Source organism: Roseofilum sp. SBFL (genome assembly GCF_017746885.1).
In the GTDB taxonomy this organism is placed as follows: domain Bacteria; phylum Cyanobacteriota; class Cyanobacteriia; order Cyanobacteriales; family Desertifilaceae; genus Roseofilum.
On sequence record NZ_JAGHZH010000178.1, the window covers coordinates 1 to 49,964 of the forward strand.

At 45.7% G+C, this 49,964-nt stretch carries 53 protein-coding genes; 22 read left to right on the forward strand and 31 right to left on the reverse strand.

Annotated elements, in window-relative coordinates:
- Positions 1-235 precede the first annotated feature (235 nt).
- On the reverse strand, positions 236-367 hold the full coding sequence (gene psbN, locus J7545_RS19320; RefSeq protein ID WP_318698707.1) for a photosystem II reaction center protein PsbN: 132 nt from the start codon (positions 365-367) through the stop codon (positions 236-238).
- A gap of 157 nt (positions 368-524) precedes the next feature.
- Between psbN and psbH the strand changes: the two genes are divergently transcribed.
- The 7 genes from psbH (at position 525) to J7545_RS19355 (ending at position 4,778) form a co-directional block, all read left to right on the forward strand.
- Positions 525-728 carry a photosystem II reaction center phosphoprotein PsbH gene (gene psbH, locus J7545_RS19325; protein ID WP_283760581.1) on the forward strand — a complete coding sequence of 68 codons (204 nt, stop codon included), beginning with the start codon at positions 525-527 and terminating at the stop codon, positions 726-728.
- A gap of 165 nt (positions 729-893) precedes the next feature.
- Positions 894-1,187, forward strand: a complete 294-nt coding sequence (locus tag J7545_RS19330) for a TatA/E family twin arginine-targeting protein translocase (protein ID WP_318720019.1) — start codon at positions 894-896, stop codon at positions 1,185-1,187.
- A 9-nt stretch (positions 1,188-1,196) separates the two neighbouring features.
- The gene (gene pth / locus J7545_RS19335) at positions 1,197-1,841 is read left to right on the forward strand and encodes an aminoacyl-tRNA hydrolase (RefSeq protein ID WP_318698709.1); all 645 of its coding nucleotides are present in this window, start codon (positions 1,197-1,199) and stop codon (positions 1,839-1,841) included.
- Between the two features lie 42 nt (positions 1,842-1,883).
- Entirely contained in the window at positions 1,884-2,147 is a 264-nt protein-coding gene (locus tag J7545_RS19340; protein WP_318698710.1) for a DUF3146 family protein, read from the forward strand.
- A 41-nt stretch (positions 2,148-2,188) separates the two neighbouring features.
- Positions 2,189-3,058, forward strand: a complete 870-nt coding sequence (locus tag J7545_RS19345; RefSeq protein ID WP_318720020.1) for an SDH family Clp fold serine proteinase — start codon at positions 2,189-2,191, stop codon at positions 3,056-3,058.
- A gap of 100 nt (positions 3,059-3,158) precedes the next feature.
- Positions 3,159-3,863 (forward strand): metallophosphoesterase, encoded by a 705-nt coding sequence (locus tag J7545_RS19350; protein ID WP_318698712.1) that lies wholly within the window; start codon positions 3,159-3,161, stop codon positions 3,861-3,863.
- A gap of 78 nt (positions 3,864-3,941) precedes the next feature.
- Positions 3,942-4,778: a DUF928 domain-containing protein gene (locus tag J7545_RS19355; RefSeq protein WP_318698713.1), complete on the forward strand. Its 837-nt coding sequence runs from the start codon at positions 3,942-3,944 to the stop codon at positions 4,776-4,778.
- On the opposite strand, the gene J7545_RS19360 is transcribed toward J7545_RS19355, so the two are convergent.
- A complete protein-coding gene (locus J7545_RS19360; RefSeq protein ID WP_318698714.1) occupies positions 4,767-5,648 on the reverse strand; it encodes a Cof-type HAD-IIB family hydrolase in 882 nt (293 codons plus the stop codon). The two genes, J7545_RS19355 and J7545_RS19360, sit on opposite strands and share 12 nt — an antisense overlap.
- Positions 5,649-5,690: 42 nt before the next feature.
- Entirely contained in the window at positions 5,691-7,289 is a 1,599-nt protein-coding gene (locus J7545_RS19365; protein WP_318698715.1) for an Hsp70 family protein, read from the reverse strand.
- A gap of 82 nt (positions 7,290-7,371) precedes the next feature.
- Here J7545_RS19365 and J7545_RS19370 point away from each other — a divergent pair, with 82 nt between their 5' ends.
- Both J7545_RS19370 and J7545_RS19375 read left to right on the forward strand, forming a co-directional pair.
- Complete coding sequence (locus J7545_RS19370; protein ID WP_318720021.1) at positions 7,372-7,776, forward strand: NIL domain-containing protein; 405 nt, start codon at positions 7,372-7,374, stop codon at positions 7,774-7,776.
- 494 nt (positions 7,777-8,270) lie between these two features.
- Positions 8,271-10,871 carry a DUF4157 domain-containing protein gene (locus tag J7545_RS19375; RefSeq protein WP_318698717.1) on the forward strand — a complete coding sequence of 867 codons (2,601 nt, stop codon included), beginning with the start codon at positions 8,271-8,273 and terminating at the stop codon, positions 10,869-10,871.
- A 5-nt stretch (positions 10,872-10,876) separates the two neighbouring features.
- Here J7545_RS19375 and modB read toward each other — a convergent pair whose 3' ends face one another.
- From modB to J7545_RS19465, 18 genes are all read right to left on the reverse strand, one after another.
- Positions 10,877-12,739: a molybdate ABC transporter permease subunit gene (modB, locus tag J7545_RS19380; protein WP_318698718.1), complete on the reverse strand. Its 1,863-nt coding sequence runs from the start codon at positions 12,737-12,739 to the stop codon at positions 10,877-10,879.
- 128 nt (positions 12,740-12,867) lie between these two features.
- On the reverse strand, positions 12,868-13,077 hold the full coding sequence (locus J7545_RS19385; protein ID WP_318698719.1) for a molybdopterin-binding protein: 210 nt from the start codon (positions 13,075-13,077) through the stop codon (positions 12,868-12,870).
- 94 nt (positions 13,078-13,171) lie between these two features.
- Positions 13,172-13,963, reverse strand: a complete 792-nt coding sequence (modA, locus tag J7545_RS19390) for a molybdate ABC transporter substrate-binding protein (RefSeq protein ID WP_318720034.1) — start codon at positions 13,961-13,963, stop codon at positions 13,172-13,174.
- Positions 13,964-14,042: 79 nt separating this feature from the next.
- Positions 14,043-14,345 (reverse strand): hypothetical protein, encoded by a 303-nt coding sequence (locus J7545_RS19395; RefSeq protein ID WP_318698721.1) that lies wholly within the window; start codon positions 14,343-14,345, stop codon positions 14,043-14,045.
- 330 nt (positions 14,346-14,675) lie between these two features.
- Complete coding sequence (nifV, locus tag J7545_RS19400; RefSeq protein ID WP_318720022.1) at positions 14,676-15,818, reverse strand: homocitrate synthase; 1,143 nt, start codon at positions 15,816-15,818, stop codon at positions 14,676-14,678.
- A complete protein-coding gene (cysE, locus tag J7545_RS19405) occupies positions 15,808-16,509 on the reverse strand; it encodes a serine O-acetyltransferase (protein ID WP_318698723.1) in 702 nt (233 codons plus the stop codon). The genes nifV and cysE overlap by 11 nt, the downstream gene beginning before the upstream one ends.
- Before the next feature lie 27 nt (positions 16,510-16,536).
- Positions 16,537-17,832 carry a nitrogenase cofactor biosynthesis protein NifB gene (gene nifB, locus J7545_RS19410; protein ID WP_318698724.1) on the reverse strand — a complete coding sequence of 432 codons (1,296 nt, stop codon included), beginning with the start codon at positions 17,830-17,832 and terminating at the stop codon, positions 16,537-16,539.
- 111 nt (positions 17,833-17,943) lie between these two features.
- Complete coding sequence (locus tag J7545_RS19415) at positions 17,944-19,338, reverse strand: nitrogenase component 1 (protein ID WP_318720023.1); 1,395 nt, start codon at positions 19,336-19,338, stop codon at positions 17,944-17,946.
- Positions 19,339-19,380: 42 nt separating this feature from the next.
- Complete coding sequence (gene nifE, locus J7545_RS19420; RefSeq protein WP_318698726.1) at positions 19,381-20,730, reverse strand: nitrogenase iron-molybdenum cofactor biosynthesis protein NifE; 1,350 nt, start codon at positions 20,728-20,730, stop codon at positions 19,381-19,383.
- A gap of 118 nt (positions 20,731-20,848) precedes the next feature.
- Positions 20,849-21,166, reverse strand: a complete 318-nt coding sequence (locus J7545_RS19425; RefSeq protein WP_318698727.1) for a (2Fe-2S) ferredoxin domain-containing protein — start codon at positions 21,164-21,166, stop codon at positions 20,849-20,851.
- Between the two features lie 119 nt (positions 21,167-21,285).
- Positions 21,286-22,659: a nitrogenase molybdenum-iron protein subunit beta gene (nifK, locus tag J7545_RS19430; protein WP_318698728.1), complete on the reverse strand. Its 1,374-nt coding sequence runs from the start codon at positions 22,657-22,659 to the stop codon at positions 21,286-21,288.
- Positions 22,660-22,767: 108 nt separating this feature from the next.
- Positions 22,768-24,357: a nitrogenase molybdenum-iron protein alpha chain gene (gene nifD / locus J7545_RS19435; RefSeq protein ID WP_413038641.1), complete on the reverse strand. Its 1,590-nt coding sequence runs from the start codon at positions 24,355-24,357 to the stop codon at positions 22,768-22,770.
- 237 nt (positions 24,358-24,594) lie between these two features.
- On the reverse strand, positions 24,595-25,005 hold the full coding sequence (locus tag J7545_RS19440) for a P-II family nitrogen regulator (RefSeq protein ID WP_318698730.1): 411 nt from the start codon (positions 25,003-25,005) through the stop codon (positions 24,595-24,597).
- A 141-nt stretch (positions 25,006-25,146) separates the two neighbouring features.
- Entirely contained in the window at positions 25,147-25,533 is a 387-nt protein-coding gene (locus J7545_RS19445; RefSeq protein ID WP_318698731.1) for a P-II family nitrogen regulator, read from the reverse strand.
- A gap of 74 nt (positions 25,534-25,607) precedes the next feature.
- A complete protein-coding gene (nifH, locus tag J7545_RS19450) occupies positions 25,608-26,432 on the reverse strand; it encodes a nitrogenase iron protein (protein ID WP_271937326.1) in 825 nt (274 codons plus the stop codon).
- A 554-nt stretch (positions 26,433-26,986) separates the two neighbouring features.
- A complete protein-coding gene (nifU, locus tag J7545_RS19455; protein WP_318698732.1) occupies positions 26,987-27,922 on the reverse strand; it encodes a Fe-S cluster assembly protein NifU in 936 nt (311 codons plus the stop codon).
- A 58-nt stretch (positions 27,923-27,980) separates the two neighbouring features.
- The gene (gene nifS / locus J7545_RS19460) at positions 27,981-29,210 is read right to left on the reverse strand and encodes a cysteine desulfurase NifS (protein WP_318720024.1); all 1,230 of its coding nucleotides are present in this window, start codon (positions 29,208-29,210) and stop codon (positions 27,981-27,983) included.
- A 112-nt stretch (positions 29,211-29,322) separates the two neighbouring features.
- Complete coding sequence (locus J7545_RS19465; protein ID WP_318720025.1) at positions 29,323-29,703, reverse strand: NifB/NifX family molybdenum-iron cluster-binding protein; 381 nt, start codon at positions 29,701-29,703, stop codon at positions 29,323-29,325.
- A gap of 604 nt (positions 29,704-30,307) precedes the next feature.
- On the opposite strand from J7545_RS19465, the gene J7545_RS19470 reads away from it, so the two are divergent.
- The 4 genes from J7545_RS19470 to J7545_RS19485 all read left to right on the forward strand — a co-directional run bounded on the left by J7545_RS19470 (position 30,308) and on the right by J7545_RS19485 (position 34,364).
- Complete coding sequence (locus J7545_RS19470; RefSeq protein WP_318698755.1) at positions 30,308-31,069, forward strand: response regulator transcription factor; 762 nt, start codon at positions 30,308-30,310, stop codon at positions 31,067-31,069.
- Positions 31,070-31,134: 65 nt separating this feature from the next.
- Positions 31,135-32,505, forward strand: a complete 1,371-nt coding sequence (locus tag J7545_RS19475) for a PAS domain-containing sensor histidine kinase (protein WP_318698754.1) — start codon at positions 31,135-31,137, stop codon at positions 32,503-32,505.
- A gap of 243 nt (positions 32,506-32,748) precedes the next feature.
- Complete coding sequence (locus tag J7545_RS19480) at positions 32,749-33,543, forward strand: pseudouridine synthase (protein ID WP_413038631.1); 795 nt, start codon at positions 32,749-32,751, stop codon at positions 33,541-33,543.
- Complete coding sequence (locus J7545_RS19485) at positions 33,543-34,364, forward strand: helix-turn-helix domain-containing protein (protein WP_318698752.1); 822 nt, start codon at positions 33,543-33,545, stop codon at positions 34,362-34,364. Before J7545_RS19480 ends, J7545_RS19485 begins: the two co-directional genes overlap by 1 nt.
- Here J7545_RS19485 and malQ read toward each other — a convergent pair.
- Positions 34,361-35,878: a 4-alpha-glucanotransferase gene (gene malQ / locus J7545_RS19490; RefSeq protein ID WP_318720026.1), complete on the reverse strand. Its 1,518-nt coding sequence runs from the start codon at positions 35,876-35,878 to the stop codon at positions 34,361-34,363. The two genes, J7545_RS19485 and malQ, sit on opposite strands and share 4 nt — an antisense overlap.
- Before the next feature lie 110 nt (positions 35,879-35,988).
- Here malQ and J7545_RS19495 point away from each other — a divergent pair, with 110 nt between their 5' ends.
- Positions 35,989-36,420: an NUDIX hydrolase gene (locus J7545_RS19495; protein ID WP_318720027.1), complete on the forward strand. Its 432-nt coding sequence runs from the start codon at positions 35,989-35,991 to the stop codon at positions 36,418-36,420.
- A gap of 18 nt (positions 36,421-36,438) precedes the next feature.
- Positions 36,439-36,828, forward strand: coding sequence for a RidA family protein (locus J7545_RS19500; protein ID WP_318720028.1), 390 nt, complete (start codon positions 36,439-36,441; stop codon positions 36,826-36,828).
- Positions 36,829-36,953: 125 nt separating this feature from the next.
- On the opposite strand, the gene J7545_RS19505 is transcribed toward J7545_RS19500, so the two are convergent.
- The gene (locus tag J7545_RS19505) at positions 36,954-37,223 is read right to left on the reverse strand and encodes a hypothetical protein (RefSeq protein WP_318720029.1); all 270 of its coding nucleotides are present in this window, start codon (positions 37,221-37,223) and stop codon (positions 36,954-36,956) included.
- A 135-nt stretch (positions 37,224-37,358) separates the two neighbouring features.
- Between J7545_RS19505 and J7545_RS19510 the strand changes: the two genes are divergently transcribed.
- Positions 37,359-37,706, forward strand: coding sequence for a helix-turn-helix transcriptional regulator (locus J7545_RS19510; RefSeq protein ID WP_318720030.1), 348 nt, complete (start codon positions 37,359-37,361; stop codon positions 37,704-37,706).
- A complete protein-coding gene (locus tag J7545_RS19515; protein WP_318698747.1) occupies positions 37,703-38,362 on the forward strand; it encodes an ImmA/IrrE family metallo-endopeptidase in 660 nt (219 codons plus the stop codon). Before J7545_RS19510 ends, J7545_RS19515 begins: the two co-directional genes overlap by 4 nt.
- Positions 38,363-38,606: 244 nt before the next feature.
- Here J7545_RS19515 and rpsU read toward each other — a convergent pair whose 3' ends face one another.
- The 4 genes from rpsU to J7545_RS19535 all read right to left on the reverse strand — a co-directional run bounded on the left by rpsU (position 38,607) and on the right by J7545_RS19535 (position 41,887).
- Positions 38,607-38,789: a 30S ribosomal protein S21 gene (gene rpsU / locus J7545_RS19520; RefSeq protein ID WP_271937305.1), complete on the reverse strand. Its 183-nt coding sequence runs from the start codon at positions 38,787-38,789 to the stop codon at positions 38,607-38,609.
- A 183-nt stretch (positions 38,790-38,972) separates the two neighbouring features.
- Entirely contained in the window at positions 38,973-39,194 is a 222-nt protein-coding gene (locus J7545_RS19525) for a PEP-CTERM sorting domain-containing protein (RefSeq protein ID WP_318698746.1), read from the reverse strand.
- A gap of 89 nt (positions 39,195-39,283) precedes the next feature.
- Positions 39,284-41,539 (reverse strand): heavy metal translocating P-type ATPase, encoded by a 2,256-nt coding sequence (locus J7545_RS19530; protein ID WP_318698745.1) that lies wholly within the window; start codon positions 41,537-41,539, stop codon positions 39,284-39,286.
- Positions 41,540-41,563: 24 nt separating this feature from the next.
- On the reverse strand, positions 41,564-41,887 hold the full coding sequence (locus J7545_RS19535) for an ATP-binding protein (protein WP_318698744.1): 324 nt from the start codon (positions 41,885-41,887) through the stop codon (positions 41,564-41,566).
- A gap of 132 nt (positions 41,888-42,019) precedes the next feature.
- Between J7545_RS19535 and J7545_RS19540 the strand changes: the two genes are divergently transcribed.
- Together J7545_RS19540 and J7545_RS19545 are read left to right on the forward strand one after the other, a co-directional pair.
- A complete protein-coding gene (locus J7545_RS19540) occupies positions 42,020-43,603 on the forward strand; it encodes an NADH-quinone oxidoreductase subunit M (RefSeq protein ID WP_318698743.1) in 1,584 nt (527 codons plus the stop codon).
- A complete protein-coding gene (locus J7545_RS19545; RefSeq protein ID WP_318698742.1) occupies positions 43,581-44,708 on the forward strand; it encodes a CO2 hydration protein in 1,128 nt (375 codons plus the stop codon). Before J7545_RS19540 ends, J7545_RS19545 begins: the two co-directional genes overlap by 23 nt.
- Positions 44,709-44,772: 64 nt before the next feature.
- Here the strand turns inward: J7545_RS19545 and J7545_RS19550 are convergent, their stop codons facing one another.
- The gene (locus J7545_RS19550) at positions 44,773-45,342 is read right to left on the reverse strand and encodes a hypothetical protein (protein WP_318698741.1); all 570 of its coding nucleotides are present in this window, start codon (positions 45,340-45,342) and stop codon (positions 44,773-44,775) included.
- Positions 45,343-45,670: 328 nt separating this feature from the next.
- Positions 45,671-45,796: a hypothetical protein gene (locus J7545_RS19555; RefSeq protein ID WP_318720031.1), complete on the reverse strand. Its 126-nt coding sequence runs from the start codon at positions 45,794-45,796 to the stop codon at positions 45,671-45,673.
- A 136-nt stretch (positions 45,797-45,932) separates the two neighbouring features.
- Between J7545_RS19555 and J7545_RS19560 the strand changes: the two genes are divergently transcribed.
- The 3 genes from J7545_RS19560 to minC all read left to right on the forward strand — a co-directional run bounded on the left by J7545_RS19560 (position 45,933) and on the right by minC (position 48,297).
- Complete coding sequence (locus tag J7545_RS19560) at positions 45,933-46,859, forward strand: LysR family transcriptional regulator (RefSeq protein WP_318698740.1); 927 nt, start codon at positions 45,933-45,935, stop codon at positions 46,857-46,859.
- 258 nt (positions 46,860-47,117) lie between these two features.
- The gene (locus tag J7545_RS24210) at positions 47,118-47,288 is read left to right on the forward strand and encodes an ATP-binding protein (RefSeq protein WP_413039296.1); all 171 of its coding nucleotides are present in this window, start codon (positions 47,118-47,120) and stop codon (positions 47,286-47,288) included.
- Positions 47,289-47,337: 49 nt separating this feature from the next.
- The gene (minC, locus tag J7545_RS19565; protein ID WP_318698739.1) at positions 47,338-48,297 is read left to right on the forward strand and encodes a septum site-determining protein MinC; all 960 of its coding nucleotides are present in this window, start codon (positions 47,338-47,340) and stop codon (positions 48,295-48,297) included.
- Positions 48,298-48,438: 141 nt separating this feature from the next.
- Here the strand turns inward: minC and J7545_RS19570 are convergent, their stop codons facing one another.
- Positions 48,439-49,119: a GNAT family N-acetyltransferase gene (locus tag J7545_RS19570; protein ID WP_318698738.1), complete on the reverse strand. Its 681-nt coding sequence runs from the start codon at positions 49,117-49,119 to the stop codon at positions 48,439-48,441.
- Positions 49,120-49,207: 88 nt separating this feature from the next.
- Positions 49,208-49,789: a TetR/AcrR family transcriptional regulator gene (locus J7545_RS19575; protein ID WP_318720033.1), complete on the reverse strand. Its 582-nt coding sequence runs from the start codon at positions 49,787-49,789 to the stop codon at positions 49,208-49,210.
- Between the last annotated feature and the right edge of the window lie 175 nt (positions 49,790-49,964).

The window sequence follows — 49,964 nt, forward strand, 5'->3', positions numbered from 1 at the left end:
TGTGGCGATCTCATTTTTGCCCATATGCATACTCTTGGGAATTGATATGCAGAAAAAATGGCGCGATCGCCTGCCTTGTCTACACTCTACGATTCCGAAAAGCTTTAGCTTTTCGGAGAGTGACAGAAGAGGGATACAGCACTTTCCTCTGCTATGAGGTACAACATCAATCCAGCAGTTCCAGCGATGGCGGGCTGATTGCGTACTTCATGACAGCGCGAAGCGCTGTATCTTCCTAATCTTCATGATCTTCAAAGGGATCGTCTAGGGCTTCCGAGGGCGGGCCAAACGAGGTATATAAAGAAACACAAGTTAAGGCCAAGACGATCGCTACAATGCCGATATTAAGAACCGTTGCAGTTTCCATAGGTTTTTGAACTAAGATATACTATCCTTAAATATAGTATTACAAAAATTTACATTTGGGAGCGATCAGGTTGAGCCAGATTCCTTAAGGATTCGCAGTTCTGCCAGACCCACACCAGTGTAAAATCAGAAAATTGAAACGGAATAATAGGAGACCCATGGCACAACGTACCCGTTTAGGAGACATCCTCAGACCCCTGAACTCGGAATATGGTAAGGTAGCCCCCGGCTGGGGAACAACCCCCCTAATGGGAGTGTTTATGCTACTGTTCTTAGTCTTTCTGCTGATTATTCTCCAAATCTACAACTCATCCCTTCTTCTGGAAGGATTAGACGTAGACTGGACAACTCTCGGTCGGTAGAATACGGCAATCATAATACAGTAACCAACGTTTACTCAGAACGTTTAGTGATTCCTGAAAACTCGGTTTAGTTGATAAACCGGGTTTTTTTACAGCGCTTTGCGCGGCAGAAAGGTAACGGGAAAACCGTTTTTCACGCGAGTTAATTTAGGAGAACAGAAGAGCATGAATATTTTTGGCATTGGTTTACCGGAAATGGCTGTGATCATGGTTGTAGCTCTGTTGATCTTTGGGCCAAAGAAATTACCAGAAATGGGCAAGGCGATCGCCAAAACTATCCGTAGTTTCCAGCAAGCCTCGAAAGAATTTGAACAGGAATTTAAGCGCGAAGCTGCCCAAATTGAAGCCTCGGTAAAAGAACAACCTAGCATTCAACCGAGTGTTGAAGTGAGTAACACCCCTGAAAGCGAACCTCAAGAAACGTCAACAGCAAGTAATAATTCTACCTCAACTAGCTAACGAATAACCATGAATAGCGAGCGATCGCCAAATCCCAAACCGCAACCGGCTCTTGCGATCCCCCAACTGATTGTCGGTTTAGGCAACCCGGGCACTCAATACGATGGCACTCGCCATAACATCGGCTTTGACATCATCGATGAATTAGCCCGGCGCTGGAATACCTCCGGGAGTGCCAACAAAAAATTTCATGGATGGTTTGCTGAAGCGCCCTTTGCCAACGGGCAGAAATTGCGCCTGCTCAAACCTTCCACCTATATGAACCGCTCCGGGCAATCAATTCGCGCAGTCATAGATTGGTATAAACTGCCGCCCAATTCAGTCCTCATTGTCTATGATGATATGGATCTACCCGTGGGACGGATACGGCTGCGCCTATCCGGTTCCGCTGGAGGTCATAATGGTATGAAAAGTGCGATCGCCCACTTAGGAATCCAAGACTTCCCGCGTCTGCGAGTGGGGATCGGCTCCTCCAAATCTCCAGACACCGGGAGCAAAGACACCGTATCCCATGTTTTAGGCAAATTTTCCCCATCAGAAGCCAAAATCATCAATGATGTACTTCCAGGAGCAGCCGATGCTGTAGAAATCAGCCTCAAACAAGGGATAGAAAAAGCCATGAACTTGTATAACAACCGACTGTTTGCTGCATAGTGAAGAGCGATCGCGATATCAAATTTTTAATGTTGAATTGATATGAGTTCTCAGCGCCTACCCGAAACCACCGTTTACGTCCGCGTATTGCGCCACTCTTGGCAACAAGGCAAACTAGAAGGAGAAGTCTTAGCCGATCGATATCAATGGGAATTTCAATGGCTCTTTCGCCATGGACAACTCCTCGTTAAACCCTCCCTAGGACGCGCTCTCATTCAAGAACCCCTGGGGCGATTTTTAGAACAACGAGATTATCAATTAGAACCGGGCGGTGATTACACCTTCACCGTCCGCGCCCAATTTTAACTGAATCTTACCATCATTAATTTTAAATTTTTAACTAATTTATGTCCTTCACCTTCTTCGATATCATCCTCATTGTCCTTCTACTGATTTCCATACAACCCGCTTGGCAACAACGGCAAATTATCCGCCGGCGGATCCAAACCCTAACCGCCTTTGAACAACAACGGGGCAGTCGAGCGATCTTGCTGATTCACCGTCAAGAATCGATTAATTTACTCGGCGTTCCCCTGTCTCGTTATATCAGTATTGAAGACTCAGAACAAATTCTGCGAGCCATTCGGTTAACACCTCCTGATGTTCCCATTGACTTAATTTTACACACCCCAGGAGGCTTGGTTTTAGCCACTGAACAAATTGCCCGCGCCCTGATTCGCCATCAAGCCAAAGTTACAGTTTTTATTCCCCACTACGCCATGAGTGGAGGAACGATGTTAGCCTTAGCTTCCGATGAAATTGTTATGGATGAAAATGCAGTTTTAGGACCCGTCGATCCGCAACTGGGGAATTTCCCGGCTGCTAGTATTCTCAAAGTTATAGAAGATAAACCTTTAGGAGAAATTGACGATCGAACGTTGATTATGGCGGATTTATCCCGTAAAGCCATTCAACAAGTCAAACGGTTTGTGCGCGAATTATTAGAAGATGATATTCCCCAGCAAAAGATCGCTCCTGAGAACATCAATCGGATTATTGAAGAATTAACCACGGGTAAAGTCACCCATGATTATCCCATCCCCCCAGAGGAAGCGAAAGCCTTGGGGTTACCTGTGGTGACGGGGTTACCAAAAGAGATTTATGGGTTAATGGATTTGTATCCTCAACCAACCAATCGGCGACCCAGTGTTCAGTATATTCCGATGCCCTACGATCGCTCGCCCACCTTGCCCGCCCCTAAAAATACAGAAAAGTAGGATTGGGTTATCAACTCACGTTACGACTAAATTACTCAGAATTTTTGTTATACAATATAGATGTGCTTGAGTTGAGCCTGTTGTCTCATGGAATTGTGATATGAGAATTTTAGCTATAGGTGATATTCATGGCTGCTCCACTGCTTTGGATAGCTTATTAAATTGGGTGCATCTCCAAAATTATGATGTAATTGTTACTCTTGGAGATTACGTGAATAAGGGTCCGGATACGAAGGGAGTGTTAGATCGATTGATTGCGCTTCACGAACAGGGTCAGTTAGTGCCGATTCGAGGCAATCATGATTTAATGTTCCTATTGGCGCGATCGCTTCCTGAAGAGAAGGTTGCTCAAGATCGCATTACTCCAGAAACCCTGGCTTCCTATGGCACTCAAGAGAATGGGGAACCCATCAACATCACAGATATTCCCGATCGCCACTACCGCTTTTTAGCCCAAACTTGCTTAAACTATTGGGAAACCGAAGATTGCTTTTTTCTCCACGCAACTGCCGATCCGGATCTTCCCCTCGATCAACAACCCTATGACAATCTATTTTGGCAAAAGTTTAAATCGCCTCGTCCCCATCAGTCCGGTAAGGTGATGATCTGCGGTCATACGAGCCAAAAAAATGGTCAACCGGTTAATTTAGGTCACGCTATTTGTATCGATACTTGGGCCTGTGGTGAAGGATGGTTAACGGCTCTAGATGTGAATACGGGAGAGGTTTGGCAGGCTAACCAACAAGGCGCAAGGCAAAGGAACCATATCCGAGACTTCCAACCGCAAGCAATCGCGATCGCTTAACCAAAACTGACGTTAAACTAAAAGGAGATCGGATAGTGGTTTTTCGTCTTGTTTTTTTCTGATGAGGATCGATTGTTTATGCTATTTTCCTGGTTACCTTCCATTTCCTGGCCTCGTCTTCAAGGGACTTTAGCGACCCTTTTAGCTTTAGGCGTGACGGTATTCCCCTTACCCAGTCTAGCCCTAGAAGATTTAGACCTTCCAGAAGACATTGGATTACCGAGCCGCCGTCAAGCAGGTGGAACCCGCGGCCCCTGTATTACCGATAAAAGCGGTCAACTCTTACCCATTATTCCTAAATTTAATATCGGTCGTACCCTCAAAGATTCCCCTACTCTATTTGTGTATTTGCCTCAGCATACCACAGATCAAGGGATACTGATTTTGCAAGAATTAGACCAAGAAAAATTAGCTCAATCTGGCTTAACTTTAGCCAATCTCGCTCATCACAATCAAGATCAATTTTTGAAAGCTGAATTCAAGAGTCCTGTATCCCTAAATCAAGAATCAGGAATCTTAGGGGTTTCCCTGGGCGAACATCCTGAGATCCCTAAACTGGAGGCGGGAAAAATTTATTTGTGGGCCTTTCAGCTCGTTTGTAATAATACCTTTAGCGACTATGCCCAGGGCTGGATTCAGGTAGCCACAAATACAGAAGAACAAGCCACCTTAAGAGCCAAATTGGAGGAGGCAAAATCCGATCGCGATCGCGCTAAAATCTATGCCCAAGCGGGTGTATGGTACGATTTACTCATGGCTTTAGCTCAGTTGCGCCAAACCACATCGAGCGAAGAACAAGCTCAAGCAACGACCGATTGGAAAAGTATCCTTACTCATCCTCAAGTGGAACTCGACCAGATTGTTGATGCCCCCCTTTTGTCGGAGAGTCCAACTTCAACCGTTTTAGCGCCCTAATCTACCATCAATCCGGATCCCTCCATTCAGTATTTGAGCTAAAGCTGTCACCACACCATCCTCTTCTATGGAGGGAGCAATCCAATCTGCAATCCTCTGAATTGGAGCAGGAGCATTTCCCATGGCAACACCAATTCCAGCATATTCGATCATTTCTAAGTCATTAAAATTATCGCCGATCGCCATCACATTTTCTGATTTTAATCCCAATACGGTTTCTGCCAAATATTGCACTGCAAATCCCTTATTGGCTAAGGGATGGGTAATCTCGAAAAAATTGGGGGAAGATTTAGTAAAATGCAGTTTATCTTGAGGAAAAGTCGCACATATATCCGCTGAAAGTTCTTCAATTAACTCCAGATTCTCACTCAGGGCTAAAATTTTGGTCGGTTCCACTGTCAGCCGTTCTCTTAAGCTGTCTACCACCCGAATCGGTGCAGAAGTTCGGTCGAGATATTTGCGGGTATCTTCTCCCATATCTTGCACATGCAAACAATCATCAATATAAAAATGAACCGTCATTTGATCTCGATATTGGGGTTGTTCTAAAAAGTCGAGAATTTGTCCCGCTAAGGGAATAGAAATAGGAAAATGGTGGTGAACTTTGTTCGTTTCTGGGTCTTGAATTAAGGCTCCATTGTAGCAAATCAGAGGAAGTCCCGCACCGATCGCCTCATAAAAGCGCAAAGCCGAGCAAAACATGCGTCCTGTTGCCACCGCTACTGGAATTCCCTGTTGTTTTACCTTTGCGATGGCTTCAATCACCGGTTGACGGACTTGGTTTGAGATCCCGGAGATCGTGCCATCAATATCTAAGACTAAAAGTTTGATTTTTTGGCGATCGCCAACCGGAAAAGTGTTCAAAGACATGAGATAGAAATTCCCTCTATTACCTATAACCCATTACCCAATCTAGCTTAATTGAACCACAACTTGATTATTGAGCAAAGTTTGATTGGTGAGCAAATCTTCCACCGTAATTCTTAAAAATCGCTCTCGATCGACTTGAAACAATACTCTGATCCGATCGCTTCCAGGAATACCGGGAGGATTCAAGTTAGCAATAGTACGGGCATTTTCTGTATCATTTAAGGGTGTTACCGAGCGCTTATCGCCGGTCAAAATGCGGGTAATCAGGCGATCGCCATCAAAATAGATCTCTGTTCCTCCGGTTTGTGCGCCTAATTCTCCCAAAACTAACTCAAGTTTAGGTTGATTTTCTGCGGAAGCCCCTAACATTAACTCAATCGGTTTAGACATGGGATAGGGCTGTCCTTCCGGTATAATCGGATGCCAACTATGACCTTTTGTGCGTCGATTCCAATAGCGAATGCCATAACTATGATAGAGAAAATCCTGTAATTCAATTCCCTGAACCAATTGCAGCGCACCTTCAGCGATCGCTTCAAACGGTTTATCACAACGTATCCGTTTTTCCTCAAAATAGCCCTTAATCCAATCTTGCACCGCTGGAATTTGACAAGTTCCACCCACCAATAACACCGAATCAATTTGGGATTTATTCACTCCCTCACGGGTTGCTTGTTGCAGCACTTGAGCCATAATCGTATTAAGTTGACTAAAGAATTTACGGTCTTCTAAAATCGATTGAAACTGTTTACGAGTCAGTTTTAACTCATAGCTCTCTAGAGAATCCCGATCGAAATAAACTTCTGTTGCTGTGGTACGGGAAGACAATTGAATTTTCAGTTTTTCCGCTAATCGAGTTAAAGACAAAGATTGAACTAAGTCATACTGGGCAATCAATTCATCTGTAATCCAATGGTCTAAATCTGAACCCCCTAAATTCAAACCCGCTTTAGCAATCACCCGCGCGGTTTTCACCTGTTGACCCGATTTTTCCCCAAACGATCTTTCACCCCATTTGAGAACAAATCCCAAGGGATTCGCCGCTTTTCCTTCACTTTTAATTCCATTGGTATTCAGTTGCACCAGCGATAAATCTAATGTGCCGCCGCCAAAGTCTATGACTAAAATTAAATTGCGATCGCCCACGCCATAGCCTAATGCTGCTGCTGTCGGTTCATCAATCATCCTGACTTTATCCACCGACCAAGTTTGACAAACTTGCCCTAACCAGTGACGATAGGTTTCAAAACCATCGACTGGTGCAGTCACAATTAGAGACTCTTCCAGATTAATTTGATTAAACAAATGAGTTAGGAACCAAGTGCCCACTTGTTCAAACTGAATCGTCACTCCATCGAGTTGGGGTAAAAATCCCTGAATAGGGGTTCCAATCCCGCGCTTAAAGTGACTAAAGAATCGAGTGTCTTGAGCCAGATCTAAACCGCGATCGCGCACGGGTTGGCCAATAATCACTTGTTCCAACTCAGCATTTTCCACATAGACGAGACTGGGAATTAGGGGAGGATTGGGAGCCTGTTGTAGGGAATATCCAGGGACTTTGAGGATTTCTGGGGTTTGAGTCACTGGATTCCAGCGGGTAATGACCGTATTAGAAGTGCCAAAATCGATTGCGATCGCCATAAGGGATTAGAAATGATACAGTTAAAAAAAATTTGTTATCGGATATAAACAGTCAAATTCTACCAAATTAGGGGGTAAAGCAGTGAAAAAACGAGTCACCCTTACATTTGCCCAGCGTTGGGTAAGAATGCCAGTTACCTACCGTTTGGCTAAGGATTTTAATGTCGCTGCCAATATTATTCGCGCTCAAGTGGCTCCCAATCAAGTGGGAAAGCTGGTGCTAGAACTCTCTGGAGACATCGATCAACTCGAGGATGCAATTGAATGGATGCGATCGCAAAGTATTCAAGTCTTTCAAGCTACCAGCGAGATTATTGTTAATGAAGAAATCTGTGTTGATTGTGGACTGTGTACTGGAGTCTGTCCCACTCAAGCGCTCACCCTCAATCCAGAGACGTTTCAGCTATCTTTTATGCGATCGCGCTGTGTCGTTTGTGAACAATGTATCGTCGCTTGTCCCGTCCAAGCCATTTCTACCACTCTTTAAAAGACTTCTTGCAGAAGTCAGGGAATAGGGAATAGGGAATAGGGAATAGGGGTAAGAATGCAGGATTACTCCATTGCCATTTATTTTCTGCACAATTATGCAAGAGGTCTAAACTTAAAGTGATGATTTCTCTCTCGTCAACATCAGGGGTTGACGAGAGAGGAAATACAGATCAATAGTGAATCATTACCCATAGAGTTTAATCAGACTTAGCCCACATATTGCCCACCCCTAAGGTAAACCCTGGTAATATCGTTTCACTGTCTAAAGTATCGGGTTGAAGGCATTTTTCTATGGCTGAAAAAAGGAGATTTAGGACATTTTATATTGCGATTCGTGCCTATTGCCTATTGCCTCAAACCATAACCTAACTGTCCTAACTGACTCCTTCTCTGCTATAGCTGTTTGGGAATAATCAGGGCGTGTGTCATTGACCAACCTACATTGTAAAATGGAAGAATGGACTGAATTATTGGGCGATCGGAGAAAAACTTATGGCACGTGGACAGATGCAGATCAGGAAGCGTTCAATTGTTCCATCTCAAGGTAAAGGCAAAACAGACCGCACCGTGCAAGCCCAGTCTAACCCGATCCAACGAGAAGACAATCAATATGCCATGGGTAAAAATTGCCCCCTAGTGCGTCATGGCAATATCCTACAACGGATTATGGAGCGAGAGGCCCGACAACAAGTTGTGCAGCGAGATAATGAAGGTCAAGAACAACAATCGGTCAATCTATACCCCACAGGGAAAGGCTCTCCCCTACCGGATGAAATTGTAGACAACTTTACCCAGCAAGGCCATCCAGAAGTGGGAGAAGCTCAAGTTCATGTCGATGATACCGCAGCCAAAAGCATTGGCGCTCAAGCTTATACCACCCAGAAAAAACATATTGTCGTCCAGTCCAAGGTAGCCAAAGACCCTAAAGTGTTGACCCATGAGGCAACCCATGTGGTGCAACAACATAACATGGATGTGGAACCCACCATTCCCAACACTCCCATCAACGATACCTTAGAAAAAGATGCCCAAGATAACGAAAAACGAATCAGTCAAAATCAACCCGTTTCCGTACAACTCAAAGGCCAGAATACCCATAGTTCGGGTTCCCCAATGATCCAACGTAAGATAGAAGCCAATAATCTCGGACAATTAGTCGAGCAGCAAATTGGTTTACAAGCCGATGTTAAAGCGAATGGAATTCAAGATGGCAAGACCTACACAACAGTAGGGTTTGAACATGAATTTGCCCAAATGAAGGATGGGCCACTGCGGGGATTAGATCATGTGGAAATTGGTGAATCGAGCGAGCATATGCCCTTTACTGGGATCAATTTTAAGTTAGAGACCGATGCCAATAATGCTCTTGAACTGGTCAGTCCTCCTTTTCTTGTAGAAACCATTGGCCAGGGAAGTTCCATCCCTGTTCCTGAAGATCTGGCCAAAATTAATCGTTTAATTTCCATGGATTTGCAAGGGGCTGTCAATCCAGAAGACAGAACTATTGGTGAGTTTGTCAGCACAATGAAAGGCTCCTCCAATCTTACATTCAAGCTGACAAGAAGACCCGACCTTGGCAGTGAACAGCGAACTCCAGACAATACGAGGAGGAGTAATGCATTTAAGCGATTTTTCCATTCTTGGTCGAGTTTAAAATTCGGCAATCCATTCAAAGGGAATAAACTAATCACTAGAGTCGATAAAATTCCTGGAATACACTTAAAACCAGCGCTGAAAAATGGTGGTATTTTACCCCAAGCTAATGTTGCTCTAAGCGGTAAGGATCTGGCAAAAGTAATCGATAAAAGCCGCGCTCCTAATGTGGCTGTTAGTTCAAAGATATCTGCGTTTGGCAAACTACAAATGGGGATTAAAGCTAAATTGGTAGAGAAAGGAAATGAATTAACCAATAATCAACTCTCTTCTGAGTTAAAAACGTTTCTTAATCAACTGGCACGAACCTTAAGTGGGATTGTCTCTGTCCCTTTCCAAAGCAGAGAACTTGCAGCACAAGGTAAAGCGACAAAAATGTTTGGCAATTGGAAACAGTATTGGAAAGGGTATGAAAATAAAGAAGCTCCCGGCAGCGATGGGACGGGTATACGCGACAGGGGGTCGGCGAAAAATAATTACACGAAAAAATATACATGGTTGAAAAAATATAAGGAAATGGAACTACTCACCAGCCATGTCAAAGATGTTCAAGACCTGTGGGTAAAGGATACTCTGATGAATTTTGGCTTGGGGCTATCCTTAAACCCTGAAGATTGGGATACAGTCAAAAATATCCTTCTAGATCAAGATATACAAGGGATGTTAAGCGGAATAGAAGGAAATCAGGCTATGAGTGCGCTGCGTGAAGAATATCCTTGGGCCTTTAGTAAAAATCGTGGAATTGGGCCAAAAATGGTTGCTGGAGCTAACAAAATTATCTCCCAAATTCAAAGTAATAAACTGGATACAACTGCCCCCAACGAAGACCTTGATTTTGGAGTGGATAAACAGCGTAGCTTCTTAGATCATAAAGACCAGTATATTAGCCCAAGGCAAGATACTTTCTTGAAAGGTGGAACAGTTAAATTACCGGGCAGTGGAAATCGCGCCCATGTCTTAGAGTCACGCCGCAATGTCAATAGTTTCTTAGAGACATTAAAGGATATACGCTCGGAACAAGTCCCTGTAAATAATGAAGTCCAACGTCCCAGGCGAGGTTTTCGGGGTCGTGCCTACAACAAGAGAACGAATCAACAAGAGTTAGCAATCAAACTCAAGGAATTGCAAAAAAATCACCCGGTTAATTCCTTAGTTCGATACCGAATTGCCAACAATGTTAATCGACATGAAGGCTTGGGCGGGCCACTGGATATTGATTGTTTGGCTAAGGTGACTGGCCATGGCTATAATCAGAGCAATCAGCCACTATTACAGGTGACTGGAATTGCATTGGTTAACTCGAAAACTTTAAATACTCTGGCTAATAGCAGCGGTGTTGCTCAAGAGGTTGTTAGTGAGTTTGACTTTAACTTAGACAATATAACTCCCCACCCTATTGGGGCAAGTCGTTTGATTACTAAAGAGCAGATTGTAGTATAAGATTTTTAATTTTTAATTGAAGGAGGAGAGTTGGGATTGAGCGATCGCCCCTTCACTTCACCAACCCTTGGCTCTTGCAGTAATATCAGTTTCTCCGATCGCAGACAGACAGACCAGGGAGTGGGTTGGGTTTGCAAGGTTTCCCATTTCTCCTTAAAGATTTCTGCCTGGAGATGGTAGTCGCGGTGATGATTCGGGGGACGATTTAAGGTGAGATATAACGTCATCCGGTGAGGACTTTCGCTGGTGTCGGCTAACCAGCACTCAAAGGTATTCTCTTGGTTAAGATCGGCAACAAAGGTAATATGATGCGCTCGAATGGCAATTTGAGTCAATGTATCGGGAATGGGTTTATGGGTGGTTAAGGCACAATTCCAATCAATGGCTAAAATTTGCCGATCTTCAACGACAGTCGCGCGGGAGAAGTTCTTGCAAGCGGTGATTCGAGCCACGGGTTCATAGCGAGGTTCGGTAAAGATATCTTCTTTGCTGCCAAAAGCGATCGCCTCTCCTCGATCTAAAACCAAGAGGTCTTGGCAAATGCGATAGGCTTCTTCCAGATTATGGGTGACAAACAGGCTCACTCCAGGATAACTCTCTAGGCGATCGACTAATAATTTCACCATCTGTAAATGCAGATAGGTATCTAAGGCGGAGCAGGGTTCATCGAGGAGGAGAATATCCGGTTGACTGGCTAAAGCTCTGGCTAAGGCGACTCGTTGCTGTTGTCCTCCAGAGAGTTGCTCGGGATAGCGATCGCCAAATCCCGATAAGTATACCGCAGCTAACTGCGCTTCGATATCCGCGCGAGTCATGTTCACTGATTTGGGAATACCAAAGGCAATATTTTCCGCGACAGTGAGATGGGGAAATAGGGCATAATTTTGGAAGACAAGCCCCACGCGGCGCTCGGAGGCAGGCAGATTAATTCCCTGTTCTGAATCATATAAGACTCGACCATTGAGAACAATGCGACCGGAATCTGGGGTATCTATGCCCGCGATACAGCGTAAAATCAGGCTTTTACCTGCACCAGAACTGCCTAAAATCCCTAAAACTTGGCGATCGCTGCTAGTAAATGATACATCTAAAGCAAACTCGCAGAGTGTTTTGCGAATCTGCACGCTCAAATACGGTTCAGACGCTCGATAAACTCGACGATTGACTTGCCGAGAGGAGAGTGACGCTGGAGAAAGCGTCTTCCAACTTTTACTCTGAAACTTACGCCATAAATTGACTAAAGTTACCATCAACAGAGACAAACCAAGCATTACCATGCACCAAAACCAAGCTGTTTCCATCGAACCCGATTCCACCGCTAAATAAATCGCCATCGGAATCGTTTGGGTTTGGTTGGGAATATTTCCCGCTAACATTAACGTCGCCCCAAATTCCCCTAAAGCACGGGTAAATGCTAAAGTCGCTCCCGCCATCAAACCAGGGAACGCCAGAGGTAAACTAATGCGCCAAAAGATCGTCTGTTCTCTTGCGCCCAGGGTTTGAGCCGCTTGGGGAATCGTGCGATCGATTTGTTCAAAGGCAGCTAATGCCGTTTTGTACATCAGTGGAAATGCCACCACCGTTGCTGTAATCACAGTGGCATACCAGGTAAAGACAATATAAATGTTAAACTGGGCAAGAAAAGACCCGATTGGCGTATTTTTCCCGAATATAACCAAGAGGAAAAAGCCTAAAACGGTAGGGGGCAAAACCAAGGGGGATAAAAATAATCCATCCAAAATCGATTTGGCTTTTCCCCGATACCGGAATATCCAGTGAGCAGCAGTGATCCCTAGGAAAAAAGTGATCATCGTGGCAAGCGTTGCCGTTTTCAGGGAGATAAACAAGGGAGAAAAGTTATCGATCATGGCAAGTCCGTGGGGGAATGGGGGAATAGGGGAATGGGGGAATAAATAACAGATTTAATCTAGCAAGTGAGCTATTCTAGCTATCTTTACCGCCATTGATGTACCCCATAGCAAAGGAAACTGCTGTATTAATCCACAGCAAATATTACATCAGAAGCTTTTATCACAGCGAACGCTTCTTTTCCTTCTGCTAATCCTAAGTTTTCGGCGGACGCTTTAGTAATCACTCCAGTGACTTCTACACCGGACGCAATTTCTAAAGTTATTTCAGTATTCACTGCTCCAGTGACCACTTTTTTCACGGTTCCTTTTAAGGCATTACGAGCGCTAATTTTCATTAAATTTATTGGGTTTATAAATCGATCTGTATTCTATCGATATTGCCAGAGAAAAAGAGTATCATAGAGAACAAAATTAGAGTTTTTTTACAGTCTATTGAGCCAGTTGAAATCCATATTCTTGGAAAATAGATTGTGCAGATTCTGTCCAGAGAAAATCAATAAAATGTTGGGCTGGTTCGGGAGATTCTGTCTGCTGTAAAACAGCAACGGGATAAAGAATGGGAGAATGATCGGTTTCGGGAGCTGTGGCAACGATAGTTATTTTATCAGAGAGGATCGCATCCGTTTGATAAACGATTCCCGCATCCACATTTCCCGATTCGACATAAAAGAGGACTTGCCGCGCATCTTTAGCTAAGACAAATTTGGGGCGCAGCAATTCATATAGCTTGAGTTGAGTGAGGACTTCTTTTCCATATTGTCCTGCGGGGACTGTTTCTGGATTTCCTAGAGCAATTTTAGCGATATGCTCTTGAGTTAAGTCGGCAAACGCTTTAATCGAGTTTTTTGTTTTGGGAGTCACTAAAACAACTTGATTTTTGAGTAAATTTTTCCGAGTTTTGGGTTGTAATAAATTCTTGCGCTCTAGGGCATCCATTTGTTGAGGGGAAGCAGAAATAAAGACATCCACTGGAGCGCCTTGTTCAATTTGTTGTTGCAGGGTTCCGGATGAAGCAAAGTTATAAGCAATGAGAGTATCTGATGCCTGTCGTTGATAGGCTTGGGCAATGGGACGCATGACATCCTGAAGACTGGCAGCGACAGATACGGTTAGCTGGGTTTGGGTTGAAGTATCAGGATTTCCAGAACTACAGCTTATACAGACAGTAAGGGTTAGAGCTGTAATGAGATAAAAAAATCCTCGTTTTTTCACGATTGTCACCCCCAAGGTTGTGAGAATGTTTAGATAACCAGGATAAACGAGAATTTTTTAACGCTTAGAAGAGTTGAGCATCAATAGCTTAAAGCATGGATTTGGTTAACTGCTTGACGGTTTGAAAATGCTCAAAACTGGGAGTTTCAATGTCTGCATCAGCTAATTTTTCTAGTTCGCTGGCTAAACGACGTAAATAGTCAGCTTGTTTTCGGATTCTGTGACTGATTCCTGTATCTCCTGATGCTAGACATTGCGGACATACATCTGTGATATATTCATCAGAACTGCGATAGGCTCGGGCAATGATTTCTTCGGCAAAGAAAATGGTACCACAGAGATGGCATTGGCATTTTTCATCAAAATAGTTACTTTCTAACTGGATTTTCATCAATAGTTTCCTCAGCCGCTTTCTTATCGTGTTTTGATCTAACTTTGATGGACTTGTGCGTTGACTGGATGTCGTTTAACTAGAATTCTAGTATTGGACACTACCATTTTAACAACTTCTTTATCAATCCTGGGGAAGAGATGAGTTGTTCAAAGTAAGGATATCCTGATAAAAAAGCATGGAGGAAGCGATATAGCGCTGCGCGCTAGGGAATGGGGAATAGGGAATAGGGAATAGGGAATGGGGAATAGGTGCTAGATTTTAGTATTGAACCGGAGTCCTAACCCACTCTTTCTCTGCTATAGCGGTTTAATCGGACTTGATATGACGCTAAGAGGAGTGGAGTTCCTTTGTATTGGGGAGATTAGTGTGATTTAACAGATCTAACACCTCCTGTTGAGTTAATCCGCGTTTCAATTGAATGGCGAGAGCGCGAACCTGTTCGAGCAAGTGTTGCACTTCTTGTTGTTGGAGGGTAATCTGCTGCTCTTGAAGTAAATTGTACAACAGAGATCGCCCCGAATGCTTGCCTAAAACTAATTGGTGTTCTAATCCAAGTTCCGCCGGATCGTAAGCTTGATAGGTGTGAGGATTTTTCAGCAAGCCATTAACATGAATCCCCGCTTCATGGGTAAAGGCATTGTCGCCAACGACTGATTTCCAGCGAGGGAGAGTATCTCCCGAAGCTTGCTGTACAAACTGAGAAATATCTCGTAACTGATGGGTATCAATTCCTGATTTTATCCCGTACAGATGTTTGAGGGCGATCGCCACTTCTTCTAAGGCTGCATTTCCGGCTCGTTCTCCCAACCCGTTAACAGTGGTATTGACGGAGGTGGCTCCCGCTTTGACTCCAGCTAAACTATTGGCGACTGCCATACCTAAGTCATCGTGGGTGTGCATTTCGATTGGGAGGGTAAACTGTTGTACCAATTGGCTAACGGTGTCATAGGTGGCAAAGGGATCGAGAATGCCGATCGTATCGCAAAATCGAAATCGACTGGCTCCCCAATCTTGAGCCTTTTGAATCACTTCACTCAAAAATTCGGGGTTCGCGCGGGAAGAGTCTTCTCCTCCGACGGAAACATAGAGTCCACGATCGATCGCAAAAGTAATACTTTCCTCTAGCTGTCGCCACAGTTGAGATATCTTGCCGCCAAACTTCACCTGGATCTGAATGTCGGAAACGGGAATCGAGATATGAACTCGATGCAGTCCACAGGCAAGGGAGGCTTGAATATCTTCAATTTTAGCCCGATTCCAACCGAGTAAGTCGGCTTTGAGTCCTAAATCAACGATCGCCCGGATGGCATCTGCCTCTTCACCTCCCATTACCGGAATCCCGATCTCCAGTTCTGGAACCCCCATGCGATCGAGGAATTGGGCGATCGCCACTTTTTCCGCCAGGGTAAACGCCACTCCAGCCGCTTGTTCTCCATCCCTCAAGGTAGTGTCATTAATATTAATACTCATGGGTAATCCTCTCCTGTAATTGGGCTTCCAGGGATTCCAGGCGATCTCTTAAAGTGGCGATCGCACTTCCATAAACATCGGGCAAATTTCCATGAGCTAACGGATCGAGGGATTTGCCATAATTTCGCACCACGCGACCCGGAATTCCCACCACCGTGCAATGATGGGGAACATCCTTGAGAACCACTGCCCCGGCACCAATGCGAACATGATTACCAATCTGGATATTCCCTAAAATTTTGGCTCCTGCACCAATAATGGCATGGTGTCCGAGAGTAGGATGGCGTTTCCCTTGTTCTTTCCCCGTTCCTCCCAACGTCACCCCTTGGTAAATGAGGGCATAGTCACCTAAAATTGTCGTTTCTCCAATCACCACCCCCATACCATGATCGATACAGATGCTCTGTCCTAAACGAGCGCCGGGATGAATTTCCACACCCGTGAAAAACCGAGCGATCGCCGATAGGAGGCGAGGGATTAACCCAATATGGCGACAGTGCAAATAATGGGCAATGCGATAGAAAATCAAGGCGTGCCATCCGGGGGAACAGAACAACACCTCTAAGGTATTTCTCGCGGCTGGATCGCGCTCGAAGATCGTCTGAAAATCGAGCCAAATCTCTTGCCAGAGCGATCGCCCCGGCTCATCAGAATAGCCAGGAACACTAGAACTTATCGTTTCATTCACCATGAGTCCATTCCTCACTGAATTTTGAAATCAACCACAACCTAAGCCATCTCCTTGACATGCAGAAGCGGCTGCGGCGAGTCGAGTGCATTCAGTTTGTTTGCGCCGTTTGAATTTTGACAGGTCTTCCCCGTCATACACGGCTTTTAATCCCAGATTAATAAACCCACTCAGTTCTATCGGCGTAATGCCACATTGACTTAAGATTTGCTTGGGATTTTCTCCCATGCCACTGGCTAAAATAGCCCGACAATCTTGCAAGTTATTGGCTAACTTTTGCCAGCGCTCAAATCCGGTTCCCATTTCTGGAGTTAACCGTTCTTCAACCAAGTTATATCCATTTTCTGTTTGTTCCCAAATTTGCAATTGTGGCGCTTGTCCCAAATGCTGATTGACTAAAACGCCTTCAACAGTTGCTACAGCAACATAGGGGCGATTACTGACTTGTTGGGGGATTTTCCGTTTGGAAGACTCTGCCAAACAACCGGCAAATTCCTGCGATCGGTCTTCACCCAAAAGTCCGACTGCATCAGCCCGACAGCGCGTACAATGGCGCATTTGTGGTAAATACTGTTCGCACTCTTTGCGAATTTGATTCATCATCTTGCCATTGGGTTCAGTCAATTCCTCAAAAGGAGTATCTGGAGTCGGGAACATCGCCATGGCATTGAACAAATCCGCTCCTAATTCTGCTCCTTTTTTCGCCACTTCCACCGCATGATGGTCATTAATTCCCGGCATGATGATGCAGTTGATTTTCACCGTTACCCCGGCAGCTTTCAAATTCTTAATTGCTTCCAATTGCCGCTCCAGCAGCAGGGTAGCTCCTTTTAAGCCTTGATAAACCGTCTTGCCATCCCGAACCCAACGATAAACCTTGCGCGTAATTTCCGGGTCTACTGCATTCATAGTAACCGTGACATGACTGACCCCAATTTCCGCAATTTTGGCAATATATTCCGGCTTTAAATTCAGTCCATTACTCGACAGACAAAGAATTAAATCCGGGTATTCTTCCCGCAACAATTCCATCGTCCGTAACGTTTGCTCTGGATTCGCAAAGGGGTCTCCCGGGCCGGCAATTCCCGCCACAGTAATTCGGGGTTCTTTCTCCAACACTTCATTCATATAATAAAGTGCCTGTTCTGGAGAGAGAACATTACTGGTTACTCCCGGTCTACTTTCATTCACGCAATCATATTTGCGATTGCAATAATTACACTGAATATTACATTTCGGCGCGACGGGTAAATGAACTCGTCCATATTGTCCTTTTACATCGACATTGAAGCAAGGATGTTTTTCGTAATCAATGGCGGTAGTCATTTTCGGTTCTCCGTGATGGTTGGTTTAGGGAATGGGGAATAGGGAATAGGGAATAGGGAATAGGGAGTTCTCCGTGTCTCCGCATCCCCCCATCACCGTCCCCCTCGCTGTCTACAAATAGCCATACCCCACGGGGGAATCGGCTTGTTTTTTGTCGATAACGGCGTTAACAATTTGATCGAGCAGGCGCTGGGTTCCACGATAGCCGAGGTGCAGTAGGCGCTGTCCTCCGAAGCGATCGTGAATGGGGAAACCGACGCGAATCATGGGAATTTGATGTTTGCGAGCAATGGGATATCCTTTGCTGGTGCCAATGATCAAATCGGGTTTAATTTGGTCAATTTGTTCGCCAATTTCGTAGAAATCCACATTGTCGCGGACGGGGACGGGTTCTCTGACGATATCTGCGGTGACGGCTTCTATGGCGGCAGAAAGTTCGCCGCTATTGCCACCAGAGGCGCAGAGAATGGGTTTAACGCCGACTTCTGCGAGGAAAGCGGTTAATCCTACCACTAAATCTTCCTCTCCGTAGACTACGGCGCGTTTACCAAAGACGTATTTGTGAGCATCGACATAGGCATCGACTAACCGTCCCCGCTCGGATGCATGAATTTGGGGGATGGGTTGTCCGGTGAGTTCTTGCAGGGTGTTAAAGAAGCGATCGCTCTCTCGCAAACCGATGGGGAGTCCCAAGGGGTGCAATGGTAGGTTAAAACGCTCGCGTAACACTTCTCCTCCGGTGCTGCCTGTGCCTTGCAAGACTCGTCCGAGTTCCAAAGTGGCGATCGCCCGATCCATCGCGCGAATGTCACGAACTGGCGTTCCTCCTTTAGGAATACTCAAATAATCCAGTTGTGCCGGCCCATCCAATGTATCGGAAAAATCGGGTAAAATGGTAGCTTTAATGCCAAAATCTTGGACAACTTCTCGCAGATAGCGCAGATCCGACGGAGAAACTAAACCCGGCAATACATTCAAGGAACAGGAAAATGAAGGAGCCGAACTTTCTACCCCCACCAATTGTTCAATGACTGCTTTAACCGTGGCATGAAATCCTTCCGCGTGAGTGCCACTATAGCTCGGAGTTGCCACCCGTACCAAAGTCGGTAATGGCTCCTCTTCTTGACCAAATTCTTCTTGAAATTCCAATAAGAATCGTTTCACATCATCGCCGATGGTTTCCGTTAAACAAGTGGTGGCAATTCCCACGACATCGGGATGGTATTTCTCCATGACATTGAGAATACCTTTTTTCAAGTTTGGCCCGCCCCCATAGACGGCATGTTTTTCACTCAGAGAAGACGAGGCAATATCAATCGGTTCTCGGAAATGACTAATAATATAACGGCGCATATACGTTGCACAGCCTTGAGATCCATGCAAGAAGGGAACGCATCCTTCTATGCCTCGAAAAGCAATACAAGCTCCTAGAGGTTTACAGAGTTTGCAGGCATTGGTTGTGGAGACATAAGCCTCGGTTTTCTGCTTGATTTTTATTTTACCCATGATTTTTCCCTCTCCCAAATTGCAACGATCAAAATTTGTCGATTACTCCGGCTGGTTACGTCGAGGCACAAATTGCCAAATGGGAGACATCACCGTAGAGTGAACTTCTTTGGCAAAATTGAGCATTCCGACAAATCCTTCCAGGGCTTCTTTTCGTTCGTGGTTGTGGTCGCAGAATCCAATCCCCAATTTATAGGCAATGGGGCGTTCTTTAACTCCACCCACAAAAATATCCACATCCTTTTCTTTCAAAAAACCAGATAATTCTAAGGGATTAGAATCATCAACAATAATGGTTCCTTCATCGGTGATTTCATGCAGTTCTTGATAATCTGCTTGGGTTCCGGTTTGTGAGCCTACCATGACCACATCCATCCCCAATAACCGGAAGGCTTTGACTAAGGAAAAGGCTTTAAATGCACCACCGACATAAATGGCTGCGGTTTTTCCTTCTAAGTCTTTGCGGTATTCGTTCAACTGTCCATAAAGGGTGGATAATTCAGAGCGCACTAACTCTTGCGCTCGTTGCAAAATGGTGGGATCGTCATCGAAGAACCGAGCAACTGAATATAAGGCTTCTGCCATATCTTCAATGCCAAAATAAGAGACTCGCAGGAAGGGGACATCATAGTCTTCTTGCATCATTTTGGCTAAGTCCAGGGTTGCCCCAGAGCACTGCACCACATTCAAGGCTGCACCATGCGATCGCTGAATGTCTTTGATCCGTCCATCTCCAGTAATATTAGCGACTACTTGAATGCCTATTCGCTCAAAATATTCACGGATAATCCAAATCTCTCCAGCCAAGTTAAAGTCACCCAAAATATTAATACTGTGGGGAGAAATGCCGGTGGTATCGCCCATGCCCACTAAGCGAAACATGGCTCGACAAGCGGCATTATATCCGGCTCGTTTATTCCCCTTAAAGCCTTCGGACTGTACGGGAATAACCGGAATGCCTTTTTCTTGGCTTACTCGTTTACAAATTCCTTCTAAGTCGTCTCCAATAATACCCACAATACAAGTTGAATAGACAAATGCACCATTGGGATGATGGCGATCGATTAATTCACATAGGGCTTGGTCGAGTTTTTTCTCACCACCAAAAATCACATCTCGCTCTTGTAAATCCGTGGAAAAACTGAGTCGATGTAATTCTGGGCCGGAAGAGAGCGCGCCACGAATATCCCAAGTATACGCCGCACAACCAATGGGGCCATGAACCAAATGAATGGCATCGGCAATGGGGTAAAGAACGACGCGAGAACCACAGAAAACACAAGCTCTTTGGCTAACCGCACCCGCCAAACTTTCTTTATTGCAAGCAAACTCAAAAGGGCTATTTCCTTTGCGGTGAATTTGTTGCTCTCGCTCTCTTAAAATTCCAGTCATAATTTTGTCCGAATGAGAAGTAATAAGGAAGGGCGCATGGCTTGCGCCCTTGAGGGTATAAATCTTCCTTGACAAAGGGAGGTTATGGCTGTCCCCAACCTGACTCGTGGGGATGGCTTTAAGTGGCAAATAAGTATTCTTCAGCCGGTTGATTGTCTTCAAGTGCATCGAGAATTTCATCGATCGCATCCTCATCCACTTCCCCGTACCAATAGTTGTCTGGATAGACCATCATCACGGGGCCATGATCGCAGAGTTTCAGACAACCGGTAGAAGAGACCAAGACATTATCGAGTCCGCGATCGACCAATTCACCTTCGAGATACTGAATTAAACTCACTGCCTTCTTCTTGTTGCAAACGCCCTGAGCTTCTCCCTTGGTTCTAAAAGAATTACAAACAAAAATGTGGTGTTCGGGTTTCGTTAGTTTACTCATGATATCCTCCTGATTTAGACACAAAGGTTGAGACAGAGCCGACCTGAATCGGCTGTTGCTGACACGAATACGGGGTTGGGGGATCTAGACCATACCCCCTCACCCTTGAGCAATTAATGTTACAGAGCTAACTCAAAGATTTCATCGGGGTCATCCCGATCTTTGCGCTCCAAAATCGTGTTGATAATGTTGCACAACAGATGCATACTTCCCTTATAGCCAACAGAGGGGAAGAAACTGTGACCAACACGGTCTAAAATCGGCCAACCAAACCGGACTAAGGGGATATCTTCCGAACGGGCAATATATTTGCCATAAACGTTGGTAATGAGTAAATCAACAGGATTAGTCTTGATCAATTGATGTAGATAGAACAGATCTGTGTCATCTTTGACGATCGCATCGGGAACCCATTCTTCCAAGATTTCTTTACAGCGTGTGGTGAAATATTTGGAAGCTGTTCCAGTGATTACATACATGGGTTTAGCACCACAACTGACGAGAAACTCAGTTAAGGGAACAATTTGATCGGGATCTCCAGCTAAAGCCACTCGCTTGCCATAGAGATATTGCTGCATATCCGTCATCAGGTCTACTAACCGACCCCGGTCATCTTTCAAGGACTCTGGAACAGCTGCACCTGTGGTTTCTATAATCGCTTGGATAAAGCGATCCGTTGCGGCAATACCGATGGGTAAATCCAACAACTGATAGGGAACCTTGCATTTATTTTCCAGTTCTTTCGCCGCTTGTTTCGAGGCATCTGGCCCCAGAGCCAGAGTTGCGATGCTATCGCCAGTAGTATGCAACGCTTCCACTGAGGTTCCTCCCTTGGGATACATCTCAAATGTTCCCGTTTGCGGCGTATCCACTACATCACTGGTATCTGGGAAGACCACGGAGTTCACCCCAATTTGATCGAGGAGATGCTTAATCTGGCGGATATCGGACGGTTCTACATATCCCGGAATCACATTAATTTGCTGTTGGGGAGTTTCAGTTTTCTCTGAAAGGTACTTGACAATCCCAGCCGTCATATTAGACCAACCCGTCACATGAGTTCCCACATAACTGGGGGTATTGGCATGAATTACCACTTTACCTTCTGGGATAATCCCACTTTCCCGCGCTTCCCGAATCAACGTCGGAATATCATCCCCAATGGTTTCTGACAGACAGGTGGTATTAATCGCAATTACATCAGGGTCGTACAGTTTGTACATAGTCGTGAAAGCTTGGCGCAAGTTTGCACCACCACCAAAGACCGCTGAACCTTCAGTAAACGAACTGGTTGCTGCCATAATCGGGTCGCGATAATGACGAGTTAGGTGCGATCTATGGTAAGAACAACATCCTTGTGAGCCATGGGAATGGGGTAAGCATCCATGAATTCCTAATGCGGCGTACATAGCCCCGATGGGTTGGCACGTTTTGGCGGGGTTAACCCGTAGCGCTTTACGTTCTACAACTTCTTTGGGGGTTGCTTCTAACATGATTTTCTCTCCGAGTTGGGATGAATGAAGGGTGAGAGTTGCAACGAGTTCAGGACAAACCCCCTGCAACTGGAGGAGGGAGGGTAGGGGCTTTCCAGCCCGTTAACCCTAATCCCAAGGGGCTTTGATGTATTGCCAAGTGGGGCTATTGACTCGTAGATCCACATCTTTGGCAAAGTTGACTGCACCTCGGAAACCAGCAAAGGGCCCGCCGTAGTCATAATTGTGCAACTGCTTGCAAGGTACGCCGAATTTCTCAATCACGTACTTGTCTTTAATTCCAGAACCAATCAGATCGGGTTTAAAGCGTTTGATCAACACATCGAGTTCATGGTGAGAAATGTTGTCTACTAGCAATGTGCCTTCACCCATATCGGGCATCATGCCTTTGTAGTCATTCATGATATTCTCGTTACGCAGACGTTCCATTTCTGCGTCCGATGGAGGATTATAGCGCTCTGGATCCCGTTCTACATCCAATTCTTCAATGTTGCGACTGTCTGCATCCACCTTGATATTCGGTAGGGCTTGCCGTCCTTCGTAGTCATCCCGGTGAGCAAACTCATAGCCTGCTACAATGGTTTTCATGCCGAGATCTGCAAACAGTTCTTGGTAGTGATGGGCCCGGGAACCGCCAACGAACAAGAATACCGTTTTTCCTTCGAGTCGTTTGCGGTACTGGGTCAACTGAGCTTCGGCGATCGCCAATTCTTCCACAATCACGTCTTCTACCCGTTTTGTCAAAGCCGGATCGTTAAAGAACTTGGCAATCTTACGTAAACTCTTGGCAAAAGCATGAACGCCAATAAAGTTCACTTTCATCCAAGGCGTACCATATTTCTCTTCCATCATGGAAGCCATATAGTTAATGGAACGATGGCACATGACCAGATTTATTTTGGCTAAATGAGCCTTGATCGCATCATCATAAGAGGCATCGCCACTAAATGTGGAAACCACTTTAATGCCACATTTTTCCAGCACCCGCTCAATTTCCCAAGAGTCACCCCCGATGTTATATTCACCCATCAGGTTAACGGTAAATCCTTCGATTTCTTCCGTTTCAGTATCATTTCCAATCCAATGTTGGAAGAAACCATTGTTGGCAATATGGTGTCCTGCGGATTGACTGACTCCTTTATATCCTTCACAGTTAAAGGCAACGACCGGAAGTCCGAGTTTCTGCGTCATTTCCCTAGCCGCACCTTGGATATCATCTCCAATTAATCCCACCGGACAAGTGGAGTGAATCGTAATCGATTTGGGTTGGAAAATATCATAGGCTTCTTGCACAGCCTGTTTCAGCTTATTCACACCACCAAACACAACATCATGTTCGTTCAAATCGGTAGAGAAGCAATAGTGCAAAAAATCTTTGCCATCTTCTCTCGGTTTAAACTGATTGCGTCGAGTTAACCAAGAATAATAGGAACACCCAATCGGACCGTGAACGATGTGTACGCAGTCACCAAATGGCCCCACAACCACACCTTTACATCCCGCAAAAGCACATCCTCTCTGAGTAATAATTCCGGGAGTTGTACGGGCATTAGCGTTAATTTCTTGCTCCGGAATAGATGGGTCACGAACAACAATATGTTTGCTCCGTTTGCGAGCGACTTTTTTCGGATAGGCTTCAATAATTTCCGCAATACTATCCTGGGTCTCTTCCAGACTTATGGGAGACGGAGAAAGCATCACACCTTGTTGTGCCTGTTGGGATCCTGATTCAAAATCAGTCGTCGGTGATAATTTTTCAGTCATGGTTTTCTCTCCATTATGTTTGGGGTTCGTAAAGACGAGAGAAGAGAACAATACTTAGAGTTGATCTGCTTTGTATTTCCGCTCTCCCGTCCCGAATTAATCTCACAGTAAATCCGGCTAGTTTGAGATAAATTCTCCTATCATTCGATATCAACTAGATCAGGGACTACTTTAGGCAAAAAACATGCCTGAACCCATTTCATCGATCGCAAAATTACCTTTTTCGCGAGTCCGGATCCGAATACTGTCGAGTACTGGTACTACAAAGATCTTGCCGTCTCCAGCATTCCGGGTTTGATTGATCTTGATGATGGTATTGACTACTTCTTTGACCAACTCATCAGGAACAACTAAACTAACCAAACGCTTGGGAATTAAGCGAGGAACATGAGCAAGTAAAGGCAATACCTCTGATGCATCTTCAGGATGCTTATTTAAGGCATCTACCACTTCTGCTTCCATGGCTTGCCGTCCTCGACCTGCAACTTTTACGGCATTAAATCCAGGAAAACCTGCCTTAATCAAGGCTTCTTTGGTCTCATGCATTTTGTTCATGCGAATAATCGCAATCACTTCTTTCATGTCTCTTTCCTCAGTGTTAATCTACAGTAGAATTACAATTGTTAGGGGTTAAACGATCGGTTAAACTGGAGATTCCTATTGGATATATTCTTAGGAATAATATGACCCCTAACAATCAGCAATACAGCGATCAATCTGAATTTAAGTCGTCACTAAAGTTCGAGGAGAAGTTTCAGGTGTGGAAGGGACTAAAACTTGAGCCGTTTCTTTAACACCTGTACTGACGGTGTAGACTTCTTCAACTGGAGTTACGAAGATTTTTCCATCTCCATAGGCTCCTTCGGTTCCGGTACGGGCACTGTCAAGAATAATCCGAATTACAGTGTCTTTATCTTCGTCGGGGACGACGAACATTAACAGTTCTTTGGGCAGTTCATCGTAGTGAACGTTCCCAATTTTCAAACCCCGTTGTTTGCCTCGACCGTAAACATCAATTTTGGTGACGGCGGGAAAGCCTGCGTTCAATAAGGCTTGCATCACATCAGTGGCTTTTTCTGGTCGAACAATGGCTCGAATAGCGACTGGCATTTGAGTTTTTCCTCCTCAAAAATGAGAAAATACAACAAAAGGAATGGATGTCCGTTGAGAATACGGGTGTATCCTTAACCGAATAATCCATATTTCACGAGTAATTTTTCCAGGTCATCATTAGACACGGGAGTAGGAATGACTTGATTGGTATTTTCATCAATGGCTTTAGCCAAGTTGCGATAATGTTGCGCTTGTTCGGATTCGGGAGCGTATTCAATCACCGTCTTCCGGTTTAATTCTGCCCGTTGTACCATGTTGTCCCGTGGCATGAAGTAAATCATTTGTGTGCCTAATGCGTCGGCTAAAGCCATGATCAGTTCTGCTTCTCGGTCAACTTTACGGGAGTTACAAATCAATCCACCTAACCGAACGCCACCAGACTCGGCATATTTCATAATACCTCGACAAATGTTGTTGGCAGCATACATTGCCATCATTTCACCAGAGGTGACAATATAGATTTCTTGAGCTTTGCCTTCGCGGATGGGCATGGCAAATCCACCACAAACTACGTCTCCTAAAACGTCGTAGAAGGCGTAGTCTAAACCAACTTGTTCTTCATAGGCTCCGAGTTGTTCGAGCATACTGATGGAGGTAATAATCCCCCGTCCTGCACAACCAACACCCGGTTCTGGTCCACCAGATTCAACACATAAGGTTTTCCCAAAGCCTTCTTTGCGGATGTCTTCTAAGTCTACGTCATCGCCTTCTTCGCGTAAGGTATCTAAGACACTTTTCTGGTGTAAGCCACCGAGCAGTAACCGAGTGGAGTCAGCTTTGGGGTCACAACCGACAATCATGACTTTGCGGCCTAATTCAACTAACCCAGCAACTGTATTTTGAGTGGTGGTTGATTTACCAATTCCGCCTTTTCCGTAAACAGCGATTTTCCTCATGATTAAACCTCCTGTTTGGGGTAGTTAAGTAATGGCTTACAGAAGAATCAATAGAGTGGGGTGGTTTAAGACTTCCTCTCTCTATTGACAAACATAAGCCACTACGATTAAAGAGAATAACTTCTGAAACACTGACAATATACTCTGCAAAGTTTTCCTCGATCTAGATGGATTCAGGAATGACTTTACTTTTCTTGCCTACGAATATAGTTATAAACTTTTAAAAGCAAAATAACTGTATATGTGACTACACAAAAAAATATTTTTCACTCAATAAAAGTGATCTTGCTTACTTTTTCTGTCTTTTAATTTTAAACAATTACTTTGTTGTTAATTCTTTCTATTTTCTTGGCAAAAACTGGATTATGAAAATGCAGAAATTGATATTATTTAAATATTTTTAAAAGTTAATTTATTATAACAAGATTTTTAATATATTCCCCAAAAAACAGGGCTATATCATGACTAAAGCACGGCTAAACCGTGCTTTAGATAAGGGTTATATGGATTATTTAGAGAAGATAGAGCAGGTTTGTTTCTAAGTCTATAGAGTGCTATTCAATGGCAACGACGATTAAATCATCTGAGACGCGATCGCGCAAAGTTTGCTCAATGCCTTGCTTTAGGGTTGTCAGCACGCTCGGACAACTGCCACAGGCTCCTTTTAAGATGACTTTAACAAGATTACTTTCTATGTCGTAAAGCTCCACATCACCGCCATCCATGGCTACCATCGGACGAATTTCATCATTTAAAATTTGTTGAATTAACGTAATCTTTTGTAATGTGGTTAATGAGGGCAGCTCAGATGCCGGTTCTGGAGAGGCACTGGCGAGTTTTTCGGCTAATTCGACGCAGGTTTCAACAGCAACCTGGTTCATATGCTGCTGTTGTTTTCGTTCTTGGGTCACTTCAGCCAAGATATCGTCAATCTCAGCCAGACAAGAACCACAACCGCCGCCTGCTTTGATATAGTTGGTGACTTGTTCGGCTGTGGTGAGATGATTGTCCTGGATAATGCGTTTAATTTTGCCTTCGGTGATGGCAAAGCAGCGACAAATTAAGGGACTTTCGTCTTCTTCTTCGGCTTCTAGGGGAATGCCTTTGTAGTTGTAAATGGCTGCTTCTAGGGCTTCTTGTCCCATGACGGAGCAGTGCATTTTTTCTTCGGGAAGCCCTCCTAAAAAGTCGGCAATCTCTCGGTTGCTGAGGGTTAGAGCTTGATCGAGGGTCATGCCTTGAATGAGATCGGTTAAGGCAGAAGAGGAGGCGATCGCACTGGCGCATCCAAAGGTCTGAAACCTGGCATCAATAATTTGTTCGGTTTGAGTATTGACTTTTAGGTGCAACCGCAAGGCATCGCCACAAGCGATACTGCCGACATCACCGACAGCAACAGTTTCATATTCTTCACAGTCGGAGGGGGTAATTTCCCCCATATTATGAGGATTGTTAAATAAATCGATCACTTTATCCGTATAGTCCCACATAGTTCTAGCAGCTCCCTTGAGTTTGAATGGTTAGAAAGGTTGGTCAATGGCTATAGATTTAGCGAGTTTGAGCCAGTTGTTTATCCCCCACTGAACTCAACCAACCGTGCTGTTCGTCGGTGGCATCTTTGAAGGGGGAAATCTGGCGGAGTCGTTCTACAACTTTGGGCATCACTTGCAATACTTGGTCGATTTCTGCGTCGGTGGTATACCGAGATAGGCTAAAGCGAATGGAACCGTGCAAAATGGTGTAGGGCAGTCCCATCGCTTGCAGAACGTGGGACGGTTCTAGGGAACCGGAGGTGCAAGCCGATCCGGAGGAGGCACAAATTCCATAGCGATCGAGGGAGAGTAAGATGGCTTCTCCTTCGATATACTTAAAGCCGATATTGGTGGTGTTGGGCAGTCTTAAGGCAGGATGGCCATTGAGCTGGGTATGGGGAATGGTGGTTAAAATGCTTTGTTCAAGGCGATCGCGCAACTGTCGGACTTGCTTATTTTCAGTCTCCATCGACTGCATCGCCAACTCAGCCGCTTTCCCTAGAGCAATGATACCGGGTACATTTTCCGTTCCTGCACGTCTGCCGCGCTCCTGATGTCCCCCAATTAAAAGGGGCCGAAACCTTACCCCTTTGCGAACATACAAGGCCCCAATACCTTTTGGAGCGTGCAACTTATGTCCAGATAACACCAGAAAATCCACGGTACTCTCTTTCATGTTCAGGGGCACTTTACCCACCGCTTGTACCGCATCTACATGGAACAAAATGCCCCGTTCTTTGACAATGCGCCCAATTCTTTCGATGGGGAAGAGGGTTCCCGTTTCATTGTTCGCGCACATGACGGACACTAAAGCCGTATCCTCTGTCAACGCTGCCTTCAATTCATTTAAATTGAGTTGCCCTTTCTCATTTACGCCTAAATAGGTGGTGGTATAGCCTTGCTTTTCTAACCGCTTACAGAGGCTAATGATGGCCGGGTGTTCAACTTTAGTGGTAATAATATGGCGCTTATTGGGATAACTAGCTAAGGCGGCCCGAATGGCAGCATTATCCCCTTCTGTACCGCAACTGGTGAAGATAATTTCATCAGGTTGAGCGCCTAATAATTGAGCCACATTTTGCCGTGCTTTTCGTACCGGTTTGGCCAGTTGCCCTCCGAAAGTATGCATACTCGAAGGATTCGCATAATAGTCCTGTAAGTAGGGAAGCATAGCTTCTAAAACTTCGTCGGCAATCCGGGTGGTTGCATTATTATCGAGATAAATTGTTGAGGGTCGTGCGTCCATGATTTCGATGAAGATTGAGGATAATTTGGACAGGCATGAATAGCTAAAAACGGGCAATAGTAGGCTTTCTACTTGATGGAGATCCAACGCGCTGGTCTGGGTTATCTTGGCGCTATATTGATTGAATGGATTTCTTAACCCATTGACTATAAAAATCTAAGACAGCAGTTTCGATTGTGTTGTAAACTTGTACGACTTCAATCCCGGCTTCTTGGAGGCGACTTTCCGGTAGTGCGCCAATTTTAGCTACTAAAAGTGCTGTGCAGTCGGATAATGCCTCAATGTTCTCGCTCAGGTCTCCTGGGCCTCCTTCTGGGCCATGACAATAAGGTTTAACGGGACGGTTTTCCAGCAATTGAGCTTGATGAGCATCAACTTCATAGATGAGGAACTCGCGAGCATGGCCGAAATGCTCGTTGGTTAAACCCTTATCCTTACTGGCCACTGCAACTCGAATTTTTGGGTGGGGTTTGACAACAGTTGAAGCTGTCATAGTCATAATCTCCTTGCCTGAATGAGAGTTAGGGGCTATCGAGGCAAAAAGGAGAGTGTTATCAGTGTGTTATCCGTATTACCCAATCAAGAGAGTCAATACCTGATAAACAGGAAAAATCTTGACCCTTTATTGATCGGAAGTTTTATAGATTCGTTATCCTCTTGTGCCAGTTATACCTCATCTGAATAGGAAGATAAGTTTAATCAATCACAACTTTATGTTTTCTTTACAATCCTTTAATTGCATCCTTTAACTGCATGATGATTATCGGAAAAATGCAACCTTTAAACAATCCGTCTAAGTTGACCGGGCGATCGCTAGTTTAAAATGACCATGAATTTAAAGTCCTAGGTGAGAAGAAGCTCCCCATAAAATTCGGGGATTACGTTGAAGAAAATCCAAGAAAAAAATAGATGGATTAACGGAATGATTGGACAATAAAGTTAGCTATCAACAGATAAAAGCCCTAGAAATCAATCGTCTCTTCATATAGACAAAGTATAGACAAAACTCACATGAATTGAATTGGAAAAATGTGATGTTTTTCAAAAAAAGCTGGTACGCTTAAGGGAATCGTACTGTCGGAGTTAGTAGGCTAGTCATGGTATTTACATTGCCGATAGAAACAACCCAAACGAATTCACAATTGAGTTTAGGGCGAGTTTTGGTCGTCGAAGATGAAGAACTGATTCGAGAAACGGTTGCCCTATCCTTACGGGATGAGGGATTTGAGGTGATCGCGGCTGAAGATGGTCGGGGAATCGTGGAATTATTTCATCAACAACAGGAAGGGGGCGATCGCCCTGTAGACTCTATTGATGCGATCGTTCTCGATCTGATGCTACCTTCGATCAATGGTCTTGACCTTTGCCGTTGGCTGCGTCAAAGAGGTCATACTGTACCAATCCTCATTCTCAGTGCCAAAGGCTCAGAAACCGATCGCGTCGTCGGATTAGAAGTTGGAGCAGATGACTACCTTACCAAACCATTCGGCGTGCGGGAATTAGTGGCCAGAGTACGCGCCCTCCTGCGGCGCAACCGCTATCCCCTCCCCCAATCTTGTCCCTCAGTTCTGAGAATCAAAGATATTACCCTATTGCCCCAAGAATGCCGCGTCATCGTCCGCGACCAAGAAATTAACCTCTCTCCCAAAGAATTCCGCTTACTCGAACTCTTTATGAACCATCCTCGACGAGTATGGTCGCGAGACCAACTGATCGAGCGCATTTGGGAACCCGACTTCATGGGAGACACCAAAACCGTAGATGTACATATTCGTTGGCTACGCGAAAAAATTGAACTCGACCCCAGTCACCCAGAATATTTACTGACGGTTCGTGGATTTGGATACCGCTTTAGCTAACTAAAATCGCCCCATTGAAAATGCGATCCAAACCCTAGGCGATGAGGTGATAATCAAGAGAAGCTATGATTGTGCCACTACTCGGATTCTTACTGGGATTAGCGGTAGGCTTGTTCCTATGGCTAGGATGTCAATTTCGCTTAGAACAACAAATCAAGCGAATCCTACCTGAATTGACCTCTGGTTCAGGACTGATGCGCCGGTTCCCCGAACGTCTAGTAAGGGCGATCGACGATCAACGGAAACATCGGCACCGTCTACAACAAGACATAGATTACTGGCAATCAATCCTCACTTGTGCCCCCCTAGGCCATTTACAAGTTGACGATCAAAATCAACTCATCTGGTGTAACGCCCAAGCCTATCAACTCTTTGGCATTAGTCCTCCAGAACTCAACAGTCCTCGCCTACTACTGGAAATTGTCCGCTCCTATGAGTTAGATGAACTGATCGAGCAAACCCGCACGACCCAAAAACCGGTTGAAAGACACTGGAACTTTCAACCCATTGCGCCAACGGTAGAACCCCAGAATACCCAGCGATCGCTCAAACCCAAAATTGCCCTGAAAGCCTATAGCATTCCTCTGTCGAAAGGTCGAGTCGGAGTTTTCTTGGAAAACCGCCAAGAACTGCTCACTTTAGCTAACCAGCGCGATCGGGCGTTTTCTGATGTTGCCCATGAACTCAAAACTCCCCTGACCTCCATTCGTCTCGTCGCCGAAACCCTTCAAACTCGCCTCAATCCCCCTCTGCGCAACTGGATCGATCGCCTCCTTTCCGAAGTCATTCGCCTTAGCGATATTGTCCAAGTCCTTCTCGATCTGAGTCAACTCGAACGGGGATCGACCTATAGCCTGAATTGGAAACCCATCAACCTACCTGACCTGATCCGCTCTTCGTGGATCGCCCTCGAACCCCTAGCCCGTCAGAAACAACTCCAACTACAATATTCTGGCCCAGAACGGCTATTGATCGACGGCGACGAACATCGCTTATGTCGCGTATTCATTAATCTCCTCGACAACAGCATCAAATACAGTCCCCTCCAAGGTCAAATATGGGTTAAACTCAGTATAGAAGAATGCCTAAACTCAACCACTCCATCTCAGAAATGGGTGCATCTTGAAGTTATTGATGGCGGTGTAGGTTTTCCAAAAACTGACTTACCCTATATCTTCGAGCGCTTCTATCGGGGAGAACCCTCCCGTGCTAGAGTCCTGTCTAGCAGCCAAATTCCCCCTGCCGTATCCTCCGATTCTTTTGACCCTCCCCGTACCCCCTTAACTCACAGTAGTGGATTAGGATTAGCCATTGTCCAGCAAATTATCGAAGCTCATCAAGGATGGGTGAAGGCCAGTAATCATCCAGAAACCACAGGTGCATGGATTGAAATTTATCTACCTCAACATCCATCAGGGGATTTCAGTAAACTTTAACCTCAATCTTGATTGATTCTCGTCTTCCCTAGTCCGTTCAGATCTCTGAGTTAAGGCAAAGGTAATCATTTTGAGTTTTTTTATTTTGAATTTTTAATTGAACTCCCCCCCGTTCTGGGCAACTTCTTGTAAGATTTGTAAAGATTACCCAGTTGTCAGCAACTGGGACTGCCAGTCAAGCAAAACTTTTTTCTTCGCTAACCTCTTAACCTAACCCTAAAACTGGTGAGTATCACAACAATGATGGAGGCTGATTCGAGTCATCTACCCAGGGATGAACGATTACAAAAAATTTTATCTCGTTGGGGTGTCGCGTCCCGACGACAGGCAGAGGTGATGATCCAACAGGGTCGCATTCGCATTAATGGTCAAGTGGTGCATCAACTCGGCCAGAAAGCGAACCCCGATCGCGATGCGATCGAAATTGATGGTTCTCTCCTTTCCCTTCACCATCGTCCCCAACCCCTTTATATCTTACTGAACAAACCCTTAGGAGTGATTTGTACCTGTGCCGATCCTCAAAATCGCACTACCGTTTTAGACCTCCTTCCTCCTACTCTGTCTCACCATACCGGTCTTCACCCGGTCGGTCGCTTAGATGTTGATTCGACGGGGGCAATTTTGCTCACCAATGATGGAGACTTGACCTTTCAGATGACTCACCCTCGCCATAGTATCCCCAAAACCTATCGCGTTTGGGTCGAAGGAATTCCCCCAGAATCGGTTCTCGAAGACTGGAGAAACGGTATAGTCTATGAAAACATCCAAACTCTACCCGCTAAAGTCAGGCGAATGAGATCGCAAGGCACTCACAAAACTTTGCTGGAAATTGTCTTATGGGAAGGTCGGAATCGGCAAATCCGTAAGGTGGCCCAAACCCTAGGGTATCCCGTGCTGAGTCTCCATCGGAGTGCCATTGGCTCAATTCAACTCAAAGCCTTACCTAAAGGGCAATATCGATATCTGAGAGCCTTGGAAATTACAGCTTTGAGAGGAAACTGTGGTACAAACAGATCGGTGGTGAAGGAGCGTAATTGATGAAGAAACAGAAAACCATACAATCCTCAGTCAATGAGTTTGATTCCTTGAAGAGCGTCTTAATTGACCTGGGGTCTCAATTACGAGATCGCCGTCAGGAAAAAGGTTTGAGTTTAGACTACATTGCCACAAAAACCCGTATCCGACAACGCCTGCTCGGGGCGATCGAAGAGGGAAAACTCGAACAACTCCCAGAACCCGTTTATGTCCATTATTTCCTCAGACGCTATGCCGATTTTTTAGGACTCGATGGTTCTAGTTTTGCCAGTCCCTTCCCTTCAGAGTCTCGATTTAACTTGCTTAAGGCCTCTTGGATGCGTTGGCCCATGTGGCAACTGCGCCCGATTCATTTGTATTTGTTATATGTGGCTATTATTTTTGGTTCTGTCAATGGCCTATCCTATTGGATTGAGCGTTCTGTGGGGTCGTCTGTCGATTATTTAGTTGAACAACCTGCACCAGAAATCGAAGCGATCGCCTCTAGTCCCCCTTCACCCCCAGGGATTCCCTCGGAACCCTCCCCCGCTTCCCTGGTCGTCAAATCTGAACCCGATCCGAACTCCATCGAACCGGTTCGGGTCAGCGTGATCGTCACTGAACCGTCTTGGATATTAATTGAAGCGGATGGAGAAACCGCTTTTGAAGGAACTCTGACTGAAGGAACCCAACAAACCTGGGTCGCCAATCAAAAATTGATTATTGTAGCGGGTAATGCTGGAGCGGTTTCTGTTGCCCTCAACGAAGGGAAATCTGAAAAACTGGGAGAACCGGGTGCTGTAGAAGAAGTGATCTTTACAGCGAACCAGCTCTCCCGCAGTTAACTGCCCTTTGAGGATCTGCCATAGAGTTGGGTGAGCAGTTGGAGGCGATCGCACAACCATGTACCAATCGAGTCTGGACGATAACGCCAACTCCAATTTCCCTCAGCCTGTCCAGGAGTATTCATCCTTGCTCGCTCATCTAAACCCAAAAAGTCCTGCATGGGAATAATGGCCCAATTGGCCACAGAAGACAAGGCTAAACGAATTAAATCCCAATGAATACCATTGGGACTCAAATGACCTAAATAATTCACCACGCGATCGCACTCCCAATCGGGTAGATCGTTCTCAAACCAACCCAAAGTCGTATTATTATCATGGGTTCCCGTATAAACCAAGCAGTTGCGCGGTAGATTATAGGGCAAAAACGGATTGCCAGCATCGGAACCAAACGCAAAATGTAAGACCCTCATCCCTGGAAATCCAAACTTATCCCGCAGAGCTTCCACCTCTGGGGTAATCACTCCCAAATCTTCAGCTAATATGGGCAGCTTACCTAACATCTGCTCCAATTTCTCAAAAAACGCTTCTCCAGGGGTGGGCATCCAAGTTCCATTCATCGCCGTTTCTTCCCCTTCAGGAACCGCCCAAAAGGACTCAAACCCCCGGAAATGATCGATCCGAATCCAGTCCACATACTCTAACATGGTCTGGAAGCGATGAATCCACCACTTAAAATCAGTCTTCTCTAGATACTCCCAGTCATACACTGGATTTCCCCATAACTGACCCGTTTCACTAAAATAATCCGGGGGAACACCTGCCATCAGTTCCGGTTGACCGGTTTCTGGATCGATCAAAAAGTTGTCCCGGTTAGCCCAGACATCCGCACTATCATGGGCAACATAAATGGGAATATCCCCAATAATGTCCACATTCTGCTCATTGGCATAGGCTTTGAGTGCTGCCCATTGTTGAAAAAACTTAAATTGGGTAAACTGGTGGTAAAAAATTCTCTCTTGTAACCGCTCTTGAGACGCTTCCAGAGCGCTTTTTTCCCGGTTAATTAACGCTTCATCCCATTCATACCAAGGTTTTCCCTCCCGATCGTCCTTGAGGGACATATACAGAACATAATCCTCGAGCCAACTGGCTTTTTCTTGGCAAAAGGTTTCAAAGGCTTCTTGCGTTTCGCTAGATTCCTCGATTTGTCCCTGAAAGTTTTGGCAGGCTTTTTCCAATAGGGCTGTTTTCACGGCAATTACCCGCTCAAAGTCTACCCAATCTAGGGGAAATTCAGGCAAATGAAGAAAATCATCTTCTTGGAGTAAACCGTCATCCTTGAGATACTCAGGACTAATAAGCATGGGATTACCAGCCATGGCTGAGTAGCACATATAGGGGGAATTTCCAAAACCGGTTGGCCCTAAAGGCAAGATTTGCCACAGTTTTTGGTGCGTGTGGGCAAGAAAATCAACAAAGCGATATGCTTCGTGGCCTAAGTCTCCAATACCAAACCGACTCGGAAATGAAGTGGGATGGAGTAAGATGCCACTAAGTCTAGAAGAGGGCATATTCTACAATTGGCGTATTTCGCAGCTAACATGATGACCTTATCATGTTCTTGGGGTGTCCTTGGGTTTAAATTTGGTGAATAGGCAAATCTTTAATATCTCACTTGACTATGCAGTATCGTAATCCTACGCCTACGGTTGATATCATTATTGAGATGATTGACCGCCCTGAGCGCCCGATTGTGTTGATTGAACGTAAAAATCCTCCGTTCGGATGGGCAATTCCTGGAGGATTTGTTGATTATGGGGAGTCGGTGGAAACGGCGGCTATCCGAGAGGCGAAGGAGGAAACCGGGTTATCGGTGGAGTTGGTGGAACAGTTCCATGTGTATTCTGAGCCGGGGCGCGATCCTCGGCAGCATACCTTATCGGTGGTGATGATTGCAACGGCTATGGGGGAACCCCAGGCGGCTGATGATGCTCAGAATTTGGATTTGTTTGAGTTGTGGCAAGTGCCGCCCAATTTATGTTTTGACCATGACAGCATTTTGAAAGATTATTGGATGTACCGCAATTATGGCTTGCGTCCCCGATTGTTTTAAGTGGATGGAGGAAGAAGAATGACTCGTAAAGTGGTTAATACTCAGAAGGCTCCAGCTCCTGTTGGGCCGTATAATCAGGCGATCGCCGCGAGCGGTCAGATGTTGTTTGTTTCTGGTCAAATTGCGATCGATCCAACCACCAATGAATTGGTTCATACCGATGATGTGACCAAGCAAACGGAACAGGTGATGAATAACCTGAAAGCGGTTTTAGCCGAGGCTGGTGCTTCCTTTGCAAATGCCGTGAAAATGACTATTTTCCTTAAGGATATGAATGATTTTGCTACCGTCAATCAGGTCTATTCAGGTTATTTTGACCCGGAGAGTGCCCCCGCTCGCGCATGTGTAGAGGTGTCACGCTTGCCGAAGGATGTTTTGGTCGAAATTGACTGTATTGCCCTTCTTTAGGGGAGTGGGGAGTCAGGGAGTCAGGAAAAGGCAATAGGCAATAGGCAAGAGAAAAGGGCATGATTTCTCCGTGTCCCCCCATCTCCGTGTCCCCCTATCCCCGCGTCTCCCCATCCCCCACTCCCCTATCCCACCAATTCTGCTGGTGAAGACCGGCGAAGGGCAACCGGTTCAGCTTGGGAGAGGCGATCGCTGCCATTTAACTGCTTTAATTGATCCAGAAGGGTTTCCAGCAACTCAATATGGTCTTGGGTAAAGAAAATCGAGAACCCATTTCCCCCCAAAGAATACCCCGGAACATAGAGCGAAACCCGATCGTGACGAGGGTGACTGGTCAAAATCGTCATTTCCGTGCCATCAAGCTTATAGGTCGTATCTGTCCAAGTTTGAGCCATCGTTTTGCCTCCAATCGCTGCGTTGATTATTTTTTCAACACTCTTATCCTAGCCCAAATCTATCCCGACCGGCAACCCATTTTTTGATTTTTTATTCAAACTAGAGATAGGATAGATTTGTAATGGAGAAAACGAATGACTACAGAAACATTTGGTAAAATTCTGCGTAGGGCACGCAAAGACAAAGGCTATTCCCAAAGGAGTCTTGCCGCTTTGGTCAAGCTTGACTTTACCTACCTGTCCAAGCTAGAAAACGATCGCGCTGACTATCCTCCCAAAGAAGAAGTCATCCGCTCCCTGGCCAAACATCTCGACCTTGAACCCGATATGCTGGTTTGTCTAGCTGGACGCATTCCTCACCAATATGAGGAACTGCTCAAGCAAAATGCCCAAGCCATGCCCATGCTCCTGAGACGCTTACGAGAAAACCCTGACTTCGCCGAAAAAATCTTTCAAGCAGCCAGTGAGGATGCCCCCAGTTGAGTTTAATCAAACCCTACCGCTTTTATCCCAAACCAGAAATTGAGCGTCGGGCCAACGACCTCCTGTTACGCATGGAATTTACCCCGAACTGGAAACCCTCTTGGCCCCTAGAAGTAGACCGTATCGCTGATTTTCTAGATTTGGGAGTGGTTTGGGATCGGATTCCCTCGGACGAATACGGGCCCATTGCGGCCCGTATTCTCCCCTTGAATCGTCAAATTGAACTTAATGAAGAAATTCTCAGCTTACCCGAAGGATTTCAAGCCTCTACCCTAGCCCATGAAATCGGCCATTGGATGCTGCATATCAACCATGCAGAAGTCAGTGAAGAAGGACAATGTAATCTGAGCAGCAGTAGCGATTCTTTCTTGTGTCGTCCGAATAGTTCCTTAACCGAACTCGAATCGATTGAGTGGCAGGCACAATACTTTGCCAGTTGTCTGCTGATGCCAGAGAACATCCTTCTCGAATATTGTCATCGCCAAAATCTTACCCGATGGTCTACCCTATACCAACTCCGGGATCAATTAGGGGTTACCATCTCAAATTTAGTCAACCGTCTACAAGATTTAGGTTGGATTCACATTCCCCAGGGGTCTAGAAAACTGATATTAGGTCCAGTGAACCGGGAATCGGCAACACAATCCTGGGGATAGTTGAGCAATTAAAAGTTATAGTTATAGCGTTTCTCTCTTCTATTCTAGAAGGTAAAGCTTGAAGGCTTAGGGCCTAAGCCATACAAGCTTTTGCCTATTGCCTAGCGCGAAGCGCTATAATTCGATTAGGGTTTAAACACGATTGTAGGGACAAACAGCCGTTCGCCCCTACAAATCGCGTCTTTCCAGATAGATCGTGGTGTATCAACCTGAATTGAAATAAATATATCTCAACAATTGTTCCCTAGCGAGACATGCGTCGCTTACGCCGAGCCGCGACTGCTTTACGCTTGCGTTTCTCTTGAGGGGTTTCAAAATGACGGCGGCTTTTCACATCCGCCAGGATTCCGGCTTTCGACACTTGGCGCTTAAAGCGACGTAGAGCTGAATCAATTCCTTCGTTTTCTCCGACTACCACTTGGGTCATTCTTGTTCTTTTCTCCTAATTTAAGTGAATGGTTGGGTGAATAAGTTTGACTCTATTCTATACCATTTTCATTGATTCGTAGCCCTCTCCCACGAGAGAGAGACTGACAGGAGTGAGATAGGGTTGTAGGGGCATTTCATGTCGCGAAGCGAAACAGCCAGAGAGCTACTACAGTTATGAACCTTAGCGCCCCTTGAATAGAGAACCAAACGCACCAACGCCTAAAAGTGCCAAAACTGCCGAAGGTTCGGGGATTTTTCCCAGATCGCAGGCAGAACTTATCCCGGTAACGGCAGTTTGACACTCATCTGGTTTCCAACTAGTGGAAATATCATTAGGTGAAACGGCTACCTGGTTATTGAGCAAATCTGAACTGTAGAACACTCCATTATTGAATTTCTCCATAACTATTAAATCCCTTTGGCTCTTTTAGTCTTTGAGATACAGCACTTTGTGCTGTTATGGAGTACACTATTCCCTAGTACAAAGCACTATCAATGGGGTTGAAATTTTTGTAAGCGCAGAGCGTTGGTAACAACAGAAACGGAACTTAACGCCATCGCTCCCCCGGCAATAATGGGATTGAGTAACCAACCGAAGAAAGGATATAAAATACCGGCGGCAATGGGGATGGAGGCGGTGTTATAAATAAAGGCGAAAAATAGGTTTTGGCGGATATTGTTTAGGGTGGCATGGCTGAGTTGAATGGCGGTGATGATGCCTTGTAAGTCGCCAGAAATTAAGGTGATGTCGCTGGCAGCGATCGCCACATCGGTTCCTGTACCAATGGCTATGCCGACATCGGCTTGCGCTAAGGCAGGGGCATCATTGATACCATCGCCAACCATGGCGACTAATTTACCGTTTTGTTGCAATTGGCGCACTGTATCGGCTTTGCGATCGGGGCGCACTTGGGCGACAATCTGGGTAATACCAACTTGTGAGGCGATCGCCTCTGCTGTCTTCTGATTATCTCCTGTGAGCATCACTACGTCTAACCCCATGCGCTGTAGGCGTTTAACTACAGTTTCTGAAGAGGGTTTGAGGGCATCGGCGATCGCCAATATTGCTTCCACCTGTCCATCCACTGCCATCCAAATTACCGTTTTTCCGGTACTCTCCCACGGCTCCTGATACTCGCTCAATGGCACACCCTGAGACGTTTTCACCGCCAGATCGACCCCACACTCTTCCATCCATCGCCGAGTTCCCAGTTGGATGAGGCGATTGCTAATATAACCTTGCACGCCACAGCCAGGAACTGCCTGAAACTGCTCCGGATCGCTAAAACCCTTTTTAATACCCTGACGTTGGCAATAGTCCACTACAGCCTGTCCTAGGGGATGCTCAGAGGATTTTTCCAAGCTTGCTGCCAGGTGCAAAAGTTTCAATTCATTGCCGTGGGCAGTTCCCAGAACGGTGATATAGTCCGTAACCGTGGGTTTCCCTTCTGTCAGGGTTCCCGTTTTATCTAAAACAATGGTTTGCACCTGATGGGCAAGTTGCAAGCTTTCGGCTCCTTTGATCAGAATTCCCTGTTGTGCCCCTTTCCCGGTTCCCACCATCACCGAGGTTGGCGTGGCTAACCCCAAAGCGCAGGGACAGGCAATGACTAAAACACTGACGGTGGTTACCATGGCTAGGGTGAGGTTGCCTGTCAACAGTATCCAGGTGAGAAAGGTGAGGACGGCTATGGCTAAAACCGCAGGCACAAACCAGGATGTGACGCGATCGGCTAATTTCTGAATGGGCGCTTTAGAACTTTGGGCATCTTTCACCAACTGGATAATCTGCGCTAAAACGGTATCTTTGCCTACGCGGGTGGCTCCCATCTGAAAACTACCCATTTGATTGATCGTTGCGCCAATAACTTCATCACCGGGCTGTTTATCCACTGCGATACTTTCCCCAGTAACCATGGATTCATCAACCGTTGAGGAACCCTGAATGACTCTACCATCGACGGGAATTTTTTCGCCCGGACGGATGAAGAGGCGATCGCCCACTTGCACCTCGGTTAAGGGAATTTCCTGCTCTTCCCCATCCCGCATTACTCGTGCTGTTTTCGGTTGTAAACCTATCAGAGCGTGAATGGCTGATGAAGTTTTCGATCTGGCTTGATGCTCCAGCATTCTTCCCCATAAAATCAGGGTAATAATCACAACAGCAGCTTCATAATATACATCTGCACTCAAGCCTTGAACTTCAAAAAATCCAGGAAATAGCGTCGGAAACAAAGAATAGCAATAGGCTGAACCCGTCCCCAAAGCCACCAAACTATTCATATCCGCGCTCTTGTGTTGAAAGGCTTTCCAGGCTCCGACAAAAAACGAACGACCACACCAAACCATGACCGGAGTTGACACCATCCATTGCAACCAAGGATTATGGAGCCAATGGGGCCAACCCGGTATCGAAAGTCCAGTCATCATCGGGAAAGAACCCACCACTAACAGAACTGAAACCGCTCCCCCTAGCCACAGTTTTTGTTGTAACTGTTGTAGCTCTAGATCGGAGTGTGCTTCTCTCTCTTCCTCTGAAGGAAGATTGGCTTGATATCCTGCATCTGCAGCTACTTGTTGAATCCGATCTAAACTAACAGCACGAGGATTATATTGAACGGTTGCTTCCCTGAGGGCAAAATTAACAGAACAGTTCGTAACCCCTGATATGCCTTGAATCAGGTTTTCAACCCGTTGGGCACAACCGGCACATGACATGCCTTCTACTTGTAGCGTTTGCTGTTGCATAACCTTCACCCTCTAATCTATTGCCTAGAGTGTAAACACTCCACCCAACTGGAGAGTCAAGGGGTGGGTTGATGGAGTATAGTGTTGAATTCTCTCTCGCCATGTACCACAACCGATCGCCAAGCCTAAGCCGAAAGCTCCAGCGCGATGGGTGCGAGCTTTGTCTAATCTCCACAGGAGATCGAAGATTAACGGCAAGTGTTCGAGGGCAATACCAATACCAGTATCTTGGATAGAAACAGCGATCGCATCCTCTTTTTGCTTGAGGGAAACCGTGATGGTGCGGTCTGCAGGGGTATAGTTTAAGGCGTTTTCGAGAAGATTGGCAAATAAGCGTTGTATTGACACTCCCCAGTCTAAAGGCACTTACTCTGAGCATCAAACAATCTGACTGAAGTCTGTTGCGATCGCCCATGATTTGATAGGCTAAATAAACAATCAACCCTTGCAAACCTCAATCATATCAATTTAGGATCGTCAATGCTCAGTGTTTTGATCTGGGGCCCGGTTTTAGGTGCAGCAGCGATCGCCTTCTGGCCCGCTGAAATCAAACCTGAAACCATACGCAAACTGGCCATTGCCCTCGGCCTTTTCCTATTGGGTTGGACAGTGGCGATCGCTCTCCAATTTAATCCCCATCAGTCCCAACTGCAATTGACAGAATTCGTACCTTGGTTAGAAGCCCTAGGCCTAACCTACCATCTGGGCATTGATGGCCTATCCTTTCCCCTCATCTTACTCCACAGCTTATTAACATTCGTCTCCATTGCAAGCAGCGATCGTCAAATCCAACGGCCTAGGCTCTATTATGCCCTGCTATTGCTGCTTAACTCCTGCGTTTCTGGAGCCTTCTGTTCCCAAGATTATCTCCTGTTCTTCCTCTTCTATGAACTCGAACTGATTCCCCTCTATCTCCTGATCGCCATCTGGGGTGGAAAGCGCCGAGGATATGCCGCAACTAAATTTTTAATGTATACCGCCGTTTCCGGTATTGCCCTCTTGGCTTCATTCCTGGGCATCACCTGGTTAAGCGGAGCCAGTACGTTTAGCTATGACCCGGCGATCGCTCAAACCCTACCTTTGGGAACCCAACTGATCCTCCTTGGGGGTCTCCTGCTCGCTTTTGGCATTAAAATTCCCCTGGTTCCCTTCCACACCTGGCTTCCCGATGCTCACGTCGAAGCCTCTGCTCCCATCTCCGTTCTCCTCGCTGGCGTATTGCTGAAACTGGGAACCTACGGACTGCTCAAGTTCGGCCTCCTCCTGCTTCCTGATGCTTGGAGTCTCCTCGCTCCTGGCCTAGCAGTTTGGGCTGCTGTTAGCGCCATTTATGGAGCCTTGAGTGCGATCGCCCAGACCGATATGAAAAAAATGGTCGCTTTCAGCTCCGTCGCCCATATGGGCTATATATTGCTCGCTGGTGCAACGGCAACCTCCCTCAGTTTCCTAGCGGCGATCGTGCAAATGGTTAGCCATGGTTTGATTTCTGCTGTTCTCTTTCTAGTCGTGGGAGTCGTCTACAAAAAAACCGGAACCCGCGATCTCAATATCTTAAAAGGACTCCTGAACCCAGAGCGCGGACTACCCCTCATTGGCAGCTTAATGATTATGGGAGTGATGGCCAGCGCCGGAATTCCCGGTATGATTGGGTTTGTCTCCGAATTTCTCGTCTTTTGGAGTAGTTTTCCCACCTTCCCCATACCCACCCTCACCTGTATGGTGGGAACCGGCTTAACTGCTGTTTATTACCTCCTCTTAGTGAATCGTACTTTCTTTGGCCGCCTTTCCGAAGTCGTGCAAAACCTACCCCCAGTGCAGTGGTCAGATCGCATTCCGGCGATCGCCCTAACCCTCTTGATCGTCTTCTTCGGTCTCTTTCCCAGTACCCTCGTCCAGTGGAGCGAAGCCACCAGTACGGCCATGTTTCCGAGTAACACCATTTTGAGTGGGCAAGACACGGGGGCACGGAGACACGGGGACACGGAGAATTCTGCATTATTCCCCTATTACCCATTACCTATTACCTATTACCCATTACCCCATGATCGCCCTTTCCCCCTCTAAACATCCCCTTGCCTCCTACATTGAACGTCTAGAAGCCGGTGGTGAATTGCTACCCCACTCTCAAGAAAATCTTCTGGAAGTAGTGGGTATTCTCAAAAGCTATGGAGTCGTTCTGGATGCCTATTCCAAAAACCTGATTTATATGGCTCAGGAACAGTTTTTAGTCCTCTTCCCCTTCTTTAAGTACTTTAATGGGGAAATAACTCTGCAAAAACTGCTCAAACATTGGTGGCACGATCGCATTAATTATGAATATGCCGAATATGTCATGCGCGTGATGCTCTGGCATGGCGGTGGAGAAATGGATACCTATCTCGATAGCCCCACCTTTGCCCAATATGCAGAACAGGCGATCGCGGCTAAAATTAAATACAACCCAGGGGTGCAACTACTCCATAAACTCTTTCCCGACTTTCTCCCCGAACAAGTACGGCAAATGGTCTATACCAGTGCCCTAGGTCAGTTTTGGCGCGTCATGAGTGATATGTTTATCGACCTCTCAGACCGCTACGATTGCCAAGAGATCCAATCTATTCCCCAAGTCGTCGAGCATGTTCTCGCGGGTTTAGTCGCTGCCGCCAATACCCCCATCACCTACACAGTAACCATTAGCGGTAAACCCTACGACCTCATTCCCCCTTCCCAAAACTTCAAATTCTTAATGGAAACTGCCGTTCCCTACGTCGATACCATCTTCTTTCGCGGCACGCCCTTCCTCGGAACTGTTTCTTACAACGCCCAAGCTAGACAAATTCCAGGAAAACAAGCGGAATTTAACTATGGAGCACTTTACGCTGACCCCCTCCCCACCGGAGGTGCAGGCATTCCCCCTACTTTACTAATGCACGATATGCGTCATTTTCTCCCCGATTATTTACACGACTTTTATCAACGCAGTCGTCGCGGCGAAGATGACCTGTTAGTGAAAATTTGTGTTAGTTTCCAGAAGTCCATGTACTGCGTTACCACAGCAGCCATTAAGGGATTAACTCCCTATCCCCTCGACACCCCCGATCCAGAGCAAAAACAGGCCAACCGAGCTTATTTTGAATCCTGGATGGATCGCTTTTTTACCTCTCGCCTGCTAGAGGTCAATCAAGGCTAGGAAATCGGCGTAGTGCCCTGACGCTGTGTTCACAGCACTACGAGATTGGAGATCGCTATTCAGGTCAGTCAATTGCATAGGTGTTATAAAAGCTTAGCCTGGGCAATTGAATGCCTGAACAGGCTGCCGGATCTAAGCTTGCCCAATTAATCATGATGTAATTTTTTTTATTTGATTGTTCTTTACTAAGACTATCTCTAATATACAAAACCTCATTAGCATATTCCGTCATTTGGTAATAAAAAAATCCCAAGGCAATGTTTTTAGAAATCAGTACAATCACTGCTAGAGTTTTCCAGAATGCAAAAAGATTTAAGAAGAAAAGACATGCAACAATGAATCCAAGTGGTGCGTAATTGACTGTATCAGTATCAACACTATGGTATCTATCACCATTATGCTCATGATTTTTTATAAATCGATAAAGTCCTTTGGCAAGTCGCTGGTAACAAATGAAATTCCAGAAAAAAGTATTAAAAACGGGGATAAATAGAAATCCAACTGCTTTAACTGGACTGGTACCTTTGACATAGCGACTTGGCAGCACTTGCCAAAGCCTGTAGTGAAGTATTGCTGTTAAGATAAGAGAAACTAGAGTAGCAAGGTTTAATAGTAGTTGAAAAAAGAAAAGCATTTGTGTAACAGAGGTATTTATAGTGGCTGCATTACTTTTTTACTTTTCCCAGAGTGATAGAAGAAGGCTATACCATTTCTTTATGAAGCTGCACTTCATAAAAGAAAATGAAGATATAATGGGTATGGTATGACTCTGACTGTTATTTAAATTGACTATAAGCCCCTGATCGCCACTACGGGAGCAGCAAGTACCAACAGGAGCGATCTCGCCATGGAATAAGTGGAGAAAGCCAAGTGATTCGCCTACGGGAGGCAAGCGCGATCGCAGTGACAAGTGTTTATTTCCCCCCTTGTGAACATGGGATGAAATAGTGAAAAAAAAGATGCTACGCCGTCGAACGTTTCAGCTCAAGAGGGAAATACTTTACTGCTGCCAAAATGGGGCGAACTGCAAAGCTAGGAATTTGGGTGTCCTGTGCCAACCTCTCCAACTGGCGATCGCCAGGTAGCATCCTCTTCGGAAGGGTTTCTTTCGCTCTTTCTGATCCTGATGATAGCGCAAGAATATCGATAGGGGTAATGCACTATTGATAATAAATATGATAGATTTATATCTATGAATAAAAATTTCTAATTGAGGAACAGGTTTTGAGGCAAGCTACTCTGCATCAATTAAAAGTGTTTGAAGCCGCAGCCCGTCACGGCAGCTTTACGCGGGCAGCAGAAGAGTTATATTTAACCCAGCCTACCATTTCCATGCAAGTAAAGCAATTAACGAAGGCTGTAGGAATGCCTTTATTTGAACAAATTGGTAAACGATTATATCTGACAGAGGCAGGTCAGGAACTTTTCGCGGCTTGTTGTGATGTTTTTGACCGCATATCCCAGTTGGAAATGACCATTTCTGACTTAAAGGGATTGAAACAAGGACAGCTTAAACTCAGTGTAATCACCACTGCCAAATATTTTGTTCCTCGCTTACTGGGGCCCTTTTGTCAACGCTATCCGGGTGTAGATTTTGCTCTTCAGGTGTTTAACCATGAAGGATTACTAGCCCGCATGTCCGAAAATCTCGACGATCTCTATATTCTCTCCCAAGTGCCGGAAAATTTAGATGTGGCAGCTCACCAGTTTCTGGAAAATCCCTTAGTTGTTTTAGCCCAGCGAGAACATCCCCTAGTAGGACAACAAAAGATTCCCATTGAGCGCTTATCTGGGGAACAGTTTATTATGCGGGAAGAGGGATCGGGAACTCGTCGTGCCGTTGAGAAACTGTTTAATGAGGAGAATATTAGCGTTAAAGTGAAACTGGAATTAGGCTCGAATGAAGCCATTAAACAGGCGATCGTGGGCGGTTTAGGTCTGTCGGTGCTATCCTTGCATACCTTAGCCCTAGAAGGCGCTACTGGAAAGCTGGCAATCCTTGATGTGGAGCATTTCCCCATTGAACGCAATTGGTTTGTCGTCTATCCCAATGGTAAACAGTTATCCGTGGTTGCAACAGCTTTCTTAGAATATCTGTTGGATGAAGGCAAAAAAGTGGCTGAAGAGACAGCGATGGAAAAGCTTCACTAAGGTCTGTTTTGGATTAGGGAAACATTAACCGGGTGATAGCCAGTTGTAATCGTTGGGAAGATGACAAAGGCGATCGCCTCACTTAACCTATCCCAAATTACTCTATGATTAACATCGATACTCTAGTATTGTTCTTTCTTTGCGTAGTTTCTCTCGGTTAGACGAAGCCCAGCACAAAGCGATCGATATTCATGCTAGCATGGGCATGACTCGAGAGACTTGGGCTAAAATATTAAATTTTTTTTTACAACCAAACCCATAGGAAAAGGAACGATGCTAGGGATGGCGATCGCTCACCAAATTGTGCTGGCAACCCATGGAGGAACTTTGAAAGTTGAGTCAGAACTTGGCAAAGGAACACAGTTCTGCATAGGCTTGCCTGTCAACAATTACCTGGGTGGACATGAGTTAAGTTTTGATAATGACTAGCACCGGGCGCTATATAATGCACTAAAAGCAATGCAAAATGCGATCGCTCATGCCTGAATCTTCTGTTTCCCCCGCTTCCTTAACTTTTGCTGTCAGCTTAGATGCGGCTCCTTCAGAGGAGACTCCGGATCAACCCGTTGATGCTGTGGCTTCAGAACTGCCTGCACCCCTCCCCGAAACTCCACAGCAAGAGGATCGATCTCTAGAGGGGGTTGCTGAGGGAAGCCAAGGTGCAGAATTTGACCCAGAGTCCCCCCCGGAACAGCGATCGCTCAAAGATATTCCGGTAAAGTTGAAATCCCAAGATACTCATTTTCAGTTGGTTTTACCCCCAGAGGGGGAATTAAGCTGTACTTGGACGGAGTTGTTTCAACAAATTCAGGTGTTGCTCAAAGGCAGCGATCGCCTGCGAGAATCGAATGTACCGGTTCATTTAATCGCCGAAGACCGTTTATTGGATATGCGCCAACTCCAGGCGATCGCCGATATTCTGAAACAATCTCAACTTCAATTAGAACAGGTGGAAACCCAACGCCGCCAAACTGCCGTAGCAGCCGCCACCTGTGGCTATTCGGTGCAACAAGTTACCCGCACCGATCCCCTCAAGTCGGCTCCCTCCCAACCCCTACAACTGCAAGAAGAACCCCTCTATTTACAGACGACGTTGCGATCGGGTGTGGAAATTCGCCATAAGGGAACTGTAATTATCCAAGGAGATGTTAATCCCGGAGCCTCCATTGTTGCCGATGGCGATATCCTGATTTGGGGAAGATTGCGAGGAGTTGCCCATGCGGGGGCGATCGGGAACCCAGAATGTGTGATTATGGCTTTAGATATGGAGCCAACTCAAGTTCGTATTGCCGGTCAAGTTGCCAGAGCGCCCCAACATTCCTTGCCTAAACCCTATCCAGAGGTTGCCTACGCCACCCCCGAAGGTATTCGTATTGCTGGAGCTATGGATTTTCAGAAAGTCCGTCAAGCTCTAGCCGATGAACAACCAGAAGTTTAATTAACTCTGTTCTCAGGTTGTTTGTAAGTGAGGCCTATTACCGGAGTTGTTATCCCAATCTAGAGCATATTGGCTTTGATATTTGGGTTGGATCGCATGTTTAGGATGTCTGCCGCGATCGCCATCATTGAAGTATGAGTCTCATTCGGATAAGCTTTGGGGATAGCGTTTCATTGACCAATACTGGCGATCGGCAAACATTCCTTGGTGAACTACTTCAAACCCATGCCGCTGATAGAACCGCACGGCTCCGGGAGTAGTTGTTTCTAAATAACAAGGCATCTTGGTGCGATCTAATTCTTCCAAGACTGGCTGAAGCAGCATTCCTCCAATTCCTTGTCCCTGGCATTTTGGCGAAACGCCTAGCATCCCTAAATACCAATGAGGTTCTGGAGAAAGCTGGTCGTGCATTTGAATCTCCATGTTTAAGAATGCCAAAAATTCCTGTATCCGACTCCAACGCATATACAATGGACTGATCATGAGTCCTGATGTTAGCACTTGCCAGAGCTGTGGCAGCGAAATGTGAAATGCTTCTGGAGGTAACCAAATGGCTACTCCTTTAGGATCGTCAGCAGTGGTATAAATGTGACCGTATAGCTGCGCGAAGTTGAGAAAGGATCGGCTAAAGTGCTGAAGCGCCCTTTTCTTGGCTGCGGTTTCTTCCGGCAAAAAGTAACCGATCATAGGATCTTGGCTGAATGCGGCTGCAAGATATTCTGATGCCATTGTAAAATCGGATGGTTTCAGAGGAACAATATTCGCATTCGCGATCGCTTTTGCCGGATTTTGAGTTGCGTCTTGCATTTGATGACCTTGCATGAAAAATCTCCTTAAAATTGGATTGAAACGATATGGAACTTCCCAGAATCAGCGAGTTGATTGACTTTTAGAAGTTGTCAATACTGACTTAATCGGTCGATGGAACAGAGCGCGTCATCGTTAATAAGGTTTCCACAACGCGATCGCGCATTTCTGCATTGGGTACAAGCATTTGAAAGACTTCTGAAAACCATAGTCCATCAATGGCTAACTGAATAATCCTCGCCTGTACTGGATCGAGTCCGTCGGCTTCAAGATGTTGATTAAATCGCTGTTCATAGGCAGCAAAATATTGCAATAGTTCAGGTGGTATTTCGACAAGGATGGATGATAAACGGGCGAACAATGCGAGGGATTCTTGACTTATTCGTTCCGTAGAACGGACATAAGCTCTGAGCCACTGTCCCGGCGTTCCCGGTGCATCATCTTGTTCAAACTCATGCTGTAGAGCGGCTTCAAAATTTTGTAGCAGTTGCTCGCCCAAATTAATAATCAATGCATTCTTATTCGGAAAGTGATAGAGCAATCCTCCTTTGCTAACTTCTGCTTGCCGAGCAACTGCATCCAGGGTTAATGCTTCCACACCCTTATTCAGGATGACTTGACTAGCAGCTTGCAAAATCTTTTCACGAGTTGCTGATCGCGCTTTTGACTTTTGATCGGCTGCCATAGCAATAGCCTCAAAACCGGGTGTGGACAATAAATGTAATTCACCTCAAGGGGTGACAAGGTAGTTCAAAGGTCGCTATAGCGACCTTTTTCGGTAGTATTTTGCTGAAAACCTCAACTCAATGGTCGCGATCGCATAACTATAGCATCAGGTTAGAGGGTTACTTGCCCAAAAA

Bases quoted from the DNA above. Each gene is read 5' to 3' on its own strand.
- malQ (WP_318720026.1), bottom strand. From the start codon at position 35,878: ATGCCCTCTTCTAGACTTAGTGGCATCTTACTCCATCCCACTTCATTT.
- cysE (WP_318698723.1), bottom strand. From the start codon at position 16,509: ATGGTGAATGAAACGATAAGTTCTAGTGTTCCTGGCTATTCTGATGAG.
- J7545_RS19470 (WP_318698755.1), top strand. From the start codon at position 30,308: ATGGTATTTACATTGCCGATAGAAACAACCCAAACGAATTCACAATTG.
- J7545_RS19555 (WP_318720031.1), bottom strand. From the start codon at position 45,796: ATGCTACCTGGCGATCGCCAGTTGGAGAGGTTGGCACAGGACACCCAA.
- J7545_RS19575 (WP_318720033.1), bottom strand. From the start codon at position 49,789: ATGGCAGCCGATCAAAAGTCAAAAGCGCGATCAGCAACTCGTGAAAAG.
- J7545_RS19360 (WP_318698714.1), bottom strand. From the start codon at position 5,648: ATGTCTTTGAACACTTTTCCGGTTGGCGATCGCCAAAAAATCAAACTT.
- J7545_RS19345 (WP_318720020.1), top strand. From the start codon at position 2,189: ATGTCCTTCACCTTCTTCGATATCATCCTCATTGTCCTTCTACTGATT.
- J7545_RS19440 (WP_318698730.1), bottom strand. From the start codon at position 25,005: ATGAAAGAAGTGATTGCGATTATTCGCATGAACAAAATGCATGAGACC.
- nifD (WP_413038641.1), bottom strand. From the start codon at position 24,357: ATGCTTTCTCCGTCTCCCATAAGTCTGGAAGAGACCCAGGATAGTATT.
- J7545_RS19495 (WP_318720027.1), top strand. From the start codon at position 35,989: ATGCAGTATCGTAATCCTACGCCTACGGTTGATATCATTATTGAGATG.
- J7545_RS19465 (WP_318720025.1), bottom strand. From the start codon at position 29,703: ATGACAGCTTCAACTGTTGTCAAACCCCACCCAAAAATTCGAGTTGCA.
- J7545_RS19340 (WP_318698710.1), top strand. From the start codon at position 1,884: ATGAGTTCTCAGCGCCTACCCGAAACCACCGTTTACGTCCGCGTATTG.
- J7545_RS19365 (WP_318698715.1), bottom strand. From the start codon at position 7,289: ATGGCGATCGCAATCGATTTTGGCACTTCTAATACGGTCATTACCCGC.
- J7545_RS19550 (WP_318698741.1), bottom strand. From the start codon at position 45,342: ATGCTTTTCTTTTTTCAACTACTATTAAACCTTGCTACTCTAGTTTCT.
- J7545_RS19540 (WP_318698743.1), top strand. From the start codon at position 42,020: ATGCTCAGTGTTTTGATCTGGGGCCCGGTTTTAGGTGCAGCAGCGATC.
- J7545_RS19525 (WP_318698746.1), bottom strand. From the start codon at position 39,194: ATGGAGAAATTCAATAATGGAGTGTTCTACAGTTCAGATTTGCTCAAT.
- nifH (WP_271937326.1), bottom strand. From the start codon at position 26,432: ATGAGGAAAATCGCTGTTTACGGAAAAGGCGGAATTGGTAAATCAACC.
- pth (WP_318698709.1), top strand. From the start codon at position 1,197: ATGAATAGCGAGCGATCGCCAAATCCCAAACCGCAACCGGCTCTTGCG.
- J7545_RS19530 (WP_318698745.1), bottom strand. From the start codon at position 41,539: ATGCAACAGCAAACGCTACAAGTAGAAGGCATGTCATGTGCCGGTTGT.
- psbN (WP_318698707.1), bottom strand. From the start codon at position 367: ATGGAAACTGCAACGGTTCTTAATATCGGCATTGTAGCGATCGTCTTG.
- J7545_RS19425 (WP_318698727.1), bottom strand. From the start codon at position 21,166: ATGAGTAAACTAACGAAACCCGAACACCACATTTTTGTTTGTAATTCT.
- nifK (WP_318698728.1), bottom strand. From the start codon at position 22,659: ATGTTAGAAGCAACCCCCAAAGAAGTTGTAGAACGTAAAGCGCTACGG.
- minC (WP_318698739.1), top strand. From the start codon at position 47,338: ATGCCTGAATCTTCTGTTTCCCCCGCTTCCTTAACTTTTGCTGTCAGC.
- nifE (WP_318698726.1), bottom strand. From the start codon at position 20,730: ATGACTGGAATTTTAAGAGAGCGAGAGCAACAAATTCACCGCAAAGGA.
- J7545_RS19385 (WP_318698719.1), bottom strand. From the start codon at position 13,077: ATGAAAATTAGCGCTCGTAATGCCTTAAAAGGAACCGTGAAAAAAGTG.
- rpsU (WP_271937305.1), bottom strand. From the start codon at position 38,789: ATGACCCAAGTGGTAGTCGGAGAAAACGAAGGAATTGATTCAGCTCTA.
- J7545_RS19570 (WP_318698738.1), bottom strand. From the start codon at position 49,119: ATGCAAGGTCATCAAATGCAAGACGCAACTCAAAATCCGGCAAAAGCG.
- J7545_RS19375 (WP_318698717.1), top strand. From the start codon at position 8,271: ATGGCACGTGGACAGATGCAGATCAGGAAGCGTTCAATTGTTCCATCT.
- nifS (WP_318720024.1), bottom strand. From the start codon at position 29,210: ATGGACGCACGACCCTCAACAATTTATCTCGATAATAATGCAACCACC.
- J7545_RS19510 (WP_318720030.1), top strand. From the start codon at position 37,359: ATGACTACAGAAACATTTGGTAAAATTCTGCGTAGGGCACGCAAAGAC.
- J7545_RS19350 (WP_318698712.1), top strand. From the start codon at position 3,159: ATGAGAATTTTAGCTATAGGTGATATTCATGGCTGCTCCACTGCTTTG.
- J7545_RS19330 (WP_318720019.1), top strand. From the start codon at position 894: ATGAATATTTTTGGCATTGGTTTACCGGAAATGGCTGTGATCATGGTT.
- J7545_RS19475 (WP_318698754.1), top strand. From the start codon at position 31,135: ATGATTGTGCCACTACTCGGATTCTTACTGGGATTAGCGGTAGGCTTG.
- nifV (WP_318720022.1), bottom strand. From the start codon at position 15,818: ATGAGTATTAATATTAATGACACTACCTTGAGGGATGGAGAACAAGCG.
- nifB (WP_318698724.1), bottom strand. From the start codon at position 17,832: ATGACTACCGCCATTGATTACGAAAAACATCCTTGCTTCAATGTCGAT.
- modB (WP_318698718.1), bottom strand. From the start codon at position 12,739: ATGATCGATAACTTTTCTCCCTTGTTTATCTCCCTGAAAACGGCAACG.
- nifU (WP_318698732.1), bottom strand. From the start codon at position 27,922: ATGTGGGACTATACGGATAAAGTGATCGATTTATTTAACAATCCTCAT.
- J7545_RS19500 (WP_318720028.1), top strand. From the start codon at position 36,439: ATGACTCGTAAAGTGGTTAATACTCAGAAGGCTCCAGCTCCTGTTGGG.
- J7545_RS19445 (WP_318698731.1), bottom strand. From the start codon at position 25,533: ATGCCAGTCGCTATTCGAGCCATTGTTCGACCAGAAAAAGCCACTGAT.
- J7545_RS19480 (WP_413038631.1), top strand. From the start codon at position 32,749: ATGGAGGCTGATTCGAGTCATCTACCCAGGGATGAACGATTACAAAAA.
- J7545_RS19355 (WP_318698713.1), top strand. From the start codon at position 3,942: ATGCTATTTTCCTGGTTACCTTCCATTTCCTGGCCTCGTCTTCAAGGG.
- psbH (WP_283760581.1), top strand. From the start codon at position 525: ATGGCACAACGTACCCGTTTAGGAGACATCCTCAGACCCCTGAACTCG.
- J7545_RS19545 (WP_318698742.1), top strand. From the start codon at position 43,581: ATGATCGCCCTTTCCCCCTCTAAACATCCCCTTGCCTCCTACATTGAA.
- J7545_RS19505 (WP_318720029.1), bottom strand. From the start codon at position 37,223: ATGGCTCAAACTTGGACAGATACGACCTATAAGCTTGATGGCACGGAA.
- J7545_RS19395 (WP_318698721.1), bottom strand. From the start codon at position 14,345: ATGAAAATCCAGTTAGAAAGTAACTATTTTGATGAAAAATGCCAATGC.
- J7545_RS19485 (WP_318698752.1), top strand. From the start codon at position 33,543: ATGAAGAAACAGAAAACCATACAATCCTCAGTCAATGAGTTTGATTCC.
- J7545_RS19415 (WP_318720023.1), bottom strand. From the start codon at position 19,338: ATGGGTAAAATAAAAATCAAGCAGAAAACCGAGGCTTATGTCTCCACA.